Source organism: Microvirga ossetica (genome assembly GCF_002741015.1).
Lineage (GTDB): Bacteria > Pseudomonadota > Alphaproteobacteria > Rhizobiales > Beijerinckiaceae > Microvirga > Microvirga ossetica.
The window spans coordinates 3,311,079-3,365,947 of sequence record NZ_CP016616.1 but is presented as its reverse complement, the minus strand read 5'-3'; the positions used below and the strand labels follow the sequence as shown (position 1 = coordinate 3,365,947).

At 63.2% G+C, this 54,869-nt stretch carries 61 protein-coding genes (1 of these 61 only partly in view); 26 read left to right on the top strand and 35 right to left on the bottom strand.

The genetic code is table 11. The features are described from left to right. The first annotated feature begins 423 nt into the window (after nt 1-423). The 3 genes from BB934_RS16000 to BB934_RS15990 all read left to right on the top strand — a co-directional run bounded on the left by BB934_RS16000 (nt 424) and on the right by BB934_RS15990 (nt 2,501). Nucleotides 424-981: an RES family NAD+ phosphorylase gene (locus BB934_RS16000; protein ID WP_099510524.1), complete on the top strand. Its 558-nt coding sequence runs from the start codon at nt 424-426 to the stop codon at nt 979-981. A 438-nt stretch (nt 982-1,419) separates the two neighbouring features. Further along, a complete protein-coding gene (locus BB934_RS15995) occupies nt 1,420-2,082 on the top strand; it encodes a nucleotidyltransferase domain-containing protein (RefSeq protein WP_099510523.1) in 663 nt (220 codons plus the stop codon). Next, nucleotides 2,079-2,501, top strand: a complete 423-nt coding sequence (locus BB934_RS15990) for a hypothetical protein (RefSeq protein ID WP_173909459.1) — start codon at nt 2,079-2,081, stop codon at nt 2,499-2,501. Before BB934_RS15995 ends, BB934_RS15990 begins: the two co-directional genes overlap by 4 nt. Nucleotides 2,502-2,576: 75 nt before the next feature. Here BB934_RS15990 and BB934_RS15985 read toward each other — a convergent pair whose 3' ends face one another. Continuing rightward, on the bottom strand, nt 2,577-3,284 hold the full coding sequence (locus BB934_RS15985; RefSeq protein ID WP_099510522.1) for a YecA/YgfB family protein: 708 nt from the start codon (nt 3,282-3,284) through the stop codon (nt 2,577-2,579). A 313-nt stretch (nt 3,285-3,597) separates the two neighbouring features. Here BB934_RS15985 and BB934_RS15980 point away from each other — a divergent pair, with 313 nt between their 5' ends. The 5 genes from BB934_RS15980 (at nt 3,598) to BB934_RS15960 (ending at nt 5,452) form a co-directional block, all read left to right on the top strand. Beyond that, the gene (locus BB934_RS15980; RefSeq protein ID WP_099510521.1) at nt 3,598-3,864 is read left to right on the top strand and encodes a type II toxin-antitoxin system Phd/YefM family antitoxin; all 267 of its coding nucleotides are present in this window, start codon (nt 3,598-3,600) and stop codon (nt 3,862-3,864) included. After that, nucleotides 3,861-4,256 carry a type II toxin-antitoxin system VapC family toxin gene (locus BB934_RS15975; protein ID WP_099510520.1) on the top strand — a complete coding sequence of 132 codons (396 nt, stop codon included), beginning with the start codon at nt 3,861-3,863 and terminating at the stop codon, nt 4,254-4,256. Before BB934_RS15980 ends, BB934_RS15975 begins: the two co-directional genes overlap by 4 nt. A gap of 300 nt (nt 4,257-4,556) precedes the next feature. After that, a complete protein-coding gene (locus tag BB934_RS15970) occupies nt 4,557-4,850 on the top strand; it encodes a BrnT family toxin (RefSeq protein ID WP_099510519.1) in 294 nt (97 codons plus the stop codon). Next, nucleotides 4,825-5,190: a helix-turn-helix domain-containing protein gene (locus tag BB934_RS15965; RefSeq protein ID WP_237049987.1), complete on the top strand. Its 366-nt coding sequence runs from the start codon at nt 4,825-4,827 to the stop codon at nt 5,188-5,190. The genes BB934_RS15970 and BB934_RS15965 overlap by 26 nt, the downstream gene beginning before the upstream one ends. A gap of 91 nt (nt 5,191-5,281) precedes the next feature. Beyond that, entirely contained in the window at nt 5,282-5,452 is a 171-nt protein-coding gene (locus BB934_RS15960) for a hypothetical protein (RefSeq protein WP_237049986.1), read from the top strand. An 80-nt stretch (nt 5,453-5,532) separates the two neighbouring features. Here the strand turns inward: BB934_RS15960 and BB934_RS15955 are convergent, their stop codons facing one another. The 3 genes from BB934_RS15955 to BB934_RS47120 all read right to left on the bottom strand — a co-directional run bounded on the left by BB934_RS15955 (nt 5,533) and on the right by BB934_RS47120 (nt 7,105). Then, on the bottom strand, nt 5,533-5,910 hold the full coding sequence (locus BB934_RS15955; RefSeq protein WP_099510516.1) for an HNH endonuclease: 378 nt from the start codon (nt 5,908-5,910) through the stop codon (nt 5,533-5,535). 373 nt (nt 5,911-6,283) lie between these two features. After that, entirely contained in the window at nt 6,284-6,517 is a 234-nt protein-coding gene (locus BB934_RS15950; RefSeq protein WP_157934194.1) for a hypothetical protein, read from the bottom strand. Between the two features lie 225 nt (nt 6,518-6,742). Beyond that, nucleotides 6,743-7,105 (bottom strand): hypothetical protein, encoded by a 363-nt coding sequence (locus BB934_RS47120; RefSeq protein WP_157934193.1) that lies wholly within the window; start codon nt 7,103-7,105, stop codon nt 6,743-6,745. 849 nt (nt 7,106-7,954) lie between these two features. Between BB934_RS47120 and BB934_RS15940 the strand changes: the two genes are divergently transcribed. Continuing rightward, a complete protein-coding gene (locus BB934_RS15940; protein WP_099510513.1) occupies nt 7,955-8,539 on the top strand; it encodes an NUDIX domain-containing protein in 585 nt (194 codons plus the stop codon). A gap of 284 nt (nt 8,540-8,823) precedes the next feature. Here the strand turns inward: BB934_RS15940 and BB934_RS15935 are convergent, their stop codons facing one another. The 4 genes from BB934_RS15935 to BB934_RS15920 all read right to left on the bottom strand — a co-directional run bounded on the left by BB934_RS15935 (nt 8,824) and on the right by BB934_RS15920 (nt 14,195). Next, entirely contained in the window at nt 8,824-11,904 is a 3,081-nt protein-coding gene (locus BB934_RS15935; RefSeq protein ID WP_157934192.1) for a hypothetical protein, read from the bottom strand. Nucleotides 11,905-12,485: 581 nt separating this feature from the next. Continuing rightward, on the bottom strand, nt 12,486-13,061 hold the full coding sequence (locus tag BB934_RS15930) for an IS630 family transposase (protein ID WP_237050334.1): 576 nt from the start codon (nt 13,059-13,061) through the stop codon (nt 12,486-12,488). Next, on the bottom strand, nt 13,025-13,447 hold the full coding sequence (locus BB934_RS15925) for a helix-turn-helix domain-containing protein (protein WP_099510510.1): 423 nt from the start codon (nt 13,445-13,447) through the stop codon (nt 13,025-13,027). Before BB934_RS15925 ends, BB934_RS15930 begins: the two co-directional genes overlap by 37 nt. A 511-nt stretch (nt 13,448-13,958) precedes the next feature. Continuing rightward, nucleotides 13,959-14,195, bottom strand: coding sequence for a hypothetical protein (locus tag BB934_RS15920; protein WP_157934190.1), 237 nt, complete (start codon nt 14,193-14,195; stop codon nt 13,959-13,961). Between the two features lie 309 nt (nt 14,196-14,504). Between BB934_RS15920 and BB934_RS15915 the strand changes: the two genes are divergently transcribed. Genes BB934_RS15915 through BB934_RS15900 form a run of 4 tightly spaced genes read left to right on the top strand, consistent with a single transcriptional unit; the run spans nt 14,505 to nt 17,029 of the window. Next, a complete protein-coding gene (locus tag BB934_RS15915; protein WP_418294695.1) occupies nt 14,505-14,966 on the top strand; it encodes a Tat pathway signal protein in 462 nt (153 codons plus the stop codon). Nucleotides 14,967-14,976: 10 nt separating this feature from the next. Then, the gene (locus BB934_RS15910) at nt 14,977-15,663 is read left to right on the top strand and encodes a MotA/TolQ/ExbB proton channel family protein (RefSeq protein WP_099510508.1); all 687 of its coding nucleotides are present in this window, start codon (nt 14,977-14,979) and stop codon (nt 15,661-15,663) included. Further along, on the top strand, nt 15,663-16,109 hold the full coding sequence (gene tolR, locus BB934_RS15905) for a protein TolR (RefSeq protein WP_099510507.1): 447 nt from the start codon (nt 15,663-15,665) through the stop codon (nt 16,107-16,109). Before BB934_RS15910 ends, tolR begins: the two co-directional genes overlap by 1 nt. A gap of 17 nt (nt 16,110-16,126) precedes the next feature. Beyond that, nucleotides 16,127-17,029 carry an energy transducer TonB family protein gene (locus BB934_RS15900; protein ID WP_099510506.1) on the top strand — a complete coding sequence of 301 codons (903 nt, stop codon included), beginning with the start codon at nt 16,127-16,129 and terminating at the stop codon, nt 17,027-17,029. 12 nt (nt 17,030-17,041) lie between these two features. Here the strand turns inward: BB934_RS15900 and BB934_RS15895 are convergent, their stop codons facing one another. Further along, nucleotides 17,042-18,094 carry an RNA-guided endonuclease InsQ/TnpB family protein gene (locus BB934_RS15895; RefSeq protein WP_210422102.1) on the bottom strand — a complete coding sequence of 351 codons (1,053 nt, stop codon included), beginning with the start codon at nt 18,092-18,094 and terminating at the stop codon, nt 17,042-17,044. Nucleotides 18,095-18,496: 402 nt separating this feature from the next. On the opposite strand from BB934_RS15895, the gene BB934_RS15890 reads away from it, so the two are divergent. After that, the gene (locus tag BB934_RS15890) at nt 18,497-20,101 is read left to right on the top strand and encodes an FAD-dependent oxidoreductase (RefSeq protein WP_099510504.1); all 1,605 of its coding nucleotides are present in this window, start codon (nt 18,497-18,499) and stop codon (nt 20,099-20,101) included. Beyond that, nucleotides 20,098-20,349, top strand: coding sequence for a DUF2783 domain-containing protein (locus BB934_RS15885; protein WP_099510503.1), 252 nt, complete (start codon nt 20,098-20,100; stop codon nt 20,347-20,349). Before BB934_RS15890 ends, BB934_RS15885 begins: the two co-directional genes overlap by 4 nt. Here BB934_RS15885 and BB934_RS15880 read toward each other — a convergent pair. From BB934_RS15880 to BB934_RS15860, 5 genes are all read right to left on the bottom strand, one after another. Next, the gene (locus BB934_RS15880; protein WP_099510502.1) at nt 20,331-21,035 is read right to left on the bottom strand and encodes an ABC transporter ATP-binding protein; all 705 of its coding nucleotides are present in this window, start codon (nt 21,033-21,035) and stop codon (nt 20,331-20,333) included. The genes BB934_RS15885 and BB934_RS15880 overlap by 19 nt on opposite strands. Continuing rightward, complete coding sequence (locus tag BB934_RS15875) at nt 21,028-21,810, bottom strand: ABC transporter ATP-binding protein (RefSeq protein WP_099510501.1); 783 nt, start codon at nt 21,808-21,810, stop codon at nt 21,028-21,030. The genes BB934_RS15880 and BB934_RS15875 overlap by 8 nt, the downstream gene beginning before the upstream one ends. Beyond that, entirely contained in the window at nt 21,807-22,754 is a 948-nt protein-coding gene (locus BB934_RS15870; RefSeq protein WP_099510500.1) for a branched-chain amino acid ABC transporter permease, read from the bottom strand. The genes BB934_RS15875 and BB934_RS15870 overlap by 4 nt, the downstream gene beginning before the upstream one ends. Before the next feature lie 2 nt (nt 22,755-22,756). After that, entirely contained in the window at nt 22,757-23,629 is an 873-nt protein-coding gene (locus BB934_RS15865) for a branched-chain amino acid ABC transporter permease (protein ID WP_099510499.1), read from the bottom strand. Nucleotides 23,630-23,706: 77 nt separating this feature from the next. Beyond that, a complete protein-coding gene (locus tag BB934_RS15860) occupies nt 23,707-24,828 on the bottom strand; it encodes an ABC transporter substrate-binding protein (RefSeq protein WP_418294758.1) in 1,122 nt (373 codons plus the stop codon). 270 nt (nt 24,829-25,098) lie between these two features. Here BB934_RS15860 and paaG point away from each other — a divergent pair, with 270 nt between their 5' ends. The 4 genes from paaG to BB934_RS15840 are packed head-to-tail and all read left to right on the top strand — an operon-like array spanning nt 25,099 to nt 28,364. Then, the gene (paaG, locus tag BB934_RS15855; RefSeq protein ID WP_099510497.1) at nt 25,099-25,890 is read left to right on the top strand and encodes a 2-(1,2-epoxy-1,2-dihydrophenyl)acetyl-CoA isomerase PaaG; all 792 of its coding nucleotides are present in this window, start codon (nt 25,099-25,101) and stop codon (nt 25,888-25,890) included. After that, on the top strand, nt 25,890-26,363 hold the full coding sequence (paaI, locus tag BB934_RS15850) for a hydroxyphenylacetyl-CoA thioesterase PaaI (protein ID WP_099510496.1): 474 nt from the start codon (nt 25,890-25,892) through the stop codon (nt 26,361-26,363). Before paaG ends, paaI begins: the two co-directional genes overlap by 1 nt. Nucleotides 26,364-26,385: 22 nt before the next feature. After that, a complete protein-coding gene (gene paaK / locus BB934_RS15845; RefSeq protein ID WP_099510495.1) occupies nt 26,386-27,720 on the top strand; it encodes a phenylacetate--CoA ligase PaaK in 1,335 nt (444 codons plus the stop codon). Nucleotides 27,721-27,728: 8 nt separating this feature from the next. Continuing rightward, on the top strand, nt 27,729-28,364 hold the full coding sequence (locus BB934_RS15840) for a TetR/AcrR family transcriptional regulator (protein WP_099510494.1): 636 nt from the start codon (nt 27,729-27,731) through the stop codon (nt 28,362-28,364). Between the two features lie 6 nt (nt 28,365-28,370). On the opposite strand, the gene BB934_RS15835 is transcribed toward BB934_RS15840, so the two are convergent. The 7 genes from BB934_RS15835 to BB934_RS15805 form a co-directional block, all read right to left on the bottom strand. Beyond that, nucleotides 28,371-29,174, bottom strand: a complete 804-nt coding sequence (locus tag BB934_RS15835) for a Phenylacetic acid catabolic protein (RefSeq protein WP_099510493.1) — start codon at nt 29,172-29,174, stop codon at nt 28,371-28,373. A 16-nt stretch (nt 29,175-29,190) separates the two neighbouring features. Next, nucleotides 29,191-30,267, bottom strand: coding sequence for a 1,2-phenylacetyl-CoA epoxidase subunit PaaE (gene paaE, locus BB934_RS15830; RefSeq protein ID WP_099510492.1), 1,077 nt, complete (start codon nt 30,265-30,267; stop codon nt 29,191-29,193). A gap of 17 nt (nt 30,268-30,284) precedes the next feature. After that, nucleotides 30,285-30,797 carry a 1,2-phenylacetyl-CoA epoxidase subunit PaaD gene (gene paaD, locus BB934_RS15825; RefSeq protein ID WP_099510491.1) on the bottom strand — a complete coding sequence of 171 codons (513 nt, stop codon included), beginning with the start codon at nt 30,795-30,797 and terminating at the stop codon, nt 30,285-30,287. A 13-nt stretch (nt 30,798-30,810) separates the two neighbouring features. Beyond that, complete coding sequence (paaC, locus tag BB934_RS15820) at nt 30,811-31,569, bottom strand: 1,2-phenylacetyl-CoA epoxidase subunit PaaC (protein WP_099510490.1); 759 nt, start codon at nt 31,567-31,569, stop codon at nt 30,811-30,813. Next, nucleotides 31,569-31,859, bottom strand: coding sequence for a 1,2-phenylacetyl-CoA epoxidase subunit PaaB (gene paaB, locus BB934_RS15815; RefSeq protein WP_099510489.1), 291 nt, complete (start codon nt 31,857-31,859; stop codon nt 31,569-31,571). Before paaB ends, paaC begins: the two co-directional genes overlap by 1 nt. A 12-nt stretch (nt 31,860-31,871) precedes the next feature. Further along, nucleotides 31,872-32,867: a 1,2-phenylacetyl-CoA epoxidase subunit PaaA gene (paaA, locus tag BB934_RS15810; RefSeq protein WP_099510488.1), complete on the bottom strand. Its 996-nt coding sequence runs from the start codon at nt 32,865-32,867 to the stop codon at nt 31,872-31,874. Nucleotides 32,868-33,101: 234 nt separating this feature from the next. Next, nucleotides 33,102-33,995, bottom strand: coding sequence for a PaaX family transcriptional regulator (locus BB934_RS15805; protein WP_099510487.1), 894 nt, complete (start codon nt 33,993-33,995; stop codon nt 33,102-33,104). A 207-nt stretch (nt 33,996-34,202) separates the two neighbouring features. Between BB934_RS15805 and paaZ the strand changes: the two genes are divergently transcribed. The 3 genes from paaZ to BB934_RS15790 are packed head-to-tail and all read left to right on the top strand — an operon-like array spanning nt 34,203 to nt 38,793. Continuing rightward, a complete protein-coding gene (gene paaZ, locus BB934_RS15800) occupies nt 34,203-36,230 on the top strand; it encodes a phenylacetic acid degradation bifunctional protein PaaZ (protein WP_099510486.1) in 2,028 nt (675 codons plus the stop codon). Further along, the gene (locus BB934_RS15795) at nt 36,227-38,314 is read left to right on the top strand and encodes a 3-hydroxyacyl-CoA dehydrogenase NAD-binding domain-containing protein (RefSeq protein ID WP_099510485.1); all 2,088 of its coding nucleotides are present in this window, start codon (nt 36,227-36,229) and stop codon (nt 38,312-38,314) included. Before paaZ ends, BB934_RS15795 begins: the two co-directional genes overlap by 4 nt. Nucleotides 38,315-38,367: 53 nt before the next feature. Next, entirely contained in the window at nt 38,368-38,793 is a 426-nt protein-coding gene (locus tag BB934_RS15790; protein ID WP_099510484.1) for a PaaI family thioesterase, read from the top strand. 182 nt (nt 38,794-38,975) lie between these two features. On the opposite strand, the gene BB934_RS15785 is transcribed toward BB934_RS15790, so the two are convergent. Continuing rightward, nucleotides 38,976-39,431 carry an Lrp/AsnC family transcriptional regulator gene (locus BB934_RS15785; protein ID WP_099510483.1) on the bottom strand — a complete coding sequence of 152 codons (456 nt, stop codon included), beginning with the start codon at nt 39,429-39,431 and terminating at the stop codon, nt 38,976-38,978. Nucleotides 39,432-39,592: 161 nt separating this feature from the next. Here BB934_RS15785 and BB934_RS15780 point away from each other — a divergent pair, with 161 nt between their 5' ends. After that, a complete protein-coding gene (locus BB934_RS15780) occupies nt 39,593-43,063 on the top strand; it encodes an indolepyruvate ferredoxin oxidoreductase family protein (protein ID WP_099510482.1) in 3,471 nt (1,156 codons plus the stop codon). 126 nt (nt 43,064-43,189) lie between these two features. Here BB934_RS15780 and BB934_RS15775 read toward each other — a convergent pair whose 3' ends face one another. The 3 genes from BB934_RS15775 to BB934_RS15765 form a co-directional block, all read right to left on the bottom strand. Continuing rightward, nucleotides 43,190-43,603, bottom strand: a complete 414-nt coding sequence (locus BB934_RS15775; protein WP_099510481.1) for a response regulator — start codon at nt 43,601-43,603, stop codon at nt 43,190-43,192. A 70-nt stretch (nt 43,604-43,673) separates the two neighbouring features. Then, nucleotides 43,674-44,096, bottom strand: coding sequence for a response regulator (locus tag BB934_RS15770; protein ID WP_099510480.1), 423 nt, complete (start codon nt 44,094-44,096; stop codon nt 43,674-43,676). Nucleotides 44,097-44,117: 21 nt separating this feature from the next. Next, the gene (locus tag BB934_RS15765; protein ID WP_099510479.1) at nt 44,118-44,555 is read right to left on the bottom strand and encodes a DNA-binding transcriptional response regulator; all 438 of its coding nucleotides are present in this window, start codon (nt 44,553-44,555) and stop codon (nt 44,118-44,120) included. A gap of 149 nt (nt 44,556-44,704) precedes the next feature. On the opposite strand from BB934_RS15765, the gene BB934_RS15760 reads away from it, so the two are divergent. After that, entirely contained in the window at nt 44,705-45,160 is a 456-nt protein-coding gene (locus BB934_RS15760; RefSeq protein ID WP_237049985.1) for a response regulator, read from the top strand. A 64-nt stretch (nt 45,161-45,224) separates the two neighbouring features. Here the strand turns inward: BB934_RS15760 and BB934_RS15755 are convergent, their stop codons facing one another. Then, a complete protein-coding gene (locus tag BB934_RS15755) occupies nt 45,225-46,895 on the bottom strand; it encodes a methyl-accepting chemotaxis protein (protein ID WP_099510477.1) in 1,671 nt (556 codons plus the stop codon). A 186-nt stretch (nt 46,896-47,081) separates the two neighbouring features. Between BB934_RS15755 and BB934_RS15750 the strand changes: the two genes are divergently transcribed. After that, nucleotides 47,082-47,681: a hypothetical protein gene (locus BB934_RS15750; RefSeq protein ID WP_099510476.1), complete on the top strand. Its 600-nt coding sequence runs from the start codon at nt 47,082-47,084 to the stop codon at nt 47,679-47,681. A gap of 79 nt (nt 47,682-47,760) precedes the next feature. Here BB934_RS15750 and BB934_RS15745 read toward each other — a convergent pair whose 3' ends face one another. Together BB934_RS15745 and BB934_RS47115 are read right to left on the bottom strand one after the other, a co-directional pair. Beyond that, a complete protein-coding gene (locus BB934_RS15745) occupies nt 47,761-48,429 on the bottom strand; it encodes a transglutaminase-like cysteine peptidase (protein WP_099510475.1) in 669 nt (222 codons plus the stop codon). 264 nt (nt 48,430-48,693) lie between these two features. Beyond that, the gene (locus BB934_RS47115) at nt 48,694-48,831 is read right to left on the bottom strand and encodes a hypothetical protein (RefSeq protein WP_157934188.1); all 138 of its coding nucleotides are present in this window, start codon (nt 48,829-48,831) and stop codon (nt 48,694-48,696) included. A 185-nt stretch (nt 48,832-49,016) separates the two neighbouring features. On the opposite strand from BB934_RS47115, the gene BB934_RS15740 reads away from it, so the two are divergent. Continuing rightward, nucleotides 49,017-49,394: a hypothetical protein gene (locus BB934_RS15740; protein ID WP_157934187.1), complete on the top strand. Its 378-nt coding sequence runs from the start codon at nt 49,017-49,019 to the stop codon at nt 49,392-49,394. A gap of 31 nt (nt 49,395-49,425) precedes the next feature. Here BB934_RS15740 and BB934_RS15735 read toward each other — a convergent pair whose 3' ends face one another. The 7 genes from BB934_RS15735 to BB934_RS15705 form a co-directional block, all read right to left on the bottom strand. Continuing rightward, complete coding sequence (locus BB934_RS15735) at nt 49,426-50,214, bottom strand: DUF1217 domain-containing protein (protein WP_099510473.1); 789 nt, start codon at nt 50,212-50,214, stop codon at nt 49,426-49,428. Continuing rightward, nucleotides 50,211-50,855: a hypothetical protein gene (locus BB934_RS15730; protein WP_099510472.1), complete on the bottom strand. Its 645-nt coding sequence runs from the start codon at nt 50,853-50,855 to the stop codon at nt 50,211-50,213. The genes BB934_RS15735 and BB934_RS15730 overlap by 4 nt, the downstream gene beginning before the upstream one ends. Nucleotides 50,856-50,924: 69 nt before the next feature. Beyond that, the gene (locus BB934_RS15725) at nt 50,925-51,785 is read right to left on the bottom strand and encodes a flagellin N-terminal helical domain-containing protein (protein WP_099510471.1); all 861 of its coding nucleotides are present in this window, start codon (nt 51,783-51,785) and stop codon (nt 50,925-50,927) included. Between the two features lie 396 nt (nt 51,786-52,181). After that, nucleotides 52,182-53,033, bottom strand: coding sequence for a CheR family methyltransferase (locus tag BB934_RS15720; RefSeq protein ID WP_099510470.1), 852 nt, complete (start codon nt 53,031-53,033; stop codon nt 52,182-52,184). Next, nucleotides 53,030-54,145 (bottom strand): protein-glutamate methylesterase/protein-glutamine glutaminase, encoded by a 1,116-nt coding sequence (locus BB934_RS15715; protein ID WP_099510469.1) that lies wholly within the window; start codon nt 54,143-54,145, stop codon nt 53,030-53,032. Before BB934_RS15715 ends, BB934_RS15720 begins: the two co-directional genes overlap by 4 nt. Before the next feature lie 4 nt (nt 54,146-54,149). Beyond that, nucleotides 54,150-54,533 carry a response regulator gene (locus BB934_RS15710; RefSeq protein WP_099510468.1) on the bottom strand — a complete coding sequence of 128 codons (384 nt, stop codon included), beginning with the start codon at nt 54,531-54,533 and terminating at the stop codon, nt 54,150-54,152. 55 nt (nt 54,534-54,588) lie between these two features. After that, a protein-coding gene (locus BB934_RS15705; protein ID WP_237049984.1) for a hypothetical protein crosses the window boundary here: on the bottom strand, nt 54,589-54,869 show its 3' portion. Its footprint extends 169 nt past the window's final position; only the last 281 of its 450 coding nucleotides appear in the window; its start codon lies beyond the right edge, outside the window; its stop codon occupies nt 54,589-54,591.

Below are 54,869 nucleotides of genomic sequence, written 5' to 3'. Positions count from 1 at the left end.
TTGCTTTTCCATACGGCAGTGGCCGTTTCGATGCATCCGCCCGAAGGTGCCGGATCTTCTGCCACTTGGCGTGCGCAGCGCGCCGGTGATCCTCCCGCGTCTTGTCCATGGCGCACGCCTCATGCGCCGGGCCCAAATTATCGAAGTAATCCGCCCCACCGCGGTCGAGAGCCCGAATATGCTCGACAATCCACCGCTCCCCACCCCTATCGATCTTGCCGGACGGGGTCCGCTTCGCCCCGGACACGGTCCTGGCGGGCCGCACGCCGCTGGAGGCGCTGCGCGCCGGCGAGCGCGACCCGGTGCTGCGCCTAATCCAGGGAGCCCAGGGCGACGGCTTCGCGTGACCTCTCCGCTCATCGCGGGGCTCGGGGTCCAGCAGGGGTCGCGCCACCGCCACCCACTTGGCTTGGCCGCAAGAGCTTGCCGGTCGATCGCCTGCCGGCCGGCACGATGCTGCACCGGATCCACCGGACCTCGCTCGCACCGGTGTTTTTTGGCCCCGGCCCTGGTATTCCGCCGACCTATCGGTTTGACAGCGCGCGCAGCTGGTTCGGCGTACTGTATGTCGGCCTGAGCCGGGCCGGTGCGGCAGCGGAAACGCTGCTGCGCAACCCGCAGCGCCTGATGGTCGCCACCTCGGACATCACGGAACGCGCTGCATCCGAGCTGACCTGCCACCGTGAGGTCCGCGTCGTGACGCTCTATGGTTCCGGTCTGTCAGCAGTCGGCACTGACAACGCGATCTCCACCGGCCCGTACGGACCCTGCGGTTTGTGGTCAGATGCCCTTTGGGACCATCCGGACCGCCCCGATGGGATCGCGTACAAGTCCCGGCACGACTCGAACGAAATCTGCCTAGCGCTCTTCGAGCGCCCTGACCTGACGTTCGACATTAACTCGACAAGGCCACTGACGGCGATGCTGCACGAGGTTGCAGCTCTGCTCGACGCCTACGGCAAATCCCTCTCGCCCACGTAGCGGCCAGAGCCTCTCATATAGACCGCGAAGCGGCGCTCAGGTCATCCAGCCGAGGGCGTTTCAACCAGAGATCGTGCGGCTCACGCTCAAACAGCGAGTGTTCCGACTCCAACATATCGATCCTGGTTCAATCCGGCATTCACGTAGCAAAGACCACCAAACACTCGCCAATTGACTGATCTAAATAGTTTTCCCTCGCATGGCGAACCAGGCCAAAACCGAGATAGCGCAGCGGCGCTCACCGTGCTGGCAGACCGTGGCCACTATAATGGCCAGGAGTCATGAGGCAGCTAAGCACTTGGCATGTTCGAAGGGAGGGAACGGGCCGTCTGTATGTTCTGAAATCGGAACATATGACCTCTTTTTAGAACATACTGCTTGAAATCAGAACGAAACTAACCCTACATTGGGCAAGCGGCAGAAACTTGCGGAGGTCCCATGGCTCACTCGGCTACCCAAAGCATCCAGCGATATCCGTTGACATCGATCCTCGGAACCGAGGCGAACGTCCGTCTGCTTCGCGAGCTGTCCCGGCACGGCGGCCAACTGTCCGCGCCATCCCTCGTCGCGCGCACCGGCCTTGGAAGGACAAGCGTCTGGGTAGCTCTCACGACTCTCAAGGAGATGCGCATCGTCGAATCGGCGGGGACGGGCCGCGCCGTGCTGTACCGCATCCGGACCGATCACCCCCTGCATGCCCCGTTGGGTGCGTTGTTTGAGGCCGAAGAGGCGCGCTTCTCGGCGATCCGCGAGGTCGTTCGGTCCGCGGCATCGGAAAGCGGGCCGGGCGTGCTGGCCGTCTGGATTTACGGCAGCGTCGCGCGCGGCGAGGATCGGCCGGACAGCGACCTCGACGTTGCCGTGATCACCCAACCGTCCGAGCTCGAGAGGGTCATGGACACCGTGCGTGACGCGCTCAGAGTTCCCGGGGAGACGATCGGCTTCACCCCCTCCGTGGTTGGCGTCGATCTCAGCGACGTCGACCGGCTTTCCCGCGAACGCGATCCCTGGTGGACCAACATCGTCGCCGATGCCATCGTCCTGTCGGGCATGCATCCTGAAGAACTGGCGGCCCGCGCGCGTGGAATGGCTGAGGTATGACGCGGAAGGGCGCTTCGAAGCCAATCACCGCGTCTTTCGGCGAGGGGCGGCTGCGCTTGGCGCGAGCCTACTTGAAGGCCGCCCGGACGGAGGCGACGGTTGCGGAAGTCGGCGATCCGGGAAACCCGGTGATGTCGCAGATCGTCAACGCCGCGATCGCCTTCACTGACGCGTTGACTGCGCGTTACTCGGGGCGCACCAACCAGCAGGACCATGCCGCGGCAGTGAAGGCGCTCAGGGATGCGCTCGGCAACCGTTTTCCCTCGGCGCAGGAGACCAGGCTTCGCCGTATCCTGGGGGAGAAAAATGAAGTCCAGTATGGCGCGCGCTTGAAGACGAAGGCCGAGGCCGACCATTTTTTGACTCAACTCGAGGAATTTGCCGCCTGGGCCGAGGCGGAGCTTCAGCGACCGAAGTGACACCGCGCGCTCGGTGGTTTTTGCTACCTAATGCCAGTTCAATCGGTGCAGATCGGCAGAACATGACGCTCCTCATCAGTGCAGTGTAGGTTTGCCGCAGCACCGCTTGTATTTCTTCCCGGACCCGCAAGGACACGGATCATTGCGCCCGATTTTGGGGACGGGGCGGCGGTAGGTGGAGTGTCCACCCCTGAGGTCTGGGCGCATCTGTCGGAGTGGCGCAAAGTAACGATAGATCGCCGTGACCCCGGCCGCGGCACCCGCGATGAGTTGCTCGCGCCGATCCGCATCCACGGGCTCCTGATAAGGTCGCATGGTCGGATCGGGGTCGTGCTCATGCGCCAGTGCCAAGATCGGTATGAGCCAGCCCCCATGGTCTTCGTCATCCAAGAGTTCGGCCCAGTCCTCTCTTCGCAGATCCATGCCGCGCATAAACCCTTGTGCCCAGTCGTTCGCGTGGGCAATGCCGTGATCGTCCTCGAGCAACAACGGCAAAAACACATCACCGGATTGCAAGGTATCGGTAACGACGTTCCAATGACGCATGAGGAGATCCAGGAAATCCTTGAGTTCCTGTTGGCTCGAGAAGGCCTCCGCGTCAGCCATCTCGCCTCCCCAAATCTCGGGCAGGTACTCGCTTGGGTGAACATGGTCGGGGCCGCAGATGAGGGCAGCAAAGAAGCCATCAAGCGCTTCCAAGTTCATCGCGTGCTCATGGCGGAACTGACTGAGAACAGACGACACGCGGTCGTATTCGGCGTCTGTCAGGGGTCTTGCAGTCATATGGTGCCTCTCAGTTTCCCTACCCTTACCGTTTCCCTACCCTTACCCACGAGGATTGAAAGCAGAAAACGGCAAAAGTTTTGGCCGTGAATGATCTGCTGCGGCAGTCCCGGAAGATGCTCAAGGAGATAGGTTGAGGGCGCGGAGGTTGGTGAACCCTATGACCGCCAGCAAAACCGACACGAACGGACAATGTGCTGTGCCGCCAAGACGATCCTCTGGGCAAGCTGAGTGCAGAGATGAGGATCCGCATGGGCAGGCTTGCTCATGCACAACAGATGTGTACACTTAAGAGTACACAAAGGGGGTTGCCATGGTTCGACCTCAGAAGGACAAGCAGGTTCGCGTCGGCGTTCGCGAGTTGCGGGCAAACCTCAGCGGGTTGCTCCGGCAGGCCCGCCAGGGAACCTCGTTCCTTGTCATGTCGCGCAACGAGGTCATCGCCGAGATTCGGCCGCCCTCTGGTGCGGAGCGTCCCCGTCGGAGCCCAGGCATGTTGAAAGGCAGGATCCGCATGGCGGAGGACTTCGACCTGCTTCCCGACGACATCCTGTCCGCGATGGAGGGTAACGGCGGTTGAGGATCCTTCTCGATACTCACACTCTTCTCTGGTGGCTTGAGGGTGATCCGCGGATCGAGCGCCAGGCCCAGGACCTCATCGCCGACCCTGCGAACGACATCTTGGTTAGCATCGCCTCATTGTGGGAGATCGTGGTGAAGGTGCGCGTTGGAAAGCTGGAGGCCGACATCCGTGACATCGTTTCTGCCATCAATGCTCAAGGCTTCGAAACGCTTGAGATCCGCCCCGAGCATCTTGAGGACCTCGTCCGTCTCCCGATGCACCACCGGGACCCATTCGATCACCTGCTGATCGCCCAGGCGATCGCTGAAGGCCTTACCCTCCTGTCGGAGGACCAGCATGTTTCGGCGTATCCAGCGGCCCATGTCACCTGCGCCGACAAGGGTCCCTGAAACCGAGCATCGCCGAGACCAGTTTCGCATTCTCGGCCACGTCTCATTGACTGTTTCAACTCCGAACTGCTCATCAGCCGCCTAGGAAGGATCCACGGTCGATGAAACGCTCTGGGAGCTCTGGATCGAAGGGTTTGAGACCGCGATGCAGCTTCACCCAGACAGGGAGTGGCGGCCGGGTGTAGCCGCTCGAAGCGTTTGCGGCGTTGCAACGAGCTCGCACAGAACTTGCCGAGGCATAGCTTCCTTATACGGGATGCCCGTTGACATCCTGTACGGGATACCCGCATAATTGCCTTTGTGGACGCGCCAGCCGAATTCGAATGGGACGATGCCAAGGCTTCAGCCAATGAAGCCAAACACAGTGTCCGCTTTGACTATGCGGCAGCTGTATTCTTGGACGGTAATCGGCTCGATCTCGACACCACCCGTGCAGTCGACGGCGAGGAACGCCGCAAGGCCATCGGGTTCATCGAGGACAAGCTCTACACGGTCGTCTACACCCTGCGCGGCTCCGTCTGCCGCCTCATCTCAGCTCGTCGTTCCAATGCCAAGGAGGGCAGGAGCTATGGCTATCACTCGCAAGACCTTTGAGAATCTCCGGTCTAACCCGCCTCGCGTTAACGCAGCAGAACGCGCCCGCCTTGATGCGATGACGCAGGAGGAGATCGAGCGTAATGCCCTCGAAGACCGAGACAACCCCCCCGCCTCCGAGGAGGAACTGGCGCGCGCCGTCGCAGCGCGTGCTGTCCGCCGGGCTCGTCAGCGCACTGGTCTCAGCCAGGCCAAATTTGCAGAACGTTTTCAGATTAACCTCGCTCGTCTGAAGGACTGGGAGCAGGGCCGGTTCATGCCGGATACGGTTGCTCTCGCCTACCTTAAAGTTATTGAGACGGACCCCGAGGCAGTTGCCCGGGCGCTTGACGCGGCTTAGTCGCTGAACCGGAGAGGGTCAGAGACCCCAAGCATGGGAGATACAAGCAAGTTCAGACCGGGATGTTATTCGCGCTCTGGCCAAACGTCTGGTGCGCGAGGACAGCGAGGCGGCGCGTCTTCGAACTGAACTCCGTCGCAGCCTCATCGACGAACCGCCGGCGCGGGGCGGCGTCTTGGCGGCCTTGCGAGCTTCCCCTCTCGTCGGGATGGATCTCGACCTCACTCGTGAGACCATCTCAGGTCGCGCCATCGACCTGTGATCTGCTATCTTCTCGACACCAACATCATCTCCCATTCCATCAAGCGGTTCCCCACCCGCAGCGTTGAGCCCCTCTCCGTCCTACTCGCGCGGGACAACCTTCCCGGATAAGTTCCGCTTCCACCGACTCGCCCGGCCATAGGGCAGCGGCCGTTTGGGAGCCTCTGCGCCAATGTGCCGGATCTTCTGCCGCTTGGCCTGCGCGGTACGGCGATGATCCTCCCGGGTCTTGTCAGCGGCGCAGGTGTCATGAGCTGGGCCTAAATTGTCGAAGTCATCTGCACCGCCCAATTCCAGCGCCCTGATGTGCTCGGCAATCCAGCGCTCACGCACTCCATCGATCCTGCCGTCACACAGCACGCAGACGCCTCCGGTCTTCTCCCAGACCTTAAGCCGCCGGTGCGGTGTCAGCTTCCGGCGCACTGTTGTGCCCACATCCTTGACTTCGACGAATGGCATAGAGCACCTCAGTCGCAGGTTGGAGGATCGGGGCAACGGTCACCACAACCGTCGCATGCCTCTTCGCGCAGCCGATCCATCACCCGCGTGAGCAGCCGATCCCACTCAGTCCGCAAGCGCTCGCAGGCTGCGATAAGGTCGGCCACATCGCGCTCACGATCTGGATCCACCCGCACCAACCGAACTCGCACCCCCAACGAGGCGACAGTCGCCGCAGGCTTTGTGTTTGATACATCTTGCGACGCATTATGCCGCTGAGGGCTCCGCCCCCGTCGTGCTCTCGCCATCGGCCATGATCCTTATGATGGATGAAACCAGCCCCCTGTTCAGGGATGTCCCACCCTGCGCTTGCCTGATCCTAGGGAGTGTGAGGTCAGTGCGCGCCGATCCCGCGGCGGACCTTTGCCTGCGACCACGCGAATTTCAGCGCCATGCTCATCAGAGTTCCCCACGCGGCACGAGGCTTCTTGGCGCGCTCCTTGCGGGCCAGAGCGACCGCAAGCGCCATGATGGCGGATCGGTCGTAGCCTCCATCGCGGCTGAGAGGACGCTCCTGCGCAGCTCTGAGCGCATCGCAGGCCTTGGCGAATGCGAGAGATTGGGCCACCAGGGCATTCACAGCTGGGCGGGGCACTCTCTCGCGACGCAAGTCTCGCATCGCACCAGACCAGTTGACGTGACGATGGCAAGACATGGGTAAGCCTCCAATGGTGAGCATGGAAACGGATGGGCGCCAGTGGGCAGATTCGAGCAGCGGGCCGGGGGTCCGCTTGCGCCATCCGAATTGGCGCAGCGCCGGCGCCTCTCTCGCCTGTCGCCCCAGCGAGGATGATCAGAAAGTCTCCAGCCGAGCGTTCGGCGCGATCGCGACACGGATCCTTTTCAGGCTTGCTGCTGTTCGATCATCTCCCGGGTGTGCATCCTGGGCTGGAGCGTTCTTTACGTTTGCTCCAGCACTCGCACGTTGGTGTCGGCCGAGAAGATCGAGCGTCTGTCGGATCACCCGGTCCCATTCCTCGCGGGGATATTGATACCGGTGAAGTAGATGGGCGAGCGCGTGCTCGCGCTCCGTATCACCTCGGACCAGCCGGCCCTGCATGCCCAGTGATGCCACCGTCGCCGGTTCGGTCTCGGATACGAGGCGGTTACCCGGGAAGCTCGGATTGCGCCCTCGCGCCTGTGATAGTCGTGCCATGACACCCTCTTCATTCCGCTTAATAACGATATAACGTTAACTTGGAAATGTCAAGAGCCTTGGTTCAGGCCCCTCGGCTGGTTCCTTGCCCGATTACCATTTGGTTCCTTGCGCGATTACCATTTGATGGGTGATAAGCTGCTCAATCGGCCCATGCCTGGGACAGGCGAACAGGAACGGCCATCACGAGCCGCCCTGGTCCCGCGTGTGCATCCAATCAACGGCGTTCAGCGGCCCGCGCCCGAACCGAACCTGACGGAATTGTCCTGCGCAATCCTCTTGCCGCATGCATGGACAATTCTCGCTTCAGGGTCTTCGGGTGCCCTTGCCCCTCTCCAGGCGTTTGGCTGTGCAGACAGGATGGCTCTGAACGCCCGTGGCATTTGACGAACCGGTTCGGCTCCGCCAAAGATTCGGGCGTTGCGCAGCCACACCAAGGAGGACACAGTGATGGGTGACGGCTCTCGTGCCACCTCGTCCTTTGCTTGCACTGCGTGCGGCAGCCCCGCCATTAGGGTCCCAGACGAGATCCATGATGCGGCAGACCTGTCCTGCGCTGGATGCGGAACGGACCTCGGGTCCTGGTCTGCGTTCAAGGAGCGAGTCCGTCAGTCCATCCTGCGAGAGATCGCCAGCTGCAAAATCTCCGCGGACCTGGCCAGCAGCGACATCCCGGGTCAATGTTTGGAGGCCTAAGCGACCGTGATGCGGTTCAACGTGATTGGGACCGTTGATGGTTACGTGTTGCACGTGACCTACACGATGCGTGGTCAGGTTGGCCGCGATGAGCGTTAGGTCTAAACAACCTGTGCTCACCGAAACCTAATCCCTCTCGTCGAACGGTGCACCATGCCTAACCAGAGCAATCCGTGGGAGACTCTGTCCTCGCAGCGGTTCTATGAGAGCCGCTATGTTGATGTGGACCAGGACGAAGTCCGGCATCGCTCGGGCCGGGTTCATCCCTACACGGCGCTTCGATTTCGCATTTATGGTATTGCAGTGCTTCCCATCTTTGATGACGGCAGCACATATCTCATTGGTCAGTATCGCTATGTTTCCCAGCGCTACACCTGGGAACTGCCCCGAGGCTCAGGGCCGAAAGCAACCGAGCCGCTTGAGACCGCTCAACGCGAACTCCAGGAGGAAACCGGCGCTCGCGGAGGGCAATGGCTGGAAGTGCTGCGCCTCATGGTTTCCCCTGGCATCACAGATGAAATGGCACCGTGCTTCGTTGCGTGGGATCTGGAGCAAGGTGCGGCACACCCTGATCCTCAGGAGGATTTATCGGTTCGCCGTGTGTCGTTCCACGAGGCTGTCGCCGAATGCCTGAACGACACAATCTGCGATGCCCCGAGCGTGGCCACGATCTTGGCGGTGCAAACCAGAGCCCTCCAGGGCAGCTTGCCCGAGGACCTGCTGCGGCGCCTGCGCTAACGATTTGGCACCCGCAGGAGCAAAGCCATCTTTCACCCGCCCTGATCCTCTCAAGTCTTGAAGGCGTCTCGTGGCAAGCGGATGCACCAGGATCATAATCCACCGTCCGGGCGCAACATTTGGTCATTGGATCTTTCACTATCCGCACGCCGGCGAACAGCGCTGGGGTCCTCGGTTCTGTTGCTCCCTCTTAGCCTCAGAACGTCCTGTCCGAGGACGGGCACCGTTTCTGCCTAAAACAAACCTCCCGGTGGCGCTGCCATCTCCGAAACGATACCCGTCCCTCAGGCAATCCCCGGCCACAGACGCGCCAGGGCCTCGGGGAGGCTGGCCGTCGGCGCCAGGGCCCGCAAGCGATGCACCCGCAGCACGGTGGCCGGGTCAGCCGGGTCCAGCGTCATCAGAAAGGCCAGGGCTTTGTTGAAGATGGTCTCGGCGAGACGCCGGCGCTCCTCCGCCACGTAGTCCAAATCAATGCCGGGCAGGAGCGGCCCTCGGTACAGCCGCAGGGCCTGGTCAAAGGCCGCCAACCGCGCGGCGGGGGCCAGGCGCGGGTGGCGCAGGCGCGCCACGGCGGCACGGAGCGCGGCCAGATCGGTGCCCACAGTGGCCAAGTTCAACTGGATATGGTCATTCTCCTGCACCACCGCGTCGGCGCCAACGAGCTTGCGCAGGCGATACAACGTGGTGCGCAGGGTGTGCATGGCGCGATCGCCGTCGAGGTCCGGCCACAGCTGATCCGCCACGAAGTCCTGGGCCAGCCCGCGGCCGTCGGCCGCGACCAGCAGCCACAACAGCTCGAGCGGCTTGCGCTGCGCCTTACCAGCACTTGCCCGGACGGGGTCCCCATCGCGGTCGATGGCAAAGCCACCCAGGCAGCGGATCTGGATCGGGTAAGGCCAGTCCTCATGGATGTGATCGTCGGCGGGTGGAGTCAGGCGCCAGAGCCCAACCAGCGCTCGCGTCACCCGCGCCTCGCTCCCCCGGTGCAGCGCAGCGTTAGCGAGCATGCTGAGAAAGGCACGATTCATGCCGCTCCATCGGCGCAGGCCCAGCCGGCCGGCGGCCTGCCCCAGGAGCTCCCACCCCTGGACAAAATCTTCCACCCGGCCGTCCGCATGGGCCAAAGCCACCTCGGCGAGATCGGCCTGCAGGTGGAACGCACTGCTGCGGGCTTGCTCAGCCAGGGTGCGCAGGGCTGCCAGGGTAGGGACGTCCGGCTCGCCCCGGGCGGCCCGTGCCATCACCAAGAGGGCGTACTGGGTCCCGAGATTCTGCACGTTGCCGATCTCTCGGGCACGGGCACAGGCCTGGGAGGCCTCTGACACCGCCGTGTCCGTATCGCCGGCGCTGAGCGCTACCGCCGCCCGCAGGTGGTGCAGGCTGGACAGATGGTCGGTGCAGCGCCAGCCTCGCCGGAACTGCTCATAGCTGTGGAGCGCGGCAACTGCGGCGGCATGATCGCCGTGCGCGGCAAAGGCCTGAGCCTCGATCCACGGCAGGATCGCCATGCGGGCTGTGAGACCCCATTTGCCGCCAAAAGCCCGCGCCTCCTCTCCCAACCGCCGCAGGGCGTCATCATCCCCGTCCCAGAAAGCCAGCCCCACGGCAGCGTAATACCAGAGGAGCTTTGTCACGGGAGGAACATCGGAGCGGTCGAGCAGGGGCTCGACCGCCGTCACATGCCCACGGGCTGCCACCAGATCGCCTCGCCACCAGAGACAGTAATGGGCCAGAATGCTCTCGACGGAAAATTGCAAGTCCGGCGGCAGAGTTGGCACCAAGGCCTGCAATTCGCTCTCCGCCTCCGGCCCCGCTGGGTGCGTGGGGTCGCCCATCAGGAGCGCAAGCCCGCGCGCCAGAAGAATCATCTGCCGGCTGCCCTCGGGCAACGCGCCGAGGCGACTGCACACGGGCGCGGTTTCCTCAACAAGATCAAGCAAGCGTCGGTCGATTGACCAATCCTCGATCGCCGCCCTGACCTCCCCGAACACTGCCGCGCCATACACAAACGGCTCGGCCTCGGGGTCGAGGCTGCGCCAGAGCTGACGGAAGGCTTCACGGGCAGCTGGAGGCCGGAGCGGCAAGCGGCCATAGGCGTGCCAGAGCCCAAGGATCGGCTCCTGGCGCATGGTCTCGGGTAGCAGGCCCAGGAGTTCCAGCAACTCGCGACTGTGGCCGGCTGCGTTAAGACGGGAGGCGTGCTCAAGCACCAGGCGCCGAGCCTCGTGCGGGGCATGCGCCTCCAGCATCAACCGCACGGCGGAAATCAGCTCCGCGCGCGCGGCCAGGACCTGCCCGGCCCGCAACCGGGCCTGTTGCAGAGCGCCAGAGGGTAGCCCCGTTGCGGCGGTCCTGAGCCACTCGTGAAGCAGGTCGTGCTTGCGCAAGGCCCCGTTCGCGAGGCGCGTCACCGCCCTCCCCCCAGCGGCTAACTCCGTCAGGATCGCAACAGCTTTTGCACCCCCGAGGATCTGCCACTCCGCGTCATCTCCCACCTGCAAAAATGCCGTTGCGAGCAGGGCCTCGTGTCCCTCCGCCCCATAGGCCCCGAGAAGGTGGGAGAATTGCGACGGAAAACCCGCCAGCCCTGGCCGGAGCGAGGAATGATCGAAGGACGCAGCGCTCAAGTCGGAAATCCAATGCCCCGCTTGGCGCAACCGCGCCACGAAGGCTTCGCGGGACAACCCGCGAAAAGCCATGCTGCCGCGGGCAAAATCCTCAAACTCCTCTGGATCGACCGTGAGATCTGTGATCCGCAGAAGCCGGGAGCGCGGCAGGGCAGACACGATGGCCTCGGGCGGATCCTGCCGGGATAGGCAAAGCGCGCGATCGCTGGCCCGAAGTGAGCCCGCGAGAACGCCTAGGATCAGCCAAGTGGCAGTGTCAGACGGCAGACGATGAACATCATCAAACACAAAGGCATAGGGGGCTCGTACCTCGGTGCCGAGCAGCGTCTCGAACCATCGGGTGGCCAGTTCCTCTGGGTTGAACAAGGCGCCAGGCTCGGGATCTTCCAGCAGGTCAACGGGGGCATCGGGCACCTGACCCAGGGCCCGCTTCAAGTGCTGGAAGAACGAGACCGGATCAGCATCAGTGTCATCCAGGCGGTACCAGACAGCATGCTCGCGGGATGCCGGTGCATCGTCGGAGTGCAGCCAGGTTGCTGCCAGGGAGGACTTTCCCGCGCCGGGGGGGGCGGTGACCCAAATCAGGCTCCGCGGCTGGGCTTGCTGAATTTGCGCGAAAAGCCGACGGCGAAAAACAAGTCCATAGCAGTCCGGCGGAACCAGTTTCGTGGGCAATGTCAGAAGGCCCACACCGCCGTTCAGTTGCCTAGCCTGTTGGTCTTCGCCTAGTCTCAAGAAATGCCCATCCATCCAGCAACTGCCCCGTTTGCTGCCTTGGCGTGAGGTCGAGGTGTCGACCAGTGCACTTCGAGATTGTCCCGCCCCTGAAAAGGAGATGCATGCTCCTTTCCTGCTTTTGCCCAAGAAGACACGAAAGTTCGTTTGAAAGCAAACTAAAGGTTGGGGGGTTATCTCGGTGCGACCGCGTGCATCAATGATTGATCATGATCCTCAGAAAGGAGGATCACAAAAATGGTTTCTCTGCATAGATGAGTTCAGTAGGATTGAGAAGAATCCGGGGCCCTGTTTTTTACCATTTTATCTGTTTTTACCATTTTATACTGACCAGAGCTGCTGGGCCTTTGGAGACGGAAGCCCACAGACGAGGAGTTGCGAATTGTCGTCCTCAAGCGAGTGATATGCTTTCGGTTCCCACCAACCACTCAAGTGCTGATCCCGGACGAGTAGAGTGATGGACGCATGCTCGCGTTCCTTCTTGACTGGAACCACCCGCGCCTGCACCCATAGCGAGGCCACGGTCAGCGGTTCGGAGTGAGCAGCTTGTTTGCCGGGCTGAGCCTAAAGCGCTTTTGGGATCAGTGTAGGGCATAGCCGGCATGCCTGATCCAGCCTCGGGCATCCTTTGCGGTGATGGTGTCGAGGGCGGGTTTGAGTTCCGCTTCCAAAGCTTCAAGAGTGCGAGGCGCTTTCGCCTTGAGCCGCTCTTTCATCTTGGCCCAGGCGGGCTCGATCGGGTTGAACTCCGGGGAATAGCGCGGCAGGTACAAAAGCCCGATCCCAGCCTGCGCGAGCAGGTCTCGCACTTCTGTGGCCCGATGCGGGCGCAGGTTGTCCAACACCAGAATGGCATCCGGCTTGGTGCGTTTGAGAGCCGGTACCAGGATTTGCTCGAGATAGGCCAAAAGCACGGAGGTCGAGGTCGAGGCCTCGATGCTCATCGTAGCGACCAGGCCCTCACAGGCGAGTGCGCCCAAGACCGTCAGCCGCTGCCACGAGCCGAGCGGGATGGAGCCATAGGCGCGTTGCCCACGTGGCGCTCGCGCATGAGTGCGGGCCATCTTGGTCGTCACTCCGCTCTCATCGAGGAACACCAGGCGTTCCACGGGAAGCTCGCTCATCTGCTGGCGATAGGCCTCGCGCTCGGCGGCAATCTCGGGCCGCTCCTGCTCGGCCGCCCGAAGGGTCTTTTTTTCGGACGCAGCTTGAGCCGCTTGAGCGCCTCGCAGATCACCGCCAGACACACCGTCACGCCCGTTCGCTCGGCCAGGCGCTCGCGGTACTCGCGCAGCAGCGCGTCATTGTCTTCGGCCACGAGCTGACGCAGCACCTCCAGAGCTGCTGCATCCAGGCGCGAGGGCACGCCGCCGCTGTGCGGCTTGGGACAGCGTCGGCCCTCCTCGCGCTCTTGGCGGCGCCAGTTCGAGACGGTGGCGGGGCAGACCTGGAAGCGGCGGGCAATCTCAACCTGAGGAAGGTCGCCACGCGCACAGGCGACAAGAACACGCTCACGCAGATCAGGAGAATAGGGCTGGGGCATGGTTTGCCTCCCGGGCCATATCCCAGTCAACGCACAGACCACCTGAAGCGATTCAAGTCCAGATCAAAAGCGCTTTAGCCTTGCCTGCGTGTGCTCGAGATGCTCTGGCCATGGCGATCTCCTGCGGGTCGGAACAGATCTTTCTGGCGCGCGTCTTTCGGCGTTGACACAAACACTTCCGGCCAGGGTGGAAGGCTCCTGATTGAATCTGATTCCGGGCCAGAGCGGCATTGGAAATTGCAGGAAATCCACCGCTTCGAGCCCACAATCCTGAGAAATCGGATCTCTCGGCGCGTCGGATCCCCCCAATCCAATCAAAGTGATCTGAAATCTTCACAGACGACCAAAGACGAGCGGGTCGCGGATGTACCGCCTCGTTTCGCTTTGGGATGCAGGGCATCGTGGGTTCTAGAGCAACCCGCCCAGCATTGGACTATGATTCGTCACGGGAAGTGCTTCTCAAACAACGAGATACCTGCGATGCGCTGGCTCCATCAGAACCGCCATTGCTCTAGCCGAGGACGTAGAAAGCCGCTCCGACGGCAGCAATCGCACCGACGAAAGCATAGGGATACCAAGTCGGAAAAGGTCTGTCGTGACCGTCGAAGCTCAAGTGTGATCTCCTGAATTCTGGATCGAGAATTTCCTCCTCGCCCGGCAAAATGGTATTTTCGTGGAATTCGTTCAGGCTGCTCACAACCGAGTGATCCCCGGTGTAGGAAAGCCAGGAAAGAGACGCGTCAGACATGCACTTACTGCAGAGCAGCGTGGCTAAACGCAAGAAAATTACTTTCAAATCCTTTTAAAGAAGCAAATTCTCCGTCGTTCTCAACGCTGTAGCGCCTGTTTTAGAACGCCTCTTATTTTTCCCTAAGCCCTTGATCCATCTGAATTCTTTCAGATATCTGATCCCATTGCCCACGGGAAACCTCTCGGCTTTGGGCATAAGACTGGACGCGCTGACCGACCACAATGCCGGCGCCCTCTTGCGAGGCGCCGCATGTGCGCATCGCGTCCGGTTGCCGTTTGCCTGCACAAGGAGAATGAGCGCATGGGCATGAGCACATGGAATGAGCCTGGATTCGCCGTCGGCAGCGTCTTGAGCTGCTTGGCGCTGCTCCTGCCCTTCACCGGGACGGCCCTGGCTCAGGACAAGGCGTCGGCTCAAAGCCCCCTGCGCATCGAGCTGAACAAAGTCGAAGCGGCCGGCGAGAGCTGCCGGACCTATTTCCTCATCGACAACCACAAGGGCGAGAGCTGGAAATCGCTGAAGCTCGACCTGTTCGCGCTCGACACCGACGGCGTCGCCGCCAAGAGGCTGGCCGTCGAAGTCGGCCCGGTGCCGCCCCGCAAGACGCTGATCAAGCTCTTCGATTTTCCTGGTCTCAGTTGCTCCCGGTTCGGGCGCGTTCTCCTCAACGACGTCCTGACCTGCGAAGGCACGACGGCATCCCGGGAGGATTGCCTGTCGGCGATCGAGACGGCGTCCAAGATCGACGCCATTTCCTTTGTAAAGTGAGATTACCCTGATGAACGAGATCGTTCCCGCAGCAGCGCACGACATGTCGTTTCTCGGCCTCTTCCTGCAGGCCGACCCCATCGTCAAAAGCGTCATGATCCTGCTGGTGCTGGCCTCCCTCGGCTGCTGGACCATTATCTTCGAGAAGCTCCTGCGCATCCGCAGCGTCCGCCGCCAGGCGCGCGCGTTCGAATCCGCCGCGCGCTCGGGCGAGAAGCTTCATCCGCAGATGGGCGGAGTCACGGGCCGGATCGTTGCCGCAGGTCATGAGGCCTGGCGCGATCAGGACGCCTCCGAGAGCCGCGCCGAGCGGCGGGAGCGGATCGAGCGGGCGATGCGGGCGGCCCTCTCGGTCGACATACGTCAGCTTCAGGTTGGATTGCCGTTTCTGGCCACCACGGGGTCGGCTGCGCCCTTCATCGGTCTGTTTGGAACGGTCTGGGGCATCATGAATTCGTTCTCGGCGATTGCCGCGAGCCAGGATACGAGCCTTTCGGTCGTGGCGCCCGGCATTGCCGAAGCCCTGTTCGCAACCGCCATCGGCCTCGTGGCCGCCATCCCGGCGGTAGTCGCCTACAACAAGCTCACCACGGACCTCGGCCGCCTGCAGCAATCTTTCGGCGCCGGCATCGTCGTCCTCGGCGATCGGCTCGCCCGTGACCGCAAGCCTCACGTTCGGGCGGAGGCTGCCGAATAATGGGCATGGGTTCTTTCCAGTCGCAGGACACCGACGACGAGTTCGGCGCTGCGCCGCTGTCCGAGATCAACGTCACGCCTCTCGTCGACGTGATGCTGGTGCTGCTCATCATCTTCATGGTGGCAGCCCCCCTCATGACGGTCGGCGTGCCCGTGCAGCTGCCGAAGACGGCGGCCGCGAAGGTGTCGCAGCCGAAGCAGCCTGTGGTGGTCAGCATCGATGCGCAGGGCCAGCCGTTTCTCGACAAGGAGCCTCTCGCGCCTGAAACCATGATGCCCCGCCTGCGTCAGCTCGCGAGCATGGATCCGACCCAGGTCGTCCTGGTTCGCGGCGACAGGGCCGTGCCGTATGGGCGCATCATCGAAATCATGGGGCAGATCAGCGCCGCGGGATTCAGCAAGGTGTCGCTGATCGCGCAGGCGCCGAGCGGACCGCCCGCCCAGTAGGACCTGCAGCACATCCGATGTCCGTTCAGTCCCTCAGACCGCCGCAGGAGCCGAGCCGGCTCGGATTGGCCTTTCTTACGGCGCTCCTGCTGCATGGCGCGGCGCTGACCGCCGTGACTCTTTGGCCGCACGACAAGGCGGACCTTCCGGGCGAGCAGGAAATCACGATCGATCTCGCTCCCGCCATGGAAGAGCTGGTGGCGGCTGCGCCGGAGGCGCTGGCAGCGCCGGAGATCCCACCCGTTGAGACTGAAGCCTTGCCGGTCGAGGCGGAGGCGGTCGAATCACAGCCGCCCGAGGAAATTGTCGAAGTTCAGCCTGAGGAGCCGGTCGAAGTTCAGGAACCTCAAGAGGTGACTGAAATGACGCCTGTCGAAGCGGTTCCGGCCGAGCCTGAAGCGATTGAGACGGAGACGGCCGTCGTTCTTCCTCCGCCCGATGCCGTGGTCGCAAAGCCGCTTGAGGAGCCTCCGCCGCCAGAGAAGAAACCGCCTCCAAAGCCGGTTGAACGCAAGCCGCCGCCGCGGCGCACCGTTGCCGAACGGAAGCCGCCTCCGTCGGAGCTTCGCCAGGGACAGGTATCGTCCTCGCGCGCGAATACCGGCGGCCAGGCAGCCGCGGCCGATCCGAACGTCTTGAACCGCTACAAGGCGAGCATCGTCTCGGCCCTGCGAAACCGGCTGCGCTATCCGAACATCGCGAGCAGCCAAGGCGTCACGGGCATCGCAACAATCCGATTCACGATGAGCCGCTCGGGGCAGATCATCAGCGCGTCCCTGGTCGACAGCGCCGGCCATCCGCAGCTGGATCAGGCTGCACTGGCAACCGCACGTCCTGGTTCATCATTGCCGGCCGCTCCGGATTCGATCCCGCAGCAGCAATTCACGTTCTCGGTACCGCTGCGCTTCAACCTTCGGTGATGCCTCCTCGGCCTAAAGGCCGAGGCTTCCAGGTCCCTTCAGACCCAGCGTCTCGCACCCGAGACGGGCAATGTTCAGCGCAGCATTTTGATCGCGGTCGTGTACCGACCCGCACTCGCTGCACACCCATTGCCTGAGCGCAAGACCCTCTCGACCTTGTGGGCCGCTGCGTGCATGGCACCTAGAACAGGTCTGCGTTGTATAGGCTTCATTCACCTCTGCAAAAGCAACTCCTGCGTGATCGCATTTGTAGTCAAGGAAGTTGCGCAGCATCGACCAGCTTACATCTACGGTCGCCTTGCCGGCGCCCGATGCGATCTGCCAGGTGGATGAGATGTTGCCGACAAATACGGCGCCGGCGCGGTTCACCACCGCCCGGGAGAACTTGTGGAGACCATCCTTCCTCCGGTTGGCGATCTTGGCATGGATCGTCTGAGCTTGGCGCTTGCGGCCCCGCCGCTGTGCCTCGGCCAGTTTGTCCTCAAGATCGCGGTAGAACCGCGCCTGGGGCAGCTCCGGACCGTCAGAGCACTTGGCTGCCACTTTGTGATTCAGATCGATGCCAACGATATGGGTCCGGTTCGTCGTCTGGCGCTCAACCTCACAGACGATGTTGCAGTACCAGCGACCCCGCGCATCCTGGGAGAAGTTGCCGGACTTGAACCGGCCCTGGATCTCCCGGTGTTTCCACAGCCGGATCTTGCGGCCGCGGAACAGCGCGATCGAGCCAATGATCTCGACATCCTGGTTCGTGAACGGGATCCAGCCAAGCGAGCGGCGCGCGCCACGGCTCACCCGCCAGCGGAGTTTCGGCCGGCCAACTTTCTTCCGCTTGTCGATGAACTCGTCGATGATCTCCTGGATCACCTGCGACGGCAGGCCGAGCTCCTTGCTGGCGCCCTTCGTCAAATCACGCAGCTGCTTCTTTGTGGCCCACTTCGGGCTGCGGCGCGCCGACCGCTCGCTGATCTCGTTGCAGAAGTTCCAGACTGTGTTGGTCGCGTTGCCCATTGCAACCAGATGCTTGCCGCTCGTCGCGTCTTTTACGCGATAGCTGAACGTCAAATAGGCGAGTTCTTGATCTGTTCGGACCATTGCTCTCGATATACGATCACAATGGCCAAGGTTCAAGAGATTTTGAATGCGGCTTCCGCCGCAGCACCTATCCATCCTCTCCCTGAAGTTGAGAGGGCTTTCGGTGCTATTTTACTAAGCCCCGGTGTTGACCGTCTGACGTGAACTTGACGGTTACATAATCGAACCTACCCTGCCCTTCGACTGCGCCAACCATCAGCGTTAATATCTGCCCCGGACATGAAGGGGCGGGCGTGGTTCGCGCTTTGCGACAGGGAGAACCGCCGTGGCCGGGAAGGTGTTTGAACCGTCGATGGACGATCTGTTGGGCATAGCCCTTCAATCCGTGAAGATCGGACCTTGCATCCGCTCATACATGCACGGAGAGGCAGCGTGACCGATCGCAAGGTTCTTTTTCAATTCGGCTATCGCCGCAGCCCGGACCAAGATAGTCCCTCCCCCGCTCGCCATCCCGTCATCGTCGCCGGCGCAGGCCCCGTTGGGCTCTGCACGGCCATCGATCTGGCCCAGCGCGGCGTGCCGGTGGTGCTGCTCGACGATGCCGACCGGATCGGCGAAGGATCGCGCGGCATCTGCTATGCCAAGCGCACGCTCGAAATCCTCGATCGGCTTGGCGTTGCCGAGCCATGCCTGGAGAAGGGCGTGACCTGGAAGCTCGGCAAAGTCTTTCAGCGTGACGAGCTGCTTTACGCCTTCGATCTTCTGCCCGAGGACGGGCACAAGATGCCGGCCTTCATCAATCTCCAGCAGTATTATCTCGAGCATGCGCTGGTGGAGCGCGCGGCGCAGCTGCCCAATCTCGACATCCGCTGGCGCAACAAGGTGATCGCTATTGAACGCCGCGACGACGGCGCCACACTTACGGTCGAGACGCCCGAGGAATCCTACGACACAGAAGCCGATTGGGTGGTGGCTGCGGACGGAGCGCGCTCATCCTTACGCGGCATGCTCGGTCTCGCCTTTCAGGGCGAGGTCTTCGAAGATCGCTTCCTGATCGCCGATGTGAAGATGCAGGGCGACTTTCCACCCGAGCGATGGTTCTGGTTCGATCCGCCGTTCCATGAGGGACGCTCTGCCCTGTTGCACAAACAGCCGGACGATGTCTGGCGCATCGATCTGCAGCTTGGATCCGATGCTGATGCGAAAGCCGAGCAGACACCGGAGCGCGTGATCCCCCGCCTTCGGCAGATGCTGGGGCATGACGATTTCTCGCTCGAATGGGTGTCCGTCTATACGTTCCAATGCCGCCACCTGGAACGCTTCGTGCATGGACGCGTGATCTTCGCAGGAGATGCCGCGCATCAGGTGTCGCCTTTCGGCGCACGCGGCGCCAATTCCGGCATCCAGGATGCGGAAAATCTCGCCTGGAAGCTCGCGCTCGTCGTCAAGGGCGAGGCGCCGGAGAGCCTGCTTACCACCTACGACCTCGAACGCTCCGCCGCAGCCGACGAGAACATCGGGCACTCGACCCGCTCGACCGACTTCATCGCCCCGCGCTCAGCCCAGGAGCTTCGCTTCCGCGATGCCACGCTCTCGCTCGCGCGCCATGCGCCCTTTGCCAAGAGGATGGTCAATTCGGGCAGGCTGTCGATGCCCTCGACTTACGAATCTCCATTGTCGACGCCGGATGCCGACACATGGTCCGGCTCCGCTCGCCTCGGCGCTCCGCTTCCCGATGCGCCGATGCGCGACCGCGACGGCAAGCCCATCTGGCTGCTCGAAGCGCTCGGCAACGAGGAGACGCTTCTGCACATGCCGAACGGCGAACCGCCGCCAGCAGGTTCGACCGTCATCGTCATCGGCAGGGACCTCATCGACGAGATGGGCCTTTTCGCGCAGCGCTTCGATGCACGTCCCGGCAGTACCTATCTCGTGCGCCCCGATCATCACCTCGCCGCGCGCTGGCGGCATGCGACGCCCGCGCGGATTGCAAAAGCCTCTCGCCGCCTCAGAGGCTTCGAGGGAGAACAAGCATGACGGCGCTGATCACGGAAAACCGCTTCGCCGATCCCGATCGGGCCTATCGCGCTCTCATCGAAGCCCATCGCGGATTGACGGACGAGGAGAGCGCCGCGCTCAACAGCCGCCTCGTGCTGATCCTCGCCAATCACATCGGCGATCATGCGGTGCTTCAAGAAGCGCTCGATCTGGCGAAGCGCCGTGACGAGCCTCGGGAGGACACTCCCGAGGCTGGGACACAAGCTGCTCAGTCGATGCCGAGATAAGCGGCCTTGACCTGCGGATCCGCGAGCAGCGCGGAGCCGGCGCCGCTATAGGCGACCTTGCCGGTTTCCAGCACATAACCGCGATCGGCGATCGCCAAGGCCGCGCTGGCATTCTGCTCGACCAGCAGCACGGTGATCCCATCCTTCTTCAGCGACACGATGGCGTCCAGGATCTGATCGACGAGGAGCGGCGACAGACCGAGCGACGGCTCGTCCAGAAGCAGAAGCTTGGGCCGCCCCATCAGCGCGCGGCCGATGGCCAGCATCTGCTGCTGGCCGCCCGACAGGCCGCCCGCTAGGAGGTGTCGCTTCTCGGCCAGCACCGGGAACATGGCGAAGATGCGGTCACGGTCCTGCTCAATGGCTTTGTCGCGCCGGCGATAGGCACCGAGCCGCAGGTTGTCCTCGACGGTCAGGGGTCCGAACACCTGCCGGCCTTCCGGTGACTGCGTGATGCCCAATTCGACCCGCAGATGCGGCGGCAGGCTATCGATCCGCTGGCCGTTGAAACGGATTTCCCCGCCCGTGACCGGCTGAACGCCCGAGAGCGCGCGCAGCAACGTCGTCTTTCCCGCGCCGTTCGAGCCGACCAGCGCTACGATCTCGCCGGTCTGGACATCGAGGCTGACGCCCTTGAGCACCTCGATGCGACCATAGGCGCTTCTCAGGTTTGCAACCTCAAGCACGGGCAGCCTCCCGTGCACCATGCTGTCCCAGATAAGCCTCGAGGACCCTCGGATCGTCGCGCACCTCGCGCGGGGTTCCTTCTGCCAGCGGCCGGCCGCGTTCGAGCACGAGGATCCTGTCGGAGATCTTCATGACGAGCTTCATGTCGTGCTCGACCAGCACGACAGCGACGCCTCTGTCGGCAACCTGCCGGATCAGGTGATCGATCTCTTCCGTCTCGACGGCATTGCAGCCGGCGGCCGGTTCATCGAGGAGAAGCACGCGCGGTTCGGCAGCGAGCGCGCGGGCGATCTCGAGACGCTTGCAGGCGCCGTAAGGCAGCGAACCGGCGGGAATATCCGCCGTATCCTTCAATCCGACATCTTCCAGAAGACCGAGCGCCATTGCCCGCGTCTCGCGATTCTGCCGCGTGACCGCCGATGTCCTGAACAGTGCCGGCAAGAGACTGCACTTCTCGCGCAAATGGCGGCCGACCATCACGTTCTCGCAAGCGGTCATGCGCTGGAAGATCTGCAGGTTCTGGAAGGTTCGCGAAAGACCGCGTGCCGCCAGCCTGTGGGGGGCAAGACCCGTCACGTCCTCGCCGGAAAGACGGATCGTGCCGCGGCTCGCCATGTAGACGCCGGACACGACGTTGAACAACGTCGTCTTGCCGGCGCCGTTCGGGCCGATGATCGACAGGATCTGCCCAGGACCGGCCGAGAAGCTCACGCCGTCGACGGCCTTCACGCCGCCGAAGGAGATGCCGATATCCGTCGCTTCGAGGATAGTCATGAGCGCGCCTTCCGGAGAAGCAGGCTTGAGAGGCTCGGCACGATGCCGTTGCGCATAAAGATCATCGCCACGATGATGATAAGGCCGAGCAGGAGATGCTCATATTCCTGGAACACCGTCAGCGCCTGCGGCAGGGTCACCAGCAAGGCCGCGCCGACGATGCTGCCGACGACCGACCCCAACCCGCCGAGCACGACCATGGTGACGAGCTCCACGGAGTGAAGGAAGCCGGCCTGATCCGGATTGATGAAGCCATTCATGAAGGCAAGGGCCGATCCTGCCAGCGAGGCATAGACGGCGGCGATCACGAAGGCCTGCAGCTTGAACCGGGCGACATCGACGCCCACCACCTGGGCCGCCACTTCGCTGTCGTGCAGCGCGCGGAAGGCCCGCCCCGTCGGCGTCTCGTCGAGATTGAGCGCAATCCAGGTGCCGACGAGCAGGAGGCCGCCCGTCACCCAGTACCAGGTATAGGATCCGCTGACCCGCCAGCCGAACAGGCTCAGCCTTTCGACGGGCATGCCATCGGGTCCACCGGTCCAGCGGCTCTCCGTGGTGATGACGAGCGCGACGAGCACTCCGAGGCCCAGGGTGGCGATGGCAAGATAATGCCCTTTGAGCCGCAGGATCGGGCGCCCGACAAGATAGGCGAGAGCCGCCGAGAGCACCGCTCCGATGAGCAGCGCGGCCCAGGACGGAATGCCGAGATGCGTCGGGCCGATAGCAACCGCATAGGCGCCGATGCCGAAGAACGCCGCATGCCCGAGGCTGACCTGTCCCGCCTGTCCCATGAGAATGTTCAGCCCGACGGCGGCAAGCGCGGACACCCACACGAGCGATGCCACGCGGAAATAGTAGCTTGAGGGAAAGACGAACGGGAGAACCGCGATCACCACCGCCAGAAGAGCGAGCGTGAGGAAGCGCTGGTTCGCGAGAGCACGCATTTCTATACCCTCTCCACCATACGGCGCCCGAACAGGCCTTGAGGTGCGGCGAACAGCACGATGAGAATGACCAGGAAGGCAAAGGCATCCTTGTAGGTGGAGCTGAGATAGCCGGCGCCGAACGCCTCCAGCAGTCCGAGCAGGAGCCCGCCGACGACCGCACCGATGGGATTGCCCATGCCGCCCAGCATCGCAGCCGCAAAGCCCTTCAGGGCGAGCAATGTGCCGACATCGTAGCTCGTCAGGGTGATCGGCGTTACGAGAATGCCGGCAATCGCGCCGATGGCGGCGGAGCCACCGAAGGCCAGCGCCATGATGGTCGTGGTGTTGATGCCGACCAGCCGCGCCGCAAGCCGGTTCGCCGCGGTGGCAAGAACCGCCTTGCCCGTGATGGTGTGCTCAAGGAAGACGTAAAGCGCCAGCACGACGATGGCGGTCCCGCCAAGCACCCAGAAGCTCTGCGGCTGGACCGCTGCGCCCAGGATGTCGATCGGGCTGTCGCCTGTGAAGGCCGGCAACTTGTGAAACTGCTTGTCGAAGACGATGGCGGCGAGGCCGCGCAGCAGGATCGATGCGCCGATGGTGATGATGATGAGCGTCACGGCGGACGCGCCCCGGGCAGGCTCGATGGCCAGGCGATGCAGCAGGAGTCCGATGACCACGGCAGCCACGATGGCGATCAGAGCTGCCAGCGGCAGCGGGATGCCGGCAGCATAGGCAAAGACGGTGCCCATGCCGCCCAGCATCACGAACTCGCCCTGCGCGAAGTTTACGACGCCAGACGCGTTGTAGATCAGGGTGAAGCCGAGCGCGACCAGGGCATAGACGGCTCCCACCGTCAGTCCGGAGAAGAGAAACTGGAGGAACTCGGCCATGCTGCTGTCCCACAACCTTCAGGTTGCCGAACGGGAGGCACCAATCGGCCTCCCGTCCGATAGGTTCTCGCGAGAAATCAGCTTCCCGATGCTGCAAGGTTCCAGTCGCCGCCCTTGATCTCGAGCATGCGGAACGCCGAGAGGTCGAGGCCGAGATGGTCGGTGCCCGACATGCTCACGATGCCGCCGGTGCCGACGAAGCCCTTGGTCTTCTCGATCTCGTCGCGGATCTTCTGCGGGTCGGTGGAATTCGCGCGCTTCATGGCCTCGACCAGGATGAACAGCCCGTCATAGGCATGGCCGCCGAAGGTCGAGACCGGCTGCTTCGTAGCGCCCTCATAGGCCTGCTTGTATTCCGTCACGACTTTCTTCTGCGGGTCGCTGTCGGGCAGCTTGTCGCCGACGAGGAGCGCTGCCGCTGGCAGCCTGACTCCTTCGGCCGCAGCACCCGCGAGCTCGATGAAGCTCTTCGAGGCGACACCGTGGCTCTGGTAGAACGGGATGGCGTTCATGCCGAGCTGGGCGTAGTTGCGGGTCACGATGGCCGGGCCCTGGCCGAAGCCCGGATTGACCACGGCCTGTACGCCGGCGGTGTTCTTGATCTTCGTGAGCTGAGCCGTCATGTCGCTGTCGCGCGGGCCATAGGTCTCGTCGCTGACGATCTGAACGCCGTAGTTCGGCGCGGCCTTCACGCATTGCGCGCGCATGGAAGCGCCGAACCCGTCCGTGCCGGAGATCATGCCGATCTTGGTGAGGTTGCGCTTCTTCAGATCCTCGAAGATCTTCTCGCAGGCCATCTTGTCCGTATGCGGCGTCTTGAAGACGAACTTGCGCACGGGATCGACCACCTCGATGGCGCCGGCGAGCGAGATGAACGGAACCTTCGCCTCTTCGAAAACCGGGATCATCGCCATGGTAGAGCCGGTCGTCGTGCCGCCGACCATGGCGATGACCTCGTCGTCTTCAAGAAGGCGCGTCGCGAAGGTGCGCGCCTTGTTGGCATCGCCGCCGTCGTCGTAGATCACGAGCTCGATCTTCTTGCCGCCGATGCCGCCGGCCGCATTGATCTTGTCGGCATAGAGCCGCAGCGTCTTGTCCTCCGGCTCGCCGAGGAATGACGACGGTCCGGTGACCGAGAGAACGGATCCGATCTTGATGGTGTCCTGCGCAAGCGCGCCGTGGGAGACGCCAAGGGCCATGACGCTGGTGGCCAGCAGGGTCTTGAGATTTGCCTTCGCGTTCATCTGTTTCCTCCGGGTTTCGTTATCGTTTGTCGTTCTTATTGTTGCGCAATGGATCGGGCCGCCAAGAGCCGGCTGATCATTGCGGTGCGGCGTTACCCCGGGAAGGGCCGAGCTTTGGCTCATTGACGCCTTTTCGTCATCAATATAATTGACCGGACGGTTGGTCAATAGTAAACAAGTCGCAAGAGCAGCCGTTTGCTTCAACAAAATTCCCGGGAGGGCCTGGTGGAGAACGACGTCATCCTCATCGACCGGCGGGACGGATATCGGGTCATCACCCTCAACCGCCCGGATCGATTGAATTCGTTCAACGAGACGATGCACGCGGCCCTAATGGGTGCCCTCCTCGATGCGGAAGCCGATCCTGAGTGCCGCGCGCTCGTCCTGACCGGTGCCGGGCGCGGGTTCTGCGCCGGCCAGGATCTGTCCGACCGCGTCTTCAGCCCGGGCCAGGTGCCGGATCTCTCTTCCACCATCGAGCGGTTCTACAATCCCCTCGTGCGCAAGCTCCGGGCGCTGCAGATGCCGGTGATCGGTGCCGTCAACGGCGTCGCGGCCGGTGCGGGCGCCAATATTGCGCTGGCCTGCGACATCGTCCTCGCATCCCGCTCGGCAAAGTTCATCCAAGCCTTCGCGAAGCTCGGCCTCGTGCCCGATTCGGGCGGGACCTGGTTCCTGCCGCGGCTCGTCGGGCCGGCACGGGCCCGCGCCCTCGCGCTCCTCGCCGACCCCGTCACGGCAGAGCAGGCGGAAGCCTGGGGCATGATCTGGAAATGCGTCGACGACACGGCCCTGCTAGACGAGGCGCATCGCCTCGCCGCGCATTTCGCGACGCAGCCGACGATCGGCCTCGGCTTCATCAAGCAGGCCCTCGACGCATCCGAGACGAACGATCTCGACCGCCAACTCGATCTGGAACGGGACCTGCAGGGACAGGCGGGCCGCACGCCCGATTACCTGGAGGGCGTCACGGCCTTCTTCGAGAAGCGGCAACCCATATTCAGCGGAAGAACTTGATGGATACGCGGCCAACCCCTTCCAGAACCGACCCGCTCGAAATCGCCCAGGCCTGTGCCGAGACCATGTGGGCCGAGGATCGGGCGAGCCAGGGCCTCGGCATGGCGGTCGAGCGCATCTCTCCCGGCGAGGCGATCCTCACCATGACCATCCGCGCGGAGATGACGAACGGCCACGGCATCTGCCATGGCGGTTTCATCTTCACGCTCGCCGACTCGGCCTTCGCGTTCGCCTGCAACACCTACGATCAGCGCACGGTCGCCCAGCATTGCGCCGTGACGTTCCTGCAGCCCGGGCGGCGCGGCGACACGCTCAAGGCCCACGCCGTAGAGCGCAACCGCTCCGGCCGTTCGGGCATCTACGATGTGACCGTCCGCAATGGGAAAGGTGAAATCGTCGCCGAATTCCGCGGTCACTCGCGCACCATTTCCGGCACGCTTCTTACGCCAAAGAACGATAACAGCGGCCAATAAGAAAAACGATTGGGAGGTTCCCGTGCTTCAGATCCCACTCCGCAAGCTTTCCGAACTCAAGCCTCAAGCGGCCCAGCTTGACAGCATCGAGCTGGCGTCGCGAGACGAGCTCACCAATCTGCAGCGCGAGCGCCTCGCCTGGACCCTGCGCCACGCCTACGAGAACGTGCCACACTACAAGGCGAAGTTCGACGCAGCGGGCGTTCACCCGGACGACTTCAAGGACCTGAAGGACCTCTCCAAGTTCCCGTTCACCACCAAGGCCGATCTGCGCGACAACTACCCCTTCGGCATGTTCGCCGTACCGCAGAACCAGATCTCTCGGGTGCACGGGTCGTCGGGCACCACCGGTAAACCGACCGTCGTCGGCTACACGAAGCGCGACATCGACATCTGGGCCGACGTGGTGGCCCGCTCGATCCGGGCCAGCGGCGCACGTCCGGGCATGAAGGTGCACGTGGCCTATGGCTATGGCCTCTTCACCGGCGGATTGGGCGCGCATTACGGCGCAGAGCGCCTCGGCTGCATGGTCATTCCCATGTCGGGCGGCATGACCGAGCGGCAGGTGCAGCTGATACAGGATTTTCAGCCGGATATCATCATGGTCACGCCGTCCTACATGCTGGCGATCCTCGACGAGTTCCGCAAGCAGGGCCTCGATCCGCGAAAGTCGTCGCTGAAGGTCGGCATCTTCGGTGCCGAGCCCTGGACGAACGCCATGCGCGGGGAGATCGAGGAGGCCTTCGACATTCACGCGGTCGACATCTACGGCCTCTCCGAGGTGATGGGGCCGGGCGTCGCCTGCGAGTGCGTCGAAACCAAGGACGGGCTCCACATCTGGGAAGACCATTTTTACCCTGAGGTGATCGATCCGCTGACCGGCGCCGTCCTGCCTGACGGCGAGGAAGGCGAGCTTGTCTTCACTTCGCTGACCAAGGAAGCGATGCCGGTCATACGCTACCGCACCCGCGACCTGACGCGTCTCCTGCCCGGCACCGCGCGGACCATGCGCCGCATGGAGAAGGTGACAGGCCGCACCGACGACATGATGATCATCCGCGGTGTGAACGTTTTCCCCAGCCAGATCGAGGAGAAGCTTCTGGCGATCCCGGCCCTCTCCGGACATTACCAGATCGTGCTGAGCCGCGAGGGGCGTATGGATCAGGTGGAAATCAAGGCTGAGATCCGGCCCGAATCCGATTACCCGGAGACCCGCAAGGCGGCTGCCGAGCGGCTCGGGCAGGCGATCAAGGATACCATTGGCATCACGGCTCGGGTAAATGTGCTCGACCCTGAAGGAATCGAACGCTCGCTCGGCAAGGCAAGACGGGTAATCGACCGCAGACCGAAAGAATAGACCAACCCATGGCACGCACTCGCGCCACCGATTACGACGACAAGCGCCGGGCGATCCTCGATCGCTCGGCCGAACTCTTTGCCGAGCACGGTTACGACCGTGCCTCGATGAGCAAGATCGCTGAAGCCTGCGGCGTCTCGAAGGCCAATCTTTACCACTACTACAAGGACAAGGAAGAGCTGCTCTTCGACGTCATCCGGTTCCACCTCGAGGAATTGCTCGAAGTGGTTGAGGCGGCCGACAGACCCGACCTCGCCCCGGAGGCTCGCCTCAAGGAGCTCGTCAACGCCCTTCTCGAAGCCTACCGCGACGCGGACGCCCAGCACAGCGTGCAGATCAACGGGCTTCGCCTCTTGCCGAGCGACCGGCAGGCCGAATTGAAGGCGATGGAACGCGATCTGGTGAAGATCTTTTCCGATGCGGTCGCGGGAGTGGCGCCGCAGATCAGGAACACCAAGCTGCTCAAGCCAGTGACCATGTCGCTCTTCGGCATGATCAACTGGCATTATCTCTGGTTCAAGAGCACCGGCGAGGTGACGCGTGCCGATTATGCCGAGCTTGTCTCGCAGCTGATCGTCGACGGCACCCGCAATCTCCATGCGGAGCCAGTCGCCTCATCGCGGCATGTGAGCGCTGCCGAATAGCGGTCATCACTGCAGCGAGACCTGGCCGTCGATCTCCATCGATGCATGCCCTGGAGCGTTCAGGCCAAATCCGGACAGGATCGGATGAACGAGGTTCTGCCATTGCGCAATGAGCTCTTCCCGGCCCTTCTGACGCAGACTGTATTTTCGATGCTGCGCGAAATGGTCCGAACTCGTGCTGCCGAAGCTGTCGGCGACACGCGAATACCAGTAGTTCACCGAGGCTTGGGCGTCGGTCGGATCGTGCCCCCCGTCGAGGGCTGCCCTGAGCCCATGCTCCCCGAGCTCCGCGTGGCGTTTCTCGACAGGCAGGATGTCCGACAATGCGTCAGCGAGCGGCTGGTAGGAGCCGCGGGTCAGCTCTTCGAGCTGCACCACCGTCGCCTGCCCCATCAGGCAGTTCATGACCACGGAATCGACCCAGCCGTTAATCGGGTAGTGAAACACGTTGAGGCGCATGTCACCGTCCATGCGCCGCGTGCCGAGGTTGACGCTGCGGTCGAGGCGCGCCGCCCAGGGATGGGCGCCGACATACTGGGCGGTGTTAGCGCCGAACTGCTCCATCAGGTCCAGAACCTGCCGCGCATGGTTGAACTTGTCGAAGACGATGCGCGTCGCCGTGATGCGCTCCTTCAGGCCGGGAGCGAGATTGATGCAGTCGGCGAAGCCGGAGGCGCCCGCCATTTCCGAATCGACGAAGATCGCCATCAGGCGCATGAGCTCGCCGCGGTAACGGGGCGTGACGTTGTCGGGCGCGCTCAACCGGCCACCGCCGGTTACGAAGCTGACGAGGCCTTCTTCATCGACCATGGGATCGGCTCCCCTATCACTTGTCGAAATCGACCAGGATCTTGTCGCTCACCGGATAGCTCTGGCAGGTCAGGATATAGCCGCGGGCGATCTCGTAATCCTCGAGCGCGAAATTCGCATCCATGTCGACCTCGCCCTCGACGAGCATCGCCCGGCAGGTGGAGCAGACCCCGCCCTTGCAGGCATAGGGGAGCTCCATCCCCTCGTGCATGGCGGCATCAAGCACCGAAGCCGTGCCTTTCTCGAAGGACAGGGTGCGCGCACGCCCGTCGATGACGATCGTGGCTTCGCACAGGTTCTTGCGGTCCTCGGCCGCCGCCTTCTCGGGCCTGCGCTGGCGGCGCCCCGGAGTCGAGGTGGCAAACAGCTCGAACTTGATCTGCCGCTTGTCGAGACCATGCTCCTCCAGGCTCTGGGCAACACCCAGCATCATGTCCTGCGGCCCGCAGATGAAAGCCGTGTCGATGGACGAGGCGTCGATCCAATGGTCGAGAAGCTGGTCGCATTTCTCCTTGGACAGGCGCCCGTTGAAGAGGTCTATGTCCTGCTGCTCGCGGCTGAGGATATGAATGAGACTGAAGCGGTCGAGATGCTCGTTCTTGAGATCCTCAAGCTCCTCGCGGAACATGATCGAGCTTGAGGCGCGGTTGCCGTAGAACAGGGTGAAGGAGGATTGCGGCTCGGCGACGAGCGTCGTCTTGACGATGCTGAGCAGCGGCGTGATCCCGCTGCCGGCGGCAAAGCCCACGAAATGTCGCTTGCGGGCCTGATCGAGCGGCACGAAGAAATTGCCCATGGGCGGCATGGCTTCGATGATCTGCCCCGGAGACAATTGCTCGCTCGCCCAGTTCGAGAACGCACCGCCGGCGATCTTCTTGATGCCGACCCGCAGCGTACCGTCCGTCGGCGCGGCGCAGATGGAATATGAGCGCCGGACCTCATCGCCGTCGATCTGAGTGCGCAGTGTCAGATACTGCCCCGGCGAGAAATGGAACGCGTCCCTGTGCTCCTGCGGCACATCGAGGGTGAGGACGATGGCGTCTCGGGTCTCGCGCCTCACATCGGCGACGGTGACGGGGTAGAACCTGGTCATGGAGCGTCCGCTCGTTGTCAAATGCACTTGAAATAGTCAAACGGTTCTAGGCACGCGCGGCACTGGTATTGTGCCTTGCATGGGGTCGAGCCGAATTCACTGATCCGGGCCGTGTCTTCGGAACTGCAGCGCGGACAGGCGATCGTCAGAGGCTTGCGCAGGAAGCGGTCGAAAGGCGAAGGCTTGTCCGCATTCTCGGCCGGCGGTGCGATGCCATAGGCCTGGAGCCGCTGCCGCCCTTCCTGGGTGATCCAATCCGTCGTCCAGGGCGGCGAAAGGCGGCGCTCGATGCGCAGGTTCTCGATCCCCTTCGCCCGCAAGGCCATCTCGATATCGAGCCCGATTACGCTGGTCGCAGGGCAACCGGAATAGGTCGGCGTGATCGCGACCACGAGTTCTTCGCCGATCCAGCGCACATCGCGGACAATGCCGAGATCCATCACCGAGACTGCCGGCACCTCCGGATCGGGAACGTCTCCGAGCCAGATTCTGATCTCATCCAGATCCGGCCGTGTCAGGCTGTCCGTCATAGCATCCGGCTCCTCACCATGTCGCGTTGGGATAGGCCCGCTGCAGGAACTGGAGATCGGCCAGGATGTAGCCGAGATGCTCGGAATGGATGCCGCGCTTTCCGCCCTGCTGCGCCCATCCCGGCTGCGGCAGGATCAGCGTCGCCTCCTCGACCGTCGCGCGCACGAGGCCGAGCCAGGGCTCGTGCAGCGTCGCGAGATCCGGCCCCAAGCCTTCGCCAGCGATCGCCTGGTCGATCTCATCGGATTCGAACAGCTCGCCGGTATACATCCAGAGATCGTCAATGGCGGCCTGCATCCGGCGATGGCTCTCCTCCGTGCCGTCGCCCAGGCGCAGCACCCAGTCGCGGCTCCGCTCCAGATGATAGGTCACTTCCTTGAGGCCCTTCGCCGCGATCTCCGCGACACGGCTATCCTTGGAGCCGGAGAGATCGCGCAGCAGCAGGTAATGCCAGGCATCGAAATAGAACTGGCGCGCCATGGTCATGGCAAAATCGCCGTTCGGCTGCTCGACTAGAAGCACATTGCGGAAATCGCGCGCGTCGCGCAGATAGGCAAGCTTGTCGGCATCCCGCCCTTTGCCTTCCACCTCGCCCGCGAGGTTCAGCCAGAGCTGTGTCTGGCCGATAAGATCGAGGGCGACATTGGAGAGCGCCAGATCCTCTTCGAGCGCAGGCGAATGCCCGCACCATTCCGAAAGGCGATGACCCAGGATCAGGGCATTGTCGCTGAGGCGCAGCAGATATTCGAAGAGCGCATTCTGCCCGGTCATCACATATGCCCCAGCTCTTCGGGAATGTCATAGAAGGTCGGGTGGCGATAGACTTTGCTATTGGCGGGATCGAAGAGCGGCCCCTTCTCGCTCGGCGAGCTTGCTGCAATATCGGACGCTCTCACGACCCAGATACTTACGCCCTCGTTGCGGCGCGTATAGACGTCGCGCGCATTCATGATCGCCATCTCCGCATCCGGCGCGTGCAGGCTGCCGACATGCCGGTGAGACAGGCCGTGCTGGCTGCGGATGAAGACCTCCCAGAGAGGCCATTCCTTCTTGTCGATCATCGATGCTCTCCCTCACGCCGCCTTGGCTTTCGTCCGTGCCGCCTTCTTCACCGCATAGGCATCCGCAGCGTCGCGCACCCACTGGCCCTCTTCGTAAGCCTTCACCCGCGTGCGCAGCCGCTGACGGTTACAGGGGCCGTTGCCGGCGACTACCTGATAGAACTCGTCCCAGTCGACCTCGCCGAAATCGTAGTGCCCGCGCTCGGCATTCCACTTGAGATCGGGGTCGGGAACTTTGAGGTCGAGATATTCGGCCTGCGGCACCGTCTGATCGACGAATTTCTGACGCAGCTCATCGTTGGAGTTGATCTTGATCTTCCAGCGCATCGACTGGGCGCTGTGGACCGATTCCGCATCGGACGGCCCGAACATCATAAGCGATGGCCACCACCAGCGGTTCAACGCATCCTGCGCCATCTGCTTCTGCTCCGGCGTGCCGCGGGCAAGCTTCGTCATCGCGTCATAGCCCTGCCGCTGGTGGAAGCTTTCTTCCTTGCAGATGCGGATCATGGCGCGGGAATAGGGACCGTAGGAGCAGCGCTGCAGCGGCACCTGGTTCATGATCGCGGCGCCGTCCACGAGCCAGCCGATGGCCCCGATATCGGCCCAGGTCAGCGTCGGATAATTGAAGATGCTCGAATACTTGGCCTTGCCGTTGTTGAGCTGCTCCAGCAGTTCGTCGCGGGTCACACCCAGCGTTTCGGCGGCGCAGTAGAGATAGAGGCCGTGGCCTGCCTCGTCCTGCACCTTGGCGAGCAGGATGGCCTTGCGCTCGAGGGTCGGGGCGCGGGTGATCCAATTGCCCTCCGGCTGCATGCCGATGATCTCGGAATGGGCGTGCTGGGAGATCTGCCGGATCAGGGTCTTGCGATAGGCCTCCGGCATCCACTCCTTGGGCTCGATCTTGATGTCGGCATCGACGCGGTCCTGGAAGGCGCGCTCCTCCGGAGACATCTCCTCCTTGGATTGGATGTGGTCGACGCCCGTCTTCACCATCTGTGCGTACACGGCGCTTCTCCCTGCCTTCGTAAAACCTGTTCCGTCGCCTCGGTCCGGGGCTGAAATCCCACCGAAGGGCCAAGCCAGACCCGAGAGGCATCTCGCGGCGGCCCCGCAGTCAACGATTCAACGCAGATCAGGCCGTCGTCGCCTCAATCGCGCGCAAAATCCCTCGCCGACCCCTGCGCTCCCCTCAATATGTCACAAAAAATTATTTTTTCAATAATTTTTGTAACATATCGCTCAGACAGCCTTGCGCGGGGCGAGAGGCCGGATCGCTGCGAATCTTTGCCCGAAGTCCCGATCGGCCCCCGGCAGCGGCCCCCGATCGCTCTCGGCATGGGCATCGAGCCATCCCTCCGCAGCCGGCAGCAGTGTCTTGTAGATCGCGCCGCACAGGTCCCGCGCGGCACCTCCCGCCCAGGGCTTTGGCAGAAGCTGGGCAGGGAGCAGCGGATCCTTCAGAACCGCCCGGCGATAATCGTGGATCAGGAGGATTCGAACGAGCAGCGCGTCGAGAGTCGTGAACGGGGCGCCTCGTTCGAGCGCCGCGAGCGTCTCCGAATAGGCCTCGAGGAAGCGCCTGTAACGGCTCTCGATCTCCGCAAGCGGCCAGGCACGCTCGGCGAGGCGCCGGGCGGTCGGTAGATCGGCGGGCATTCCGGCAAGACGCAGGAAAGCGCCATCCTCGGCAACGGCCGCCGGCGCGATCAGAAGGTCCGGGCCGAGAGCGCCGTAGCCGGCCCCCGACAGCTCCGTACGGAGGCCTGCCCTGTCCTGACCGTTGTCGAGCAGGAGGAGATCGAAGGAGCCCTGCCAATCCTGAGGAGGTTCGGCATAGATCCGCAGGGTCGCTCGGGCGAAAGCCTCCTGCCCCCGGCCGGTGAGCCGGTAATAGCTGTTGCGCCCGACCTTCCAGCGCTCGAACCAGCCGTCGCTCACGAGACGGGACAGAGCCGTCCTTACGAGGGTGTCGCTAATGCGGAAGGCCCGCATGATGTCGTGCAGGGAGCTTAAGGACAGCACTCCTCCCCTCGGCACCACGGCGTCGCCGAACACCGTGACGATCAGGGAGCCCGCCCGGATTGGTGTCCGCTCGTGGAATGCGTCCAGGAGAGTTTCGACAAACGCGGCCATTCAGCCCACTCCGGCTCCTTCAGGCCCGGGACGTAGCGGTCCACGAGCCAATCCTTGATCTCGTCTATCCATTCCCGGCTGCAACTGTCGAGCCATGTCAGCAGGCAAACCCAGCCAAAATTCCTTGACTAACCGGCCGGTCGGTTAATAATGCGGCACAGATGCAGCGACGCAAATGCGGCTGCGCAGGTCATTCCAAGGTGCCCCATGAGACTTGAAAGCTTCGTTCGCGGAAGTTGGATGTCGCCCGGCCACGAGCTGGCCCAGATCCACAGTGCCGTCACCGGCGACGTGGTCGCCGAAGTGGCGAATGGCGGTCTCGATATGGGCGAGGTGCTGGCCTATGCCCGGCAGGTCGGCGGCCCCGCCTTGCGTCGGCTGACCTTCCATCAGCGCGGGGAGATGCTGAAAGCTCTTGCCATCTATCTATCGGAGCGCAAGGACCAGCTTTACAAGCTCTCCTACCAAACCGGCACCACCCGCACCGACAACTTCATCGACGTGGATGGCGGCATCGGCACGCTTTTCGTCTATGCGTCCAAGGGACGGCGCGAGCTGCCCAACACCACCTTCCTTCTGGATGGAAATGTCGAACCCCTTTCCAAGGGCGGCAGCTTCGTCGGCCAGCACGTGATGACGCCGCTGACCGGCGTCGCCGTGCACATCAACGCCTTCAACTTCCCCTGCTGGGGCATGCTCGAGAAGCTCGCGCCGGCGATCCTGGCCGGCGTGCCGGTGGTGACCAAGCCGGCGACGATCACATCCTATGTGGCGCATGCGCTCGTGCGCATGATCGCGGAATCCCGCATCCTCCCCGAAGGAGCGCTCCAGTGCATCGTCGGCTCGACGGGCGATCTCTTCGATCACCTGACCTGCCAGGATGTGGTGTCGTTCACGGGCTCGGCCGACACGGCGCAGAAGCTGCAGCGGCATCCTGTGATCGCGCGCGAATCGGTGCGCTTCATTGCAGAGCGCGACTCGCTCAACGCGGCGATCCTCGCCCCCGACGCGGGGCCCGGCACGCCGGAATTCGACCTCTTCATCAAGGAGGTCGCCAAGGAGATGACGGTGAAGGCCGGGCAGAAATGCACGGCGATCCGGCGCGCCATCGCGCCGAACGAACATGTGCCTGCCGTGATCTCGGCTCTCGGCGAGCGCCTTTCCAAGATCAAGGTTGGCAACCCGGAACTCGAGAGCGTCCGCATGGGACCGGTCGTCGGCCTCGGTCAGCGCCGCGACGTGCTCGCCCAGGTGGCGAAGCTGCGGAGCGAAGCGGACATCGTCGTCGGCGACCCCGACAACTTCGCGGTCGAAGGTGCCGACCGCGAGCGCGGCGCGTTCATTCCTCCATTGGTCCTACACTGCCCGGACCCGATCCGCGCCACCAACGTGCACAGCGTCGAGGCCTTCGGCCCGGTTTGCACGGTAATGGGTTATGACGGGCTTGATCAGGCCGTGGCTCTCACCAATCGCGGCGACGGCAGTCTCGTCGCCTCCCTCTACACCTACGATCCCGCCGCGGCGGCCGATCTCGTCTTCGGCGTCGGCGCCTTCCACGGACGCCTCGTGCTGATCGACCGCGACTGCGCCAAGGAGCAGACCGGCCACGGCTCGCCGATGCCGCACATGGTTCATGGCGGACCAGGACGCGCCGGCGGCGGCGAGGAGCTCGGCGGCATCCGCGGCGTGCATCATTACATGCAGCGCACTGCCCTGCAGGGCTCGCCGGCCATGCTGTCCCGCGTGACGCAAAGCTGGATCAAGGGCGCGCCCACCATCGAAGAGGGACGCCATCCCTTCCGCTACTACTTCGAGGACCTCGCCATCGGCCAGACCTTCATCTCGAAGGAGCGCACGATCACCCTCGAGGACATCGAGCATTTCGCGGAATTCACCGGCGATACCTTCTATGCACATATGAGCGAGGAGGCGACGAAGAACCATCCGTTCTTCCCCGGCCGCGTCGCCCATGGCTATCTGCTTCTGTCCTTCGCAGCCGGCCTTTTCGTCGATCCGGATCTCGGACCGGTGCTTGCCAATTACGGTCTCGATTCCTTACGATTCATCAAGCCCGTGCAGCCGGGAGAGGCCATCAAGGTCCGGCTGACGGCGAAATCGAAATCGCCGCGCAATGAGCAATACGGCGAGGTGCGCTGGGACGTGGAGATCACGACGGACATGGACGAGACGGTTGCAACCTACGAGCTCCTCACGATGAACGCGGTGCGTCCATGACAGCCGCGTCACCGGCCGACGACAATTCCGTCCGGCTCACGCCTACCTCTCCGGTGGCCGTGATCGAGATCGACAATCCGCCGGTCAACGCCACGTCGCAGGCGGTGAGGGCGGGGCTGCTCGCGGCGATCCATGAGGTCGAGCGGAATCCTCAGATCGAGGCCGTCGTGATCGCCTGTGCCGGCCGCACCTTCGTGGCCGGCGCCGACATCCGCGAATTCGGCCAGCCTCCGCGCGAGCCGCACCTGCCGGATGTGATCGATGCCATCGAAGCCTGTTCCAAGCCGGTCATCGCAGCCGTTCACGGCACTGCGCTCGGCGGCGGCTGCGAGATCGCCCTTGCCTGCCATGCCCGCATTGCCGATCCAGGAGCAAGTTTTGGGCTTCCCGAAGTCAAGCTCGGGCTGGTTCCGGGAGCGGGCGGCACGCAACGCCTGCCGAGGCTCATCGGCCTCGAAGCGGCCCTCGATCTCGTCTCCAGCGGGCGCATGGTGAAGGCGGCGGAAGCTTTGCGTCTCGGTCTTATCGACCGGCTCTCATCCGGCGATCTTCGCCAGGATACGATGGAGCTTGCGCGGGAGCTGATCGGCAAGCAGATCCGGCGCACGGGTGAGCAACCCGTTGCCGCCATGGACGGCCAAAACGCTTCCGCAAGAATCGCGGAAATCCGCCGCAAGGCCCGAGGCGCCGAGGCGCCCGGCAGGGCTGCGGAACTCGTTCTGCTCGCGGCGGAGCTACCGCTGAAACAGGGCATGGCGCGCGAACGCGAAACGTTTCTTGCCCTGCGGTCGTCCGAGCAATCGGCTGCCCTGCGGCACGCCTTCTTCGCCGAACGGGAGGTCACGCGTCTTCCGGGCTTCGATGCGGTTGAGCCGCGTTCGGTTCAGAAGGTCGGGATCGTCGGCGCCGGAACCATGGGTTCCGGCATCGCCATCGCCTTTGCCGATGCAGGATTCGACGTCAAAGTCGTCGAGACCAGCGAACAGGCGCTCGCCGCCGGTCGGGCGCGCATTGCCGACACCTACGAGAAACAGGTTGCGAGCGGACGGCTGACGGCCGCGGCAAGGGACGAGAGGTCGCGGCTGATCGACTATGGGGTCGGGCTCGACACCTTGTCGGATCGCGATCTCGTCGTGGAGGCGGTGTTCGAGGATCTGGAGGTCAAGCGGGCGCTGTTTCGCGATCTCGATGCGATCCCGAAGCCTGGAACGATCCTGGCAACAAATACCAGTTACCTTGATATTTCGCTGATAGCCGATGCCACGTCGCGTCCGGCCGACGTGGTGGGGCTGCATTTCTTCAGCCCGGCCAACGTGATGAAGCTTCTCGAGATCGTGCGGACCGATGCGACGGCCGACGATGTCGTCGCCACGGGCCTTGCCCTCGCCAAGCGCCTGCGCAAGATCCCGGTGGTCTGCCGGGTCTGCGACGGCTTCGTCGGCAACCGCATCCTGTCGCGCTACCGCCAGCAGGCGGAGTATCTGCTCGAGGAAGGCGCGCTGCCGCATGAGGTCGATGCGGCGCTCGAGGCCTTCGGCTTCCCGATGGGGCCTTTCGCCGTGTCGGACATGGCCGGCCTCGACATCGCCTGGGCACGCCGCAAGCGCCTTGCGGCTAACCGCGACCCGAACGAGCGCTATGTCGACATCGCCGACCGTCTCTGCGAGGCGGGCCGCTTCGGCCGCAAGACGGGAGCGGGCTGGTATCGCTACGAGGCCGGCAAGCGGGAGATCGACCCCGCCGTCACGGCGCTCGTTGAGGAGGCCTCGCAGAGGCGCGGGCTGACGCGACGAAAAATTTCGACCGAGGAGATCCAGGCGCGCATCCGCGCCGCCATCGTCAATGAAGCCTGCAAGATCCTGGACGAGCGCATCGTCGAGCGCCCGCTCGATGTCGACGTGGTGATGATGCACGGCTATGGCTATCCGGCCTGGCGCGGCGGGCCTCTGTTCGAGGCGGACCGGATAGGGCTGCAACCCATTCTCGCTCAGGTGAAGGAGAGGGCCGAACGGGACGGGCCGGGCTGGGAGGTCGCGGAGAGCCTTGCCGGGCGGGCGGCTTCGAACGCAAAGTTCTATCCGTAAACCCGCGCCAGCGAGCGCGGGACGAACGATCACAAACGACCGAGTGGGGAAACATGACCACGTTCGACCGCGCGACCGCAGAGGAGATGATCACCGGCGTCTTCGCACCCTGGGTGCAGGACCTCAATCTCTCGATCGAAAGCCTGGACGAGGATGGCGCCGTGCTGCGCATGCGGTTTTCGGACAGGCTGTGCCGCGACAACGGCGTGATCTGCGGCCAGGCGCTCATGAGCCTTGCCGACACGGCGATGGTGTTCGCCGTCTCGTCCGCGGCCGGCGCCTACCGGCCCATGACCACGGTCGATCAGACGATGCACTTTCTCCGCCCTGCAATGAGCGCGGATGTTCTGGCGGAGGCGAAGGTCGTCCGCCTCGGACGCAGCATGGCCTTCGGCAGCGTGACGCTCACGACGGATGGCGACGCGCGCCCCGTGGCGATGGCGCAGCTCGCCTACGCCCTGCTGTCCGAGAGTAAGTAGAATCCTCTGCCGGCTTCAGAGATTGGCTCAATTTCTGCTCCCCCTTGAGCCCTCATCCTGAGGGGATTGCGTAAGCAATCCGTCTCGAAGGATCAGGGCGTTTCCAGCGTACACTGGAAGCTCCTTCGAGACGCCGCTTCGCGGCTCCTCAGGATGGGGGCGGAGGATTGTGGGTCAGACTCTCAGAACGGCAGCGCCACGCTGGTCTTGATCTCCTTCAGAACCACGTTGGTGCGCACATAGCGGATGCCGGGCAGCCGGAACATGAACTCGTCGAGAAATTCGTTGTAGGCCTTCATGTCGCGCACGACGACGCGCAGATGATAATCGGCATCGCCCGTCGTCGCGAAGCATTCCATGACCTCGGCGCGCGCCGTTACACGTGAAACAAACTCGTCGACGAATTTCGCATCATGGCGCTCGAGCGACACGTGCAGGATGGCGGAGGTGGCGAACCCCGCCTTTTCCCGGTCGACCAGGGCCGAATAGCCGACGATGACCCCTGCCTCTTCGAGCGCCCGCACGCGCCGCCAGCAGGCCGAGGTGGACATGCCCACGTCCTCCGCCAGCTGCTGGTTGGTGGTGCGGCCCTCCTTCTGCAGCTGCGCCAGAATATGCTCGTCCTGACGCTCGATCATCGCGCCTCTCAATTTGGTAAATCCTACCCATTGTACGGCCCGAAAATAAAATTTCTACCGATAATGACCATAATCGGGAATAGATAGGAAACTCCTACCAGCAGTTCAGGATTATTCTAGAGAAGCCAATCAATCGCGCTTCTCCTTCCGGGATCAGGCTCATGGACCACGCTCCCTCACTCGATTCCTATCGGCTCGCCGACCGGTACAGCCGCGACAAAGGCCGCGTCTTCCTCACGGGCACCCAGGCCATCGTCCGCATCGTGCTCGATCAGGCCAAGCGGGATCAGGCCGCCGGCCTCGACACGGCGGGCTTCGTCTCCGGCTATCGCGGCTCGCCGCTCGGCGGCGTCGATCTCGAGCTCTGGCGCGTGAAAGAGCAAATCAAGGCGAACCGGATCGAGTTCCTGCCCGCCGTCAACGAGGACCTCGCCGCGACCGCCGTGCTGGGCTCGCAGCAGGTCGAGACCAATCCCGACAGGCAGGTCCAGGGCGTGTTCGGCCTCTGGTACGGCAAGGGGCCTGGCGTCGACCGCTCGGGCGATGCGTTGAAGCACGGCAACGCCTATGGCTCGTCTCCCCATGGCGGCGTGCTGGTGATCGCCGGCGACGATCATGGCTGCGTCTCCTCCTCGATGCCGCATCAATCCGACGTCGCCTTCATGAGCTGGTTCATGCCGACGCTGCATCCGGCGAGCGTCGCGGAATATCTCGAATTCGGCGAATACGGCTATGCGCTGAGCCGCTGCTCCGGCATGTGGGTCGGCTTCAAGGCCGTATCGGAGATCGTCGAGTCCGGCGTCTCGGTCGAACTGCATCCGCCGCGCCAGTTCCTGGAGCCCGATTTCACGCCCCCGCCCGGCGGCCTGCATTATCGCTGGCCGGATCTGCCGGGGCCGCAGATCGAGGAGCGCATGGAGGCGAAGAAGCATGCGGTCTATGCCTTCGCCAAGGCCAACCCCATCGACCGCCGCATCTACGACATCCCGAGTGCGACCTACGGCATCGTCACCGCCGGCAAGGCTCATCTCGACCTGATGGAGGCGCTGCGCCTCATCGGCCTCGACGAGGCCGCCTGCCGCGCGCACGGCATCGACATCTACAAGGTCGGTATGGTCTGGCCGCTCGCCCTGCACGACGCGCTGGAATTCGTGAAGGGCAAGCGCGAGATCCTCGTGGTGGAGGAAAAGCGCGGCATCATCGAGAGCCAGTTCAAGGAATACTTTTACGATTATCCCGGCTCGAAGCCGGAGCGCATGGTCGGCAAGCACGACGAGAGGGGCGAGCGGCTCATTCCCTGGACGGGCGAATTGTCCCCGCGTTTCCTCGCCGGTGTTCTTGCCCAACGCCTCGACGCCATCTTCCCCGATCTCGGTCTTGCGCAGCGCGTGGCGGCGCTCACGCCGGACCCGGAGCGCACCATCGCCGTGCCGGGCGCGACGCGCACGCCCTATTTCTGCTCCGGCTGCCCGCACAACACCTCGACCAAGGTGCCGGAAGGCTCGAAGGCGCTGGCCGGTATCGGCTGCCACTTCATGGCGAGCTGGATGGACCGGGAGACCTCGTCCCTGATCCAGATGGGCGGCGAGGGCGTGAACTGGGCGGCCTCCTCCAGGTTCACGGGCCAGGGCCACATCTTCCAGAATCTCGGCGAAGGCACTTATTATCATTCCGGCTCCATGGCGATCCGGCAGGCCATCGCAGCGGGCGCCAACATCACCTACAAGATCCTGTTCAACGACGCGGTCGCCATGACGGGAGGCCAGCCGGTCGACGGTCCCGTGAGCGTCCATGCCATCGCCCACAGCGTGCAGGCGGAGGGCGTGTCGCGCATCGCGCTCGTGTCGGATCATCCCGATAAGTTCGAGCCCGCAGATCTGCCGAAAGGCGTGACGATCCACCCGCGCGAGGATCTCGATCCCGTGCAGAAGGAGCTGCGCGAGATCCCCGGCGTCACGGTGCTGATCTACGAACAGACCTGCGCCACCGAGAAGCGCCGCCGCCGCAAGCGCGGGCAGATGGAGGATCCCAAGCGCTTCGCCTATATCAACGACCTCGTCTGCGAAGGCTGCGGCGATTGCTCCGTCGCCTCCAACTGCCTGAGCGTCGAGCCGAAGGAGACGCCGTTCGGTCGCAAGCGCAAGATCAACCTGTCGACCTGCAACAAGGACTTTTCCTGCCTCGAGGGCTTCTGCCCCAGCTTCGTCACCGTGGAGGGCGCCACGCGCCGGGCGAGGGCGACGTCGGGGTTCGATGCGCATGCTCAGGCATCGACGCTGCCCTCCCCTGTCCTGCCGGCGCTCGACAAGCCGTTCGACCTGCTCGTCACCGGCGTCGGCGGCACGGGCGTCGTCACCATCGGCGCGCTGATCAGCATGGCGGCGCATCTCGAAGGACGCGGCGTGTCGGTGCTGGACTTCACGGGCTTTGCCCAGAAGTTCGGGCCGGTGCTGAGCTATCTTCGCATCGCGGCGCAGCCAAGCGAGCTGTATCAGGTCCGCATCGATCAGGGCGCGGCTGATGCGCTGATCGGCTGCGATGTGGTCGTCAGCTCCTCGCCCAAGGCCTCCGGCACCTATCGGCATGGCACCCGCGCCGTGGTCAACACGGCGGAGATGCCGACCGGGGACGTGGTGCGCTTCCGCGATGCGGATCTCGCCAGCCGCACGCGCCTGCGCGCCATCGAGCGCGTCGTCGGGGAAGGCAACATGGCAACCGTCGACGCCAATGCGCTTGCCGAAACGCTGCTCGGCGACACCGTCTATGCCAATGTGATGATGCTCGGCTTCGCCTGGCAGCAGGGGCTGGTGCCCGTGTCCTTCGAGGCGCTCTCGCGCGCCATCGAGCTCAACGGCGTCGCGATCGAGCGCAACCGGCAAGCCTTCGCCTGGGGCCGATTGCTCAGCGCCGATCCCGATGCCGTGCATAAGGCTGCAGGCGACAAGCCGGAGGAGCCGGAGACGCTCGACCAGGTCATCGCGCGACGCGCGGCCTTCCTGAGCTCCTATCAGAATGCCGCCTATGCGGCCCGCTTCGAGGCCGCAATCGAACGGGTCCGCAAGGCGGAAGCCGCCATCGGCTCCGAGATGCTCACCGACGCCGTGGCGCGCTCGCTGTTCAAGCTCATGGCCTACAAGGATGAATACGAGGTCGCGCGCCTGCACATGGAGACCGGCTTCCTCGACGAGCTGCGGCAGCAGTTCGAGGGCGATTTCACGGTGAACTATCACCTTGCGCCTCCTCTTCTCCCATCGAAGCTCGACGCGCGCGGCCGCCCGCGCAAGCGTGCCTTCGGCCCCTGGATCCAGACGCCGATGAAGGTGCTCGCCCGGCTGAAGGGCTTGCGCGGCACGCCTCTCGACGTTTTCGGCTACACGGCCGAGCGCCGCACCGAGCGGGCGCTCATCGGATGGTATGAGGAGCAGATCGAGAAGATCCTTGCCAGCCTCGCGCCGCAGCACCTCGGTGACCTTCTGAAGATTGCCAAGGCACCGATGGACATCCGCGGCTACGGCCCCGTCAAGGAGGCTGCGATTCACACGGTGAAGGCAGAGGTCGAGCGCCTGTGGGTGCGTATTGCGGAGGCGACGGTTGTTGAGGATTCGCGCCAACCGCGTGCCGTCCGCGCGTGACTGCAGTCCCCTGGTGTCATCCCCGGCGGCCGCAGGCCGGGAAGGGTATCCATAGCGCATTGCGTGGAGGCAGATTCCCTTCCCTCGCCGGGAATGACACTGATCTCAACAGTCGGAAGGCGTAGTTTACCCCTCAGGCGTGAGCGAGCCTTGCGGATGCCCCGCCATCACCTTCCGAAGGGCGGCGACGAGATCGTCGGGAAGGATTGGCTTGTGGAGAAAATCGGCATTGGGCGGCAGGTCCCCGGGACCCGGACCGGTCTTGCCGGAGATGACCAGCACGCCGACCTCCGGCCAGCCTTGCCGTACGAGGCGGGCGAATTCGAAACCGTCCATGGATCCCGGCATGTTCACGTCGGTGAGCACCGCGCGGATATCGGGCCGCCTCTTCAGTAGCTCGAAAGCCTCGTCGGCATCCTGCGCCTCGACGACCCAGATTTTCGCTTCCCGTAGGATATCGACCTGAGTGAGACGAACCAGAGGCTCGTCTTCGACCATGAGGATGACAGGCTGATTCACGATGCGGCGATGCGGCTTCATGCAGCAGAAACGGGCCTGCCTTAATCCAGTTCCCATCCGTTGCAGGGGCGTAACATTTACGGCCAAGCTTTCAGGAGCGCCTTGCCTTCGCGGCGAGCTGCCTGAGGCGATCGACGACGTCCTGGGAAGAATAAGGCTTCTTCATCAATGGACCGGCTTCGCACAGGGTCGCGGCGATATCCGCCGAGCGCTCGATCCCGGATGTGAGGATGATCTCCATTCCCGGCTTGTTGGCCCGGACCCAGCGCGCCAGGGCGAAACCGTCCATGCTTCCGGGCATTTCGACATCGCTGAACACCACGTCGATGGATACCTCCGGCGCCTGGAGGATCGCAATCGCCTCCTCACCGCTCACCGCCTCGTGGACCTTGTAGCCGCAGTCACGCAGGTAATCCGCGATGACGAGACGAATCAGGACCTCGTCCTCGACCACGAGAACGGTCGGCGAAGGCGCATCGGCGCGAAGGGTGATGTTGGTCGATGTCGTGCTCACGGAACTCTAACCGCAGAGCTTTCATCTTGGTTCCACCGGCCAGGTTCCTCTCGGGGTTCCCGGCACCTCGGGCCAGTTGAGAGCGCGGATGACGAGTTCTACAACCTGGGACGTCTCATAGGGCTTGCGCAGAACGGGCCCGAAATCGTCTGCGACCGTCTTGGCGAGCACACCGTCGGACGCAAGGATGATCCGGGTGTGCATCCGCCGCGTGCGGGCGAGACGCGCCACGTCGAGGACGCTGCGCCCTCCCGACAGGTCGAGCGCGATGAACAGGAGATCGATCCGCATGGCCTCGAGCACCGTCAGGGCGTCATCGGCGGAACTCGCCTCGAGAACCTTGAAGTCGAGAGCCCGTAACGCGTCGCTGACGAGGCACCGGATCCGGACATCGGTTTCGACTACGAGAATGGAGGGTGGGGTTCGGCGTGGAAGAACCGTGACGGATGCGGCGTTCATTCTTGCCCCTGCGAAGCGATACGCGATCAACGTGCGGATGCCCGGAGGGTTCTACCGAAAGTGCTGCGCCGGGTTGTCGCCGCCGACTGGCCCGGGCGAGCGGAACCGTATATGAATCGTCGCCCCTGTCCCGACATCGAACTGGCCCCGTGTCCGATCAGCAATCCCAAGGTCAGCAGTCCCCCGGCATCATCCTTCTCGTGGAAGACGAGCCGCTGGTTCGCCTGGTTGCGGCCGACCTGCTCTCCGATGCGCATTTCCGGGTGATCGAGGCCGCGGACGCGGAGGAGGCCCTGACGGTCCTCAAAGCGGGCGTCCTGGTCGATGTGGTGCTCTCGGACGTGGAGATGCCGCCCGGAATCGACGGCTACGACCTGGCCTGGGAGGTGCATCGGCGCTGGCCTTCGGTGGCGATCGTCATCGCCTCGGGCCGCAAATGGCCGGCTCAGGGCGATCTTCCGCCCGGCGCGACCTTTCTCGCCAAACCCTATTCGAGCATGCCCCTGCTGACCCGCGTTCTCGCCGCGTCTAGGACGGCGCAAGCCGCCCGGGCACAGACGGACGGCGAGGCCGATGGCGCCGGGTCCCGGCCGAAGACGGCGTAAAGGAAGCGATCCGAAGCGCAGCCGTTAAGAGCCGCGCTCCGGCATTCGTTATCCGCGCGGCGGCTCAGGCTGCCCTGACGCCCTGAAGGAACCCATCGACCTCGCGGCTCAGCGCATGCGAATTGGCCGTGAGCTCTCCGGCGGCGGCGAGCACCTGCGACGCGGCCGAACCGGCATGGGTCGCCGCGCCCTGGACCTGGACGATGCTCTCGCTCACGTCCTGGGTGCCGCGCGCCGCCTCGCTGACATTGCGGGCGATCTCCTGCGTTGCCGCCTGCTGCTCCTCGACGGCGGCAGCAACGCTGGTTGCGATCTGATGCACCTCCTCGATGGTGAGGCCGATCTCGCGGATCGCCTCGACGGCGCCGGTGGTGGATTGCTGGATCTGGTTGACATAGGCGCTGATGTCCTCGGTCGCGCGCGAAGTCTGGTTGGCGAGCTCCTTCACCTCCGCGGCCACCACAGCAAAGCCCTTGCCGGCCTCTCCGGCCCTCGCCGCCTCGATGGTGGCGTTGAGCGCGAGAAGATTGGTCTGGCTCGCGATGGTGTTGATGAGCGCGACCACCTCGCCGATCTTCTGCGCACCTTCGGCCAGCGTCTCGACGAGCGCGTTCGTCTTGCGCGCATTCGCCACCGCGCGCGCTGCCGCGCTGGAGGTCTGCGACACCTGCGAGCCGATCTCGTTCGAGGACGCCGCCAGCTCCTCAGCCGCAGCCGCGACCGCCTGCACGTTGCTCGACGTCTCTTCCGCCGCCGCAGCCACCGAGTTCGATTGCTGGTTGGTCTGCTGCGCGGTGGTGGCCATCGAGCGGGCCGTCGCCTCCATCTGCTGGGCCGCGACCGACAGATGCTGAACGAGGCCGCCGACGCTGCCCTCGAAGCTCTGTGCCAGCGCCATCATCTCGTGCCTGCGCCGCTCGACCGTCTGCTTCTCCGTGTCGGCCTGCGCCTGCCGCAGCATCTCCGCATCCTGCATGGCACCCGCAAAGACCTGCGTCGCCTTCCAGATGTCGCCGACCTCATCGCGGCCGACGCTCGCCTTGGGCAGGTTGTAATCGCCCGAGGCAAGCTTCTGGATCGCCTCGGTCACGGCCTTCAGCGGCCGCGCGATCTGCCTGTGGCCGACGAGCCAGCCGACGAGAAGCGCGACGATCGTGCCGCCGAACGCGATCGAGACGAGCAGCGTGAAGCGCTGATCCTTGAGCGCGGCCGCATGCCGGTTGACCGCTTCGATGTCCTCGCTTCCGCGCTTCGTCAGAGCATCGATGCTGACCTGGAACGCCTTCCTGTTGGCGCGGTTGGCATCGGTGTTGCCCTGGGCGTTCGCTGCCGTGGGCGAGACCTCGGCGCCGAGGCGGACGGTTTCCGTCCTGAAGGCCTTGAACTCCGCGGCGTCCTTGACGACGGCGTCGAACAGCGCCTTGTTGGACGCAGGAACCAGAGGTTCCCACTCTTTGAGCAGGCCGTCGATGTCCTTCAGCGTCGCGACAAGGCCTTCGCCGAATTTCTGCGCCTCCTTCGTGTCCTTCGAGGCGTAGATGCCGCGCGCCTCCATGACCACATGCGTCACCAGACGGTTGAGGCGTTCGCCGTGGAAGGCGCGCGCAGCGGCGTGCCTCACGTCGTCCACGGCCTGATTGTAGGCCTGCAGGGTATTGATGCCGACGGCGGCGGTGACGATCGCGACGAAACTCAACGTGGCAACGAGCGCAAAAATCTTGGTTCTAATCTTCATTGATCACCTCAAAGGAGCAGCGCCAACGCAATACCTATGAATGGCACTTCCCTCTTAATGCGCGGATGCTTGTCTGAAGCTTGCTCCGCCGCACGGCGTACGGCCAAGTTTCTCTGCGTCAGGTGACGGAATGTTAAGCATAGCGGCCTAGGAATGATTCACCCGATTCAAGTTGCGGCGGTTTCCATGGGCATTCGGTTCGATAAGGTTTTGGAACAGGTGGCCCGCGCGGCCTATGCCAAAGGAGATTCCGACACCGTCACGCGCAGGGAGCGGAAGGTTCAGCGGCTCGAGGAGCTCATCCGCGCCAAGGAGGCGATGGGCGACCGCATCGTGATCTGCCTCGGTCTCGTCTTCGCGCTCTCCGCCGTCGCCCTGCCCGTCTACGCGCTGAATTTCAGCGACGGCCGCAGCTATCTCCACATCGCAGACGGCAGTGCATCGAACGGCAGAGGCTCGAGTGCGGCTCAGACCCGCACCACTGAGATGAGCCCTGCAACCACGGGGTCGCTGAACAAGCAGGCGAGGGAATCGGATCTCGCTCCGGGCAACAAGGGTGAGACCGCATCGCGGGTCCTCGCCCGGGCTGGCCAATTCCAGCGCTACGTCATTCATCGCGCGACGGGCGAATCTGCCCTGATCGAAGGACCGGAAGGTCTGTGGTGGGTCACTCCGGGCATGACGCTTCCGGGCATCGGCCAGGTCATCTCGATCGAGCATTCGGACGCCGGCTGGGTCGTGCTGACCACCGAGACGATGATCACCCAACCGTCGACGTCGAGCTGATCCGTCGAGCACGCGCGAGCATCGGATCGTTCCGATGCTCGTCCCTCTGCGATAAAGCCGAACTTGGCGGAATTGCCGTCTACTTCGTGGCGGTCACGATCGGCGCGGCCTGGTTGCCGAGCCAGACCCAGGCAGCATTGTCCGAGCCTTCCCGCTTCACATAGCGATAGCCCGTCTCCTGCCAGGGCAGCACGGCCTTGCGCTTGTTGTCGAGAATGAAATCGCCGCGATCGGTCCTGGCCATGAGGACGGCGTGCCCCGCTCCCAGTTCGTCGATCACGACCGTCATGCGCAGGGCCCGGTGCGGCAGGCCCTTCTCCGTGAGCATACGGCGCTTCAGGAGCTGGATGTCCTCGCAATCGCCGAGACCGTCACCCGGATAGTCCCAGCGGTCGGCGACGCCCCAATGGTCCTGATCCGTCACCGGGATGATGGTGTCGTTGACGCGCTCGTTGATCTCGACGATAGCCTTCCAAGTTGTCTGGTCGAGAACGATCCTGGCCGGTTCGGACGCGTCGTAGGTGCATTCCTCCGGCATCTGTGCGCAGAAGGCGATCCATGCCGGCGTCGGGCCGGCGTTGCCGGCGACCTGAATCGCATTGGCCGAAACGGGCATCGCCGTCTGGGCGAATGCGGAATTGATGCCTGCGATGCCGGTCAGCATCGCGGAGGAAAAAGCTGCTAGTGCGAAGAAGCGATTGAAGCGTCCCCGCCGCGTTCGAGAAAACTGAGAATTCATCCCGCACATGCCCCGCACCTTTTCGCTTTTTCTTTTTTATAAAGCTGTCAGCAGCGGAAGCTCTCGGCAAGGGAGAACTCGGGGTAGACAATACGACGTGCCCGCGGTGTTGAGTTCAAGCAACAGAACGGGACATGTCCCTCTATGATCGGAGAGGGTCCGGCTCTTAGAGGATCGGATCCGAAAGCGGGCCCACTTTTGGGACCCCATCCGATACTCCACTCTTTGAAGAGCGCATCGTCGAAGGTATTCGCGAGCGATTATGGAGCGGCTTCAGAACCGGCTCTGCACCATGCTGCGGGTTCTCGCCCAGTCGCGGGCCCTCGTCGACGAGATCATGAGACGCACGGTGGGCGTTCCGATCAAACAGACCAGCGACGCGGCAATCACCGGCACCAGAACGACAGCCATCGGACTCTCTCCCCTCTTTTCGCGAGATCGCTCATCTCCTGCAGGCATAGTGGCGCGGCAAGCTTGCGCGGGACTGACGGTGCAGCGTCTTCGCTCCGGCACCTTGATTCACCAAGATCGTGCGAAGTCATGAAGTGATGATAAATTGAGATTATACTCGCAGACGATTTCGGCCGGAGGTTTGCTTGAGACACCTTGTCATGATGTTCGCGATCGCCGCCGGCGCCGCCGGATGCACACCGACCGTGCATGAAACGCTCGCCCTGTCGTGCTCCGACTATATCGGAAAGCCGATCAGCACCCGCATCGCAGTCCTCGGCCCGCCGCGGAACGTCTATCGCATCGATCCCATGCAGGTCGGCTATGTCTTCGAAAGCCGCGAGACGACCTTCATCGGCGGAGAACCCTATTACACCGTCAATTATCTGGTCGGGGCCGACAAGCACCGCACCCCGATCCGGCCGGTCACGACCACGTGCACGGGCGTCGTCTTCGTCACCAGAGCGCCGTCGAATGCCACCCCGATCTCCCAGCGGATCATCGTCGACGTGATCCCACGCTGACGAGGCAAACCGTCCATTTCGGGAAAGTGCTCTAGCCCCCGAGCCTGAGCTTGGTGATGCTCATCATCAGATCGACGCTGAATCCCTGCTGCACGGACGACGACTGATCGAAGAGCGTCAGCACCGGCGCAGCCATGGTCGTGCTGGCATTGTTGACGTCCCACATGGCGCTGAAGCGCTGGATGAGCTTGTCGACCTTCTTGGGATCCTGAAGATCCTTCACGTTCAGGTGCTTCTCCAGGTTCCTGACCTGAATGTCGAGATCCGCCCTCGATGCCGCCTCCGGGATATTGAAGGTGTTCTGAACGAATTTCAGGAGCGCCTTGTCGGCGAGAAGCCCCATCGTCGTCGTGACCGACGAGGCTTTGCGCTTGAAGTACATGGCGAGCTGAACGCCCTGGTTCTGATCGCCCTCCTTCTTCTCGAGCGTGATCTGAACATACTTCGCGACCGCATCGGTCGTTGCGCCCGCAGCCGAGGTGGCCTCCGCTCCCTTGGCGGCGAAGTCGAAGGCCTTGGCGAATTCCTTGTAGAGGGGGTTCGACATCTTGTTCGCCATGCTCAGGGGGTTGCTGACGCCCTCCTTAAGCAGCTTTTTCATCAATCCCTTGCCGTAAGCCATGTCCTCGAGACCATAGGCCTTCATGGCGAACTTGAAGAGGCGGTCGTTCTTGATGAACTCGTCGATGGTTTTGATGGTCTTGATGTTCGCCTGATAATATTCGATCTCGCGCTTGGTCGCAGGCTCCTTCTCAATCAGAGCCTTCGTGCGTGCCAGATCCTTAGTGATGATTTGATAGCGTGTCGATGTGCTGATCATGGTGCGGCTTTCCGAGGCTCGATTGCGAGAGAACCGGACGTCGATCTTTCAGACGATTCGGCGCTCTCGCGGAGGATATTCCCGCAATCCTTCGTGAACCTGTCGGCGACGTTCCTGGTGTCCGCAGGATCGAGCTGGAATTCGAGCTTCTGCGTTTCATAGCGGTAGTTCGAGAGCTCCACCGTCAGGCTGCTCGCGCCGGCGAGCTTCTCGACGAAGGCGCGCATCTCCTCGGGTTTAGGAATCTGACCATACCGGTCGCGATAGAGCCAGTGGCCGACCTCCGGCGTTCCGCCATCAAACCAGTAGACCGTGCTTCTGCCGCGGGGATCGCTGCGGCCGAGATACTGCCTCTGGGCGACGGCCGCCGTGATGAAGCGAACCGGAGGCTGATCGGCGTCCAACGACTGGCGTTGGCATGTCAGCCACAGAAGCGAGCCCCTCTCGCCGCGCAGCCGGGCGAAGGCCGCCTGAGGCTGGCCTTCGGCATCGTGCCGCAGGACATAGTCCCAGGATCCGAGCAGGGACGCCGCTGCCCTTGCATCCGCATGCAGGGCCGCAGCCAGAACGGCCACCGACAGGGTGGCCAGCGCTGCCGCCTGCCGGCGGCCGGACAACAATCGTGTCGTCACCATCGTCAAGACCCTTTCCAACGAAAGAAGCCCCGCCTTTTGCAAGGCGAGGCTCCCTTCAGGTCCGATCTAAAACTCTTACTGGAAGAGCTTCAGGATCATCTGGCTGTTCTGGTTCGCCATGGAGAGAGCCTGCACGCCGAGCTGCTGCTGGGTCTGCAGAGCCTGGTTACGGGTCGAAGCCTCGTTCATGTCGGCATCGATGAAGGTGCTCACACCAGCCGTCAGCGAGTCAGAGAGAGCGGAGATGAACTCTTCCTGGGTCTCGAGCAGGGCCTTATTGGCACCAAGCATCGCCGAGCCCTTCGTCACAGCGGTGATCGCAGTGTCGACGGTTCCCAGATGGGTCGCGATCTGTGCTGCAGTCGCGCCGCTGAGATTGATCAGCGCGACGTCGCCGAGCAGGCCAGCACCTGTAGCCGGAGTAGTCGGGTCAGTGAAGAGCGATGTGTCGGCGGTGTTGATCGCCAGCATTCCGACCTTATTGGCGACACCATCATACGAAGTGACAAGGTTGACCGTTGTAGCAGCGCCAGCAAGCCAGTTCTGACCATTGAATGACGCCGAGCCCGCAGCGCTCTTCATGCCTTCGATGTTGGCTTTAAATTCTTCCTGGATCTTTGCGAGATCAGCGCCAGGCTGGCTCGCGGTCACAAGACCGGCCTTCATCTTGTTGAGATAGGTCAGCGCCTTGTCCATCGCCGAGGTGAAGGTGTTGATCATGGCCTTGGACTGGCCGATCGCGTCCTTCACAGCGCTGAGAGCGCCATTGTCGGACTTCATCTGGGTCGAGATCGACCAGTAGGAAGCGTTGTGCGAGGCCTCGCCGACGCGCAGACCCGTGGAGATCTGGTTCTGGTTCTTGTTCATAGCATTCTGCGTCGACTTCAGCGACTGCAGGGCGGTCATGGCGGAGAGATTCGTATTGATCGAAGACATGTGCTTCTTCCATGAATGAGGTGATTGTTCAGGGAATGTCGGGATCTAACCGACCCAGCGAAGTGGCTTCATGCCTCGGGGGAATTCCCGATCCGCTGCTCACATGACATCCGGGCTCGTACCGGAAAAATGGATTGGCATCATGCCTGGCCTTCTGACGAAGGCGTACCATAGTGCTTGTGGCACCTGGAGCATCAGCTCCGCGTCGGTGCCTATAGCTCTGGTTTACTGAGATCGTTCCGTCGCGTCAAGAACAACATGGACGATTTCAGAAAAAACTTTGTATTTACTGTTTGTTAACTATAAAAGCGCGGGTCGCATGCAAAAGAAAACAAGCGTCCGGCGCAAGACCGGACGCTCGGTCTCAAGAATGATGCGACATGCAGATGCTAAAAACTAGCGCGCGCGGACGGCAAACAGCTTCGTGACATTGGCCGCCGCGGCTTTTGCATAGAGCCCGCGGTGTCCGGGATCGAGGGCGAGCGCGTCGGTGACGCCGAGAACGGTCTCGGAAGCGCCAAGCAGGAGCGATCCGTCCGCCGCCATGGTGTTCGCAATCCTGCGCAGCACGTCGGCTTTCAAGGCCGCATCGAAATAGATCAGGACATTGCGGCAATAGACGATGTCGAACTGGCCGAGACGGCTGAAATCGTCGAGGAGGTTCAGATAGCGGAAGTCGATCATGGATCGGATGTCCTGCGAGATCTGCCACTGCTCCCCAACTTGCGTGAAGTACTTGACGAGAAACCGGATCGGCAATCCCCGCTGCACCTCGAACTGATTGTAGAGGCCGGCCTTCGCCTTCTCCAGAACCTCCGTCGAGATGTCGGTCGCCACGATGTCGATGTGCCATCCCGGCATGCGCGCAGATGCCTCTTTCAGAAGCATCGCCAGCGAATAGGGCTCCTGCCCGCTCGAGGCCGCCGCGCACCAGATGCGCAGCCGCCGGCTCGCGGCACGCTCCTTCAGATACTTGGGGAGGAGGACCTCCTGGAAGAGATCGAACGGCGTCTTGTCGCGAAAGAAAAACGTCTCGTTGGTGGTCATCGCCTCGATCGTCGCCTTCTCGAGGGCGGACGAGCGGCCGGTCCTGATCTCCCGGACCAGATGCGAAAGCCTCTCGATTTTGAAGCGCGTGCACACGGCCGCGAGACGGCTCTCGACGAGGTATCTCTTGTCGGGCGAGAGCGCCAGGCCGGAACGCGCTTTCAGGAAGACGCGCAGCGCTTCAAATTCGGCATCGGTCATTTCGAGGATCCGCTGATGAGGCCCTTCAGGGAACGGCCGATGGATTCCAGGGGCAGGACGTCGTGAGCGAGGCCCGCCTTCACGATGCTACCCGGCATGCCCCAGACGATGCTGGTGGCTTCGTCCTGCGCAAGGACGGTCGCGCCCGCCTTGGTGAGATGGCGCGCACCATGGGTTCCATCCGAGCCCATGCCCGTCAGAACCACCGCAAGGGCCGACGTCCCGAAGACGGAGGCCGCCTCGCGAAACAGCACATCGACGGCAGGACGACAGAAGTTTTCCAGCGGCCCATCGTTGAGCCGGATCACTGCCTTGCCTCCGGACGACACCACGCCCATATGGCGCCCACCCGGAGCGACGAGGATGGTGCCTGGAAAAATCGCATCGCCGTCCCTCGCCTCGCGCGCCGGGAGGCCGAGCAGGCTCTGCAGATGCTCGGCGAAGACGGCCGTGAACATCGCCGGCATGTGCTGAACAATCAGCACGGGAATACTCGTGAGAACGGGCTTCATGTCCGAGAGAACCCGTTCCACCGCCCGCGGACCGCCGGTCGAGGAGCCGATCAGCAGACATTGCGGCTTGACGGAGCCGGGCCTCGGCGTGCCCGCCAATGTCGAAGGCGTCGAGGCTGAAGGAACCGGCGCGAGAATTCTGACCGGCCTCACCCGCGGCTCGCCCAGGGCGCGCAGCTTCTCCACGAGATCGCGGCGGAAGTCGTTCGCCGCTCCGGCGGCGCGCGCGCTCTCGGGCTTCGCCAGATAGTCGACCGCTCCAAGCGAGAGGCATTTCAGCGAGATCTCGGCATTTCTCTGCGTGAGCGTCGAGATCACGATGACCTTGCTCGCGGGATGCGCCTTCAGAATCATCGGCAGCGCCGCAAGACCGTCGATCTCGGGCATCTCGATGTCGAGCAGGATGATGTCGGGCTTCGAGCGCTGCGCCGCATCGACGGCCATCCGGCCGTTGGACGCCGTCGCGGCGATCTCGAAGCCGCCCGCTTCGGTGAGCCAACGGCCGATCATGCCGCGAATGACGGCACTGTCGTCGACGATCATGATCCGCGTCGGGCGACCCTGCGCGGGAACGGAATGGGGCAAGGGAGCAATGGACATGCGATCACAACGAATGCGAAGCGGGCAGCACGCCCAGCTCTTGAAATTTTGCGGTCAGAATATCTTTGTCGAACGGCTTCATGATGTATTCGTCGGCGCCGGCTTCGAGGGCGCGCGAGATGAAGGACAAATCGTTCTCGGTTGTGCAGAATACCACCTTCGGAGCTGCGCCGTCGGGCATGCCGCGCAAGTGCTGGAGAAAGCTATAGCCGTCCATCACGGGCATGTTCCAGTCAAGCAGGATCACATCCGGCATCTCGGCCCGGCACGCCAGAAGTCCCGCCTCGCCGTTCTCGGCTTCTGCGACCCGGAAATCGAGGCTCTCGACGATCTCCCGCGAAATTTTTCGGATGACTCGTGAATCATCGACGATCAGGCAATAGCTCATAACATGTATCCCGGTATCGACCGCTCTCAAATATTCTCAAACAGGACAATGGCCGCTAAGAGCGGATGTCCGACTTATCGACGAAGTTGAAATTCTCGACCAGGATCTCCTTCACGATCTCGGCCCCCAGGCGCTTGTTGATCTTCTCGCGAACGTTCGCGATCATGCCGTTGACGTTGTAGCGGGACAGCTTCTTGAAATCGAGCGTCTCGTCGGAATAGACATGGCGGAAGACCTCGTCCTGGATGAAGGCTTCCGGCGGCACCGATATCTCCCGCAGGGTCTTTGCGTCAGCTGTGAAGACCAGATTCGCGATCACATAGCCCTGGACGGCGC

Coding starts and splice junctions, on each gene's coding strand:
- BB934_RS15995 (WP_099510523.1), top strand. CDS start 1,420: ATGGCTCACTCGGCTACCCAAAGCATCCAGCGATATCCGTTGACATCG.
- BB934_RS15990 (WP_173909459.1), top strand. CDS start 2,079: ATGACGCGGAAGGGCGCTTCGAAGCCAATCACCGCGTCTTTCGGCGAG.
- BB934_RS15985 (WP_099510522.1), bottom strand. CDS start 3,284: ATGACTGCAAGACCCCTGACAGACGCCGAATACGACCGCGTGTCGTCT.
- BB934_RS15980 (WP_099510521.1), top strand. CDS start 3,598: ATGGTTCGACCTCAGAAGGACAAGCAGGTTCGCGTCGGCGTTCGCGAG.
- BB934_RS15965 (WP_237049987.1), top strand. CDS start 4,825: ATGGCTATCACTCGCAAGACCTTTGAGAATCTCCGGTCTAACCCGCCT.
- BB934_RS15955 (WP_099510516.1), bottom strand. CDS start 5,910: ATGCCATTCGTCGAAGTCAAGGATGTGGGCACAACAGTGCGCCGGAAG.
- BB934_RS47120 (WP_157934193.1), bottom strand. CDS start 7,105: ATGGCACGACTATCACAGGCGCGAGGGCGCAATCCGAGCTTCCCGGGT.
- BB934_RS15940 (WP_099510513.1), top strand. CDS start 7,955: ATGCCTAACCAGAGCAATCCGTGGGAGACTCTGTCCTCGCAGCGGTTC.
- BB934_RS15925 (WP_099510510.1), bottom strand. CDS start 13,447: ATGCCCCAGCCCTATTCTCCTGATCTGCGTGAGCGTGTTCTTGTCGCC.
- BB934_RS15920 (WP_157934190.1), bottom strand. CDS start 14,195: ATGTCTGACGCGTCTCTTTCCTGGCTTTCCTACACCGGGGATCACTCG.
- BB934_RS15915 (WP_418294695.1), top strand. CDS start 14,505: ATGAGCACATGGAATGAGCCTGGATTCGCCGTCGGCAGCGTCTTGAGC.
- BB934_RS15910 (WP_099510508.1), top strand. CDS start 14,977: ATGAACGAGATCGTTCCCGCAGCAGCGCACGACATGTCGTTTCTCGGC.
- tolR (WP_099510507.1), top strand. CDS start 15,663: ATGGGCATGGGTTCTTTCCAGTCGCAGGACACCGACGACGAGTTCGGC.
- BB934_RS15900 (WP_099510506.1), top strand. CDS start 16,127: ATGTCCGTTCAGTCCCTCAGACCGCCGCAGGAGCCGAGCCGGCTCGGA.
- BB934_RS15885 (WP_099510503.1), top strand. CDS start 20,098: ATGACGGCGCTGATCACGGAAAACCGCTTCGCCGATCCCGATCGGGCC.
- BB934_RS15875 (WP_099510501.1), bottom strand. CDS start 21,810: ATGACTATCCTCGAAGCGACGGATATCGGCATCTCCTTCGGCGGCGTG.
- BB934_RS15870 (WP_099510500.1), bottom strand. CDS start 22,754: ATGCGTGCTCTCGCGAACCAGCGCTTCCTCACGCTCGCTCTTCTGGCG.
- BB934_RS15865 (WP_099510499.1), bottom strand. CDS start 23,629: ATGGCCGAGTTCCTCCAGTTTCTCTTCTCCGGACTGACGGTGGGAGCC.
- BB934_RS15860 (WP_418294758.1), bottom strand. CDS start 24,828: ATGGCCCTTGGCGTCTCCCACGGCGCGCTTGCGCAGGACACCATCAAG.
- paaI (WP_099510496.1), top strand. CDS start 25,890: ATGGATACGCGGCCAACCCCTTCCAGAACCGACCCGCTCGAAATCGCC.
- BB934_RS15840 (WP_099510494.1), top strand. CDS start 27,729: ATGGCACGCACTCGCGCCACCGATTACGACGACAAGCGCCGGGCGATC.
- BB934_RS15835 (WP_099510493.1), bottom strand. CDS start 29,174: ATGGTCGATGAAGAAGGCCTCGTCAGCTTCGTAACCGGCGGTGGCCGG.
- paaE (WP_099510492.1), bottom strand. CDS start 30,267: ATGACCAGGTTCTACCCCGTCACCGTCGCCGATGTGAGGCGCGAGACC.
- paaD (WP_099510491.1), bottom strand. CDS start 30,797: ATGACGGACAGCCTGACACGGCCGGATCTGGATGAGATCAGAATCTGG.
- paaC (WP_099510490.1), bottom strand. CDS start 31,569: ATGACCGGGCAGAATGCGCTCTTCGAATATCTGCTGCGCCTCAGCGAC.
- paaB (WP_099510489.1), bottom strand. CDS start 31,859: ATGATCGACAAGAAGGAATGGCCTCTCTGGGAGGTCTTCATCCGCAGC.
- BB934_RS15805 (WP_099510487.1), bottom strand. CDS start 33,995: ATGGCCGCGTTTGTCGAAACTCTCCTGGACGCATTCCACGAGCGGACA.
- paaZ (WP_099510486.1), top strand. CDS start 34,203: ATGAGACTTGAAAGCTTCGTTCGCGGAAGTTGGATGTCGCCCGGCCAC.
- BB934_RS15795 (WP_099510485.1), top strand. CDS start 36,227: ATGACAGCCGCGTCACCGGCCGACGACAATTCCGTCCGGCTCACGCCT.
- BB934_RS15790 (WP_099510484.1), top strand. CDS start 38,368: ATGACCACGTTCGACCGCGCGACCGCAGAGGAGATGATCACCGGCGTC.
- BB934_RS15785 (WP_099510483.1), bottom strand. CDS start 39,431: ATGATCGAGCGTCAGGACGAGCATATTCTGGCGCAGCTGCAGAAGGAG.
- BB934_RS15780 (WP_099510482.1), top strand. CDS start 39,593: ATGGACCACGCTCCCTCACTCGATTCCTATCGGCTCGCCGACCGGTAC.
- BB934_RS15775 (WP_099510481.1), bottom strand. CDS start 43,603: ATGAAGCCGCATCGCCGCATCGTGAATCAGCCTGTCATCCTCATGGTC.
- BB934_RS15765 (WP_099510479.1), bottom strand. CDS start 44,555: ATGAACGCCGCATCCGTCACGGTTCTTCCACGCCGAACCCCACCCTCC.
- BB934_RS15755 (WP_099510477.1), bottom strand. CDS start 46,895: ATGAAGATTAGAACCAAGATTTTTGCGCTCGTTGCCACGTTGAGTTTC.
- BB934_RS15750 (WP_099510476.1), top strand. CDS start 47,082: ATGGGCATTCGGTTCGATAAGGTTTTGGAACAGGTGGCCCGCGCGGCC.
- BB934_RS15745 (WP_099510475.1), bottom strand. CDS start 48,429: ATGTGCGGGATGAATTCTCAGTTTTCTCGAACGCGGCGGGGACGCTTC.
- BB934_RS47115 (WP_157934188.1), bottom strand. CDS start 48,831: ATGGCTGTCGTTCTGGTGCCGGTGATTGCCGCGTCGCTGGTCTGTTTG.
- BB934_RS15735 (WP_099510473.1), bottom strand. CDS start 50,214: ATGATCAGCACATCGACACGCTATCAAATCATCACTAAGGATCTGGCA.
- BB934_RS15725 (WP_099510471.1), bottom strand. CDS start 51,785: ATGTCTTCGATCAATACGAATCTCTCCGCCATGACCGCCCTGCAGTCG.
- BB934_RS15720 (WP_099510470.1), bottom strand. CDS start 53,033: ATGACCGATGCCGAATTTGAAGCGCTGCGCGTCTTCCTGAAAGCGCGT.
- BB934_RS15715 (WP_099510469.1), bottom strand. CDS start 54,145: ATGTCCATTGCTCCCTTGCCCCATTCCGTTCCCGCGCAGGGTCGCCCG.
- BB934_RS15710 (WP_099510468.1), bottom strand. CDS start 54,533: ATGAGCTATTGCCTGATCGTCGATGATTCACGAGTCATCCGAAAAATT.